A 57,671-nucleotide genomic window follows, 5' to 3' on the forward strand; every position below is an offset into this window, starting at 1 on the left:
TGCCGGAAACCGGGCTTGTAAATTCGATGTCGTAGTAATACAGCTCACTCACGGCATCCCGGCCTGTGAACTTGAGAACCGAGAACGGCGCCGGATGTGGCGCCAGCTTCAACTCGTAGGCCTGTACAGGCAGGATCAACGACATGCGAAAACTCCGGTGCGCGGACGGTGGATATAAACGGTACCGCCGGAACCACTATGGCTCCGGCGGTGAACACAAGGAATGCGCGGATCGGCGCGGAAGAGTGCGCGATGCGAGAGAACAGGAAGGCGTACGGCAAACGCACGTCGATGCGGAGGCTGGCTATCCGGATTAATCTATCGACACCCCGGATTAAATGGTGCCGACATCTCAAATAGGATGGGCAATGTCACGAAAAATAAATATTAAAACATTCGTGTAATTACCATTGCTTTTCCGATGCGAAATCATTCACGCAACAGCAAACAACATTATTTAATTATCACCGGCCAACCATAATCAAGCCCCGCGATACAGGGGTCCGGCAGAAATTTGACAATTTTTTATGTTTATTCCGTCATTAAAAGCGTTGAAAGCGTTGGCTGCGTCCGATGCCGCCTCGTGCTACGCCGGCGCAAGCACCGCTGCCACCTTCGCGCCCACCGGCGTGCCGAGCCCCGAGCAGGCGTCCCAGCCGGGCGCCGCCGCATAGTCGCCGTTGTTGCCGCTCGTGATGTCGTTGAACGCGCCGTGCTGCGCGTAGAGCAGCGCATTCACGAAACCCACGGGCTTGCCGCGCGCGGCATTGATGCGCGCGATCAGCGCCGCCCACAGCGGCGCGACCGCACTGGTGCCGCCCACCACGGTGTCCGTGCCGTCGATGTGCACGACATAGCCCGTGGCCGGATCGGCATCGGCGGCCACATCGGGCACACCGCGCCGCGCGAGCGCGCTCACGCTGCCGTTGCTGCTCACGACCGAAAGCCCCTTCTGCCACGCAGGCAGCGCGAACGTCGCGCTCACGCCGCCGCCCGACGCGCCCTCGGGGCCGCTGTCCCACACCGTTTCGCGTACGATCTGCCCATTCGACGCCGTCATGCTCGTGCCGCCGCAGCCGAGTGCGTACGGGCTCGACGCAGGGAAATCCACGTGATCGGCGCCGTCGCCCACGCCGTCCGACGAGCCGCTGTCGCCCGACGCCGCGCACACGGTCACGCCGAGCGCCACGGCCGATTGCAACGCGTCGTCGAGCGCGGCGAGCGTCTGCTGCGACCACGCCGATTCGGGCGCGCCCCAACTGATCGAAACGACCGAGGGCTTGCGCACGCTGTCGTGCAGCGCGGCGCTCACGGCGTCGACGAAACCTGCCTCGCTGTTCGGCGCGAAGTACACGGCGATCCGCGCGCCGGGCGCGAGCGCGCCCGCGATCTCGACGTCGAGCTCGACTTCGCCGTCGGCGCCATTCGGGTCACCCGTCGGCGCGTTCTCGGCCTGATCGACGGAGACGGATTCCACCTTCGGCGAAGCCACGCCCAGCCCGCTGAAATACGCTTGCAGATCCGCATCGCGATAGCCGCCGCCCATTTCGATCAACGCGATGCATTGGCCGCTGCCGTCGCCGGGCGGGAAGCCGTAGAGCTGCGCGAGCTGCGGCGGCGTGAAAGATGCGCTCACGGCGCGCGCGGCGCGAATCGGCGGGCTGAATGTTGGAACAGGCGTCGGGTTCAGACGAAAGTGCGGCCGCGCTTTCGCGCGATTGTCGAAGCCGAGCACGGCGGTGACGACTTCGTGAACGTCCTCGGGCAGATGCACCGGGCCGTCCGGCCGATGGAAGTGATGTGTGGACTGGCCCACCTGGTGCTCGAAGCGCTGCAGATCGATGCCGAAGGCGGCGTTGTACTGCTGCACCGTGCCGGACATCACGACGCGGCGCGCTGCCGGATCGGTGCGCACGATCGTTAGCCCATTGGATGCCGCAAAACGTTCGACGCGCCGCATGTCGTCGGCCGAGGCGCCGAAGCGCTGTTCGTACGCCTCGCGCGAGACCGGCTCGGCCGTCGCATCGCCCGCCTCGATCCGCTCGACCAGATCGCGAAAAGCGGCGCCGTCCTGGCGCCGCAGGATCACGACGATTTCGAAACGTTCCGTGGGGTCGCAGGCCCCCACGCACTTGATGCCGGCCGGTGCCGGATGGTTGCTGCCTGCCAGAGGACGCCTCATCATGGCCTTTCTCCTCGCTCCAGCGCGCGCCTTTTGGGCGTTGGATACGCAACAGTTTGCCGGATTTCCGGATTGCACACTCGCTGGCAGTCACGCACCGTGCAAGCGCCCAGGCCGAAACGGCGGGCATCAGCGGAAATCGTCGGGAAGCGGCAGCGAGCAAGCCGTATTCCCAGAGTCGGCGCGCAGTTGAATACCGATGCGACGCCCCGGTGTGCGCAAACGCGATGCAACGCGCTCTAAAGCAACGACCTCGTATCGATAGCCGGTCGCCCGGCCAACGCATCCTCGACCAGCGCGAGGACGTTCGCTCGCTCCCGCTCAGGCGCAAACAACGGCGCACGTTGCGCGCACTGCCGCTGCAACGTCGCCAGAAAATCGCCATCGCTGCTCACCCGTTCGAGCAGCCGGGCCAGCGTGCGGTCGTCGCCCGCCGGGAAATAGCCTTCGTAGTCGCGGCCCAGCATGCCGATGTTGCCGGGTATGTGGCTCGCCAGCACCGGCACGCCCGCATTCACCGCTTCGATAATCACGTTGGCCCCGCCTTCCATGACGCTCGAAATGATCATCGCCTGCGCGCCGGCAATGTGCCGCAGCGTGGCCGCATGCGGCAGTCCCGCGTACCAGACGTAGCGCGCCACCGTGGGCCATGCGCGTGCTTGCAAGGCCTGCGCCGCGAGCCGATACTCGTCCGCGAGCGCCTTGCCGATATGGATCAGCCGGACCGGCGAATCGTCGTGCAGCCAGTCGAGCGCGCGCATGGGCGTTTGCGGGTCCTTCTCCTCGCGCAAATGGCCGACCAGCACGACGTCGAACGTGCGCCTTTTTCGCGTGGCGGCAACATCGTGCCGGTGCGCGGGAGCAGACTGGTAAATCACACGGCATTTCGCGCGATGCGCAGCCGTCATTTCCACGAGCCCTTCCTCCTGCAGTACGACCAGATGCGTGGCAAGATCGAGCGAGCGCCGCGCGGATGCATCGACATGTATATCGCGATAGAGATCGGTGCCCGTCAGCACGACCACGAGCGGTCGGTCCTGACAGGCGTCGCCGAACCGCGCGATAGACGGCGCCGAGCGCCGGGCGTGCAGTGCAATCAGACAGTCGGGCGGCGCGTGCCGATGATCTTCCGGGGGCCATTCGGCGCCGAGCGTCACGTCGCAGGCTGTTTGCAGGAATTGGAACCAGCGGTGGGCAGTCTGCCAGTTGCCGTTGTTGGCGCTGCGCAGTGCCGGGCTGGCGATATGAATTCTGGCCATAGGAGGTCGCATGGTGTTACGGATTGACGGAGCGGCAACGCGCAGACTCGACAAATTACAGCTCGATGCGGCGTTTGCCGAGGCGCATCGGCAAACCTGGTCGATTCTCGAAAACCTGACACCCGTGCAATGGCAGGTCCCGTGCGATCCCGGCATCAATCCGCCACTGTGGGAGTACGGGCATATTGCCTGGTTTACCGAGCACTGGATACTGCGCGATCCACAACCAGGTCCGCAGGGCCGCTTCGTCGCGACGCGCCCGTCGCTCCTGGCGAGTGCGGACCGCTGGTTCGACTCGGCGCGCGTGGCCCACGACGACCGCTGGCATCTGGACCTGCCGCCGCTCGCGCAGATTATGGCCTACGTGGAGACCGTGCTGGCGCAGGTGCGCGCGAAGCTCGCCACGGTTTCGGACTCGGACGATGACCTCTATTACTTCCGCCTCGCCTTGTATCACGAGGACATGCACGCCGAAGCGCTGACCTATATGCGGCAGACGCTCGACTATGCGCTGCACGCGCCGCTCGCGATGTCTCCGCACGAACGCGCCGCTGGTGCGCGCGAGGTCGCACTGGGCCGCGAAACGTTCATGATGGGCGGCGCGCGCGACGCAGGATTCGTCTTCGACAACGAAAAATGGCAGCACGCGGTAACGGTCGGCCCGGCCCAGATCGACCGCCAATGCGTGAGCAACGGCGACTATGCCGAATTCGTCGCGGCAGACGGCTACCGGGACGAGCGCTGGTGGTCGGGTGACGGGATTGCGTGGCTGAAGCGCAGCGGGCTTGCGGCGCCGCGAAGGTGGCGCAAGGCGGAGCGCACATCGGAACGCGAACCCGCACGTGGCGGCGCGGAAAATTGGGAACAGCGCTGGGAGCAGCGCTGGTTCGGACGCTGGGAGCCGCTCGCGCTGGCGCTGCCCGTTTGCCACGTCAATGCGTACGAAGCGGAAGCTTTTTGCCGCTGGAAGGGCCGGCGTCTGCCGACCGAAGCCGAGTGGGAATACGCCGCGTGCCACGATCTGATCGACTGGGGCGGATCGGTCTGGGAATGGACCGCCGATCCGTTGGTGCCTTACGCAGGCTTTTCAGCGGACCCTTACGCGGATTATTCTGCGCCCTGGTTTGATACGCATCGAAGCGTACGTGGTGCATCATTCGCCACACGCGTTCGGATGTGCAATCCTCGCTATCGAAACTTTTATCTGCCGCACCGCAACGACGTCTTTGTGGGTTTTCGCACCTGCCGTTGAGAACGCACCGAGGTTCCCGGCGGCGCTCGAGCGAGATCGCACAACGACTGGCATCTGCTGTGTCGCAGGCATTTTGAGGAGATGCACTTGAGCGTTCTTGAGTCGAATCATTCCCGGGGAACCACCATGAAACCGCGCATTCCACCCCCTATCGTGACGTTGATCGCAGCGGCCCTCATGTGGGCGCTGCATCGCTGGGTACCGATGTCGATCTGTTTCGCCGCGCCCTGGAACCTGTTGGGCGTCCTTCCAGCGCTGGCCGGGATCGCCACCGCCGCAGCGGCCGTGAGGCGTTTTCGCCGTGCGCAAACCACCACCAACCCGCTGAACCCGGGCAAGGCTTCGCATCTCGTGACGGACGGGGTTTTCCGGTTCAGCCGCAACCCGATGTATCTCGGGCTCACGTTATTCCTGACCGGCTGGGCGATCTGGCTCGGCACCGCCAGCCCGTGGTTCATCGTGCCGCTGTTCGTGATCTTCATCACCGTCGCGCAGATTCGTCCCGAGGAACAGGCGCTGGGCCAGATCTTCGGCGAGGAGTACGCCGATTACCGGCGGCACGTCTCGCGCTGGATCGGCCGCGCCTCGTAACGCCAGCGTCGCTTGAGGCAGCTTGAAACCGCTTGGGGCCGCTGGCGGCCGCTGCGTCGAGCCTGGACGGCCTTTCCCGTTCAGGCTTTTTTCGTTCAGCTTTTCCCGGTGATGTCCCGGGCAGCGGCCTTCGCAGTCATCACGCAGCCCGGCAGGAACGTCCCTTCGAGCGAGCGCTTGCCGCAAGCGCCGCCGCCGCCGAAACCCGCCGCCTCGCCCACACAGTAGAGACCGGAAATGACGTCGCCCGCGCTGTCGAGCACGCGGCTTCGCAGGTCGGTCGCGAGCCCGCCCAGGCTCTTGCGCGTAATGAGCTGCGTGTGGATGGCAATGTAGGGACCGGCGCCGGGCTGCTGCAGCGGCGCGGGCTTGCAGGTGCGCAGCCGGTCCGGGCCCCACTGGCGCGCATGGAGGATGCGGCGGATCTGCGCATCGTTATGCAACTTGCTGCCGTTGGCGAAATTCGCATCGAAGGCATCGGCGGTCGCTTGCAAGACCTCGGGCCGCACATGCTCGTCTCCGGTCAGCGCATTCATCCGGGCGGCCAGTCCGGCGAGCGTGTCGTCCACGAGGACGTGCCGGCTTTCGCGCGCAAGCTGCTGCACCAGACGATGGTTGCCGAGCAGCGTCTCCTTCATGAACCGGAAGAACTGGCGCTCCCGCAGGCGCAGGTTGTGCTCCGCGCCGGAAATCGCGAACTCCCTGGCCGCGATGCGCCAGTTCAGCAGATGCCAGGTCCAGGGCTTTGCCTCGCCCGCCACGCGCTGACAAAGATCATGCGTATCGAACCCCGTCACGAGCGGATCGGGGCCGATGCGCCGCCCCTCGTAGTCGAGCCACAGCGCCGACTTGCACGGAATCAACGACAAGCCGTGGCCCTCGAAATGCGGCTGCGGATGCGGAATACCCGCCGCGTAATTCCACATCTCGCCAGCGGCGGCGATGCGCCCGCCGAAACCCTCTACCAGCCGATGCAGCTTGCCGTCCGACGACGGATGCGCGCCGTTGAGCATCGTTGCGGGCAACGGGCGGCCGGCCGGCCAGTTGGCCCGGGTTTCGTCATGGCCGCCGTTGATGCCGCCCATGGCCAGCACGACGACCGGCGCGGCGAAGCGCAATGTTTCGCCCGTGTCCTCATTCACGCCGCTCGCGCCGGACACCGCGCCGCCTGAGCGGTCGAGGCCGGTGATACGCGTGCGGCTCAACAGCGTGAGCCGCCCCGCGCCGCCCGCGCCACCCGCACGTTCGGCCGCCTCGATCATGCGCAGCGTCAGCAGGCGCGACGTGCCCCACAGCACGTGGTAGCGGGGCACGCTATTGCCATCGCCGAAGCGGCCGCGCTCGACCCAGTTCACGGCGGGCAAGAACTTCATGCCCTGACCGACGAGCCAGTCGTAGACCTCGGGGCGGGAACGCTCCACGTAATGGCGCGCCCACGCGAGGCGCAGCGTGTCCTCATCGTACGTATCGCACGTGTCGCGCAGTTCGCCAAAGCGCTTCCAGTCGGCCAGCGCGCGTTCCGGCGTGTCCGGAATCTTCATGCGCGCCTGCAACGGCGTGCCCACGAGCGCCATGCCGCCGAAGGCCCACAGGGCGAGGCCGCCGAGGCGCTCGCGGCTGCCGCGATCCACGAGGGTCACGGACTTGCCCGCCCGGAGGCATTCGAGCGCGGTCACAAGACCGGCGAGACCGCCGCCCACCACCAGCACGTCCGATTGCAGTGTCGCGGTCATGGCGCGAGCTTGCGCTTCAGCGCCCGCGCCACGGGCTCGGGCAGGGTTCCCAGCGAACGCAGCAGATACGGCAGCACCCGCAGCTTGAGGCCGGAGAAAACGCTGGGCACCACGGCTTCGATGAGATGCGGGCCGGGCGTGGCAAGCGCGCGTTCGAGGGCCGCTGTGAATTCCTCGGCTGTCGTGGCGCGCACGGCTGGCACGCCCATGCCCTCGGCAAGCCGCACGAAATCCAGTCCGGGGCTGTTCAGATCGAGCTGGGATTTGGCTCTCGGGCCCGCTTTCTGCGCGCCGACCCGTTCCAGTTCGACATTCAGAATTCCATACGATTTGTTGTTGAAGATGATCGAGACGACGTTCAGCCGCTCACGCGCCATCGTCCACAGCGCCTGGAAGGTGTACATGGCGGAACCGTCGCCGACAAGGGCCAGCACCTGGCGATCCGGGCAGGCAATCGCGGCGCCCACCGCTGCGGGCAAGGCCTGGCCAATCGCGCCGCCGGTAAGCGCCAGCACGTCGTGCCGAGGCGCACCGGCGGTGAACATGGGCAGCATGGTGCCGGACGTCTGGGCTTCGTCGACGATGATGGCGTTCGGCGGCAGCAGATGGCCCACGGCCTTGCAGACTTTCTCGGCGGTCAGCTTGCCGCGCGGACGGCCTGGACGCTGAGCCTCCTGAAGTGCAGGCGCGACCTGATCGGCACCGAGACGCACGCACAGTTTTTCGAGGCTGCCGACAACATCCTGCCTGGGCGACGCGAGTTCATGCACGGTGCAGCCTTCGGGCACCAGGTAGCTCTTCTTGCCGGGATAGGCGAAGAAGGAAACGGGTGCGCGCGCATCGATGAGGATCAGGTTATCGAGGCCCGCCAGCTGCACCGAAGCCATTTCCGCCAGATAGGCCAGGCGTTCGACGTGAGGCAAACCGGCGCCGCGTTCGAGCCGCGCCGGGAACACTTCGGCGTAGAGCCGCGCGCCGGAACGCGCGGCAATGCGTGCGGCGGCCAGCAGCGCCGGTTCGCGCAGGGCGCGTCCGCCCAGAAGCAACGCGTTCTTGCCGCCCGCCTGGAGCACGCGCGCGATCTTGTCGATGACATCGTCGGCGGCGCGCGGCGGTTGCGCGGGCAACGACGTAGGCAACGACGTGGGCAACGGCGCGCCGCCTTCTCCCCAGGAGACATCGGCAGGCAGGATCAGCGTCGCCACCTGCCCGGGCGGTCCCTTGGCCGCCGCGACCGCGTCCACCACGTCCTGGCACAGCGCCGCCGTGCTGCGTGACGTACGCACCCAGCGCGATACGTTGCGCGCTGCCGTTTCGATGTCCGACTGCAGCGGCGCGTCGTACTGCGCGTGGTAAGTCGCATGATCGCCGACGATGTTGACCACCGGCACATTGCCCTTGCGCGCGTTATGCAGGTTCGCGAGGCCGTTGCCGAGGCCGCAGCCGAGGTGCAGCAGCGTCGACGCCGGTTTATCGGCCATCCGCGCATAACCATCGGCGGCCCCGGTCGCCACGCCCTCGAACAGCGTCAGGATCGCGCGCATCTCCGGCGCCGTGTCGAGCGCGGCGACGAAATGCATTTCCGAGGTTCCGGGATTGGTAAAACAGACGTTCACGCCTGCATCGAGCAGCGTGCGTAGCATTGCTTGAGCGCCATTGGCCATCGGGTCGATCTCTGGGTTGTTTTTTCTCGATGCCGCAGTCTCCATGCGGCATGGCCGTGCGCGTTTCCATCGGCAAGGGAATCGCACACGGCCCCATCATGATCGACTTGCCGCGATGCGTATTGACACTTCACGACAAAAAATTCACATTTGGCGACACCTCCTGCGACAGGCCCAGCCGAATGACCATCCTCGTCCGCTCCGCGACGCTCTCGACTTTCGAAACCCTCGCAAGCGGTCTCGGGCTGGACGTGCCCGCCCTCCTCGCGCGCTTCGGCATTCCGCTTCAGGCCCTGCGCGATCCGGATCTGCTGATCTCGTACCAGGCCTTCATCAACCTGCTCGAATACTCCGCTTCCGCTGGCCGCTGCCCCGATCTCGGCTTGCGGCTCGCGCAGGCGCGCGGCATCGGCATTCTCGGCCCCATCGCCGTGCTCGTGCGTCACGCCGATACGTTAGGCAACGCGCTTGCGCTCGCGTCGCGCTATCTCTTCGTCCACAGCCCCGCCTTGCGGCTTGGAACGCTCACGGTTCCCGGCCGTCCCGACCTGATCGACGTGGTCTGCGACATCAGCCACGCCAACCTGATTGCGCGGCCACAGGTCACGAGCCTGTCCATCGGCATCATCTGCCATGGTCTGAAAGTGCTGACCGGCGCGCGCGTGCAACCGCGGCTCGTCACCCTGCCCCATGCACCCGTGGCGTCCGTTGCGGCCTATCGGCAGGCGTATGGCTGCCCCGTGCAGTTCATGGCGCCGGCGGCCACCGTGCGCATTGCCGCCGACGATCTTGCGGTTGCGCTTTCAGAAAACGATCCGCAAGTGAAAGCGCTTGCGTTGAGTTATCTGGAGCAACTTGGCAGCAGACCGCAGACACTCTTTTCCGATCGCGTGCGCTCGCTGGCGCGCAATTTTCTCGGCGCTGGCGGCGCGAGGCATACCGATATCGCGCGAGCGCTATCGGTGCATCCGCGCACGCTTCAGCGGCGGCTGGACGCGGAAGGCGTGACGTTCGAGCGCCTCGTGGACGACGTGCGCAAGGAGCAGTTCCTCGCGCTGATCGCACTGCGCATGGGACCGAGCCTCACGCAGATCGCTCACGTCCTCGGCTATGCGGAAGTGTCGGTGTTGACGCGCAGTTGCAGGCGATGGTTCGGCATTACGCCGGGCGCGATGCGCGAGCGCGCGAAGAAACAATGGAAGGAGGCGGAATTCGATGGAGCCGGGATGATCCCGAGCGAGGCTGGCTGAGGTTGGCCGACTTTGACTGATGGGAGACATCGATTTCGAACGCTGCGCTTGCACACGGTTTTCAGCAGCGTTTCCTCCGGAACAAAAAAAAAGCCGGTGTGACAGGGTGGAGGATTTGACACACCGGCCTCTTCAATTGAAGAGAAAAGTTGCGCGATTCTGGACTCACTACGACCCTACATTTACAACGATTTCGCAAGCAATTAGAACTGATGCATGATGCCCGCGAAGACGCCTTGCTGGCTGCGGCCATAGCCCGGATTGCCGTTCGACGCCGTGTTCGTCACCGGGTCGAAGTTGTTGTTGCCGTACCCGCTATCAGCCAGTGCGAGGTTCGACGTCGAGCTGTTGCGGACATAACCGGCTTCCGTGTACAGGAACGTGCGCTTCGACAGGTTGTACGTTGCGGCCAGCGTGAACAGGGTTGCATTGCCGTTGCCGCGGTTGGCGTTCGCGTGGTAGACCGCTGCCGTCAGCGCCGTCGCTGCATTGACCTGCCATGCCGCGCCGAGCCACTCGTGATTCACGACGGTCGGTGCGCTCACACCTGCCGGCTGCGTGCCCGGCGCCACGCCGACGCTCGCATCCGTTGCGTTCGGCGCAGTCATCCACTGATAACCCGCGTAGAGCTTCACCGGGCCGAACACCAGCGTGCCGCCTGCGAGCAGCGAGCGCGAGTGGGCATAGACGTCGTTGAAGGTGCCATCGGCGCCCCGCACTTCGTCGTAAATCACGCGGAAGTCGCCCATGCCATAGGTGTAGACGCCTTCAATGCCGTTGGTGCGGCCCTGGCCCGCGGGCGTGGCGGCCCGATTCCAGCTGGTGTTGTTGGTGACGGAATACTGGCCGCGGAACTGCAGACCGTTCCAGTTCGGCGTCTGGTATTCAACGGCGTTGGCAGCGCTTGCCCAGTTGCGCCCGCGCACCAGCGACGAAATCCCGTAACGCTGCATCAGCTGCGGATCGGTGCCCCAGCTGTCCTGGGAAATTTCGCCCGCGCCGATGTTGCCGATCTTGAACGTACCGTACTTCGGGTTCGTGAAACCGATCGTCGCGTGGCGGCTGAAGAGTGCGCCCTCCAGTTGACCGTTTTGCGTGTTCAACTGGCTTTCCAGCTGGAAGATCGCCTGGGTGCCGCCGCCAAGATCTTCAGCGCCCGTCAAACCCCACCAGGAGCAACCCCAGTCGCCGCTTTGCGCAGCCCACTGGTGGCCGCCGGGAATACCGCTTTCGAACTGAATGCCGTTATCGATGCGTCCGTACAACGTGACGCTACTCTGTGCGTGCGCTGCTGCTGCCATGGCAAGCAGGGAAAGCGCCAGTACTTTCTCCTTCATTAGTTCTCCTTTATTTATCAAATAGTCCCACACCGCTATCCCGAGTACCCGACTTTCCTGGTTCCAGATTGGCAGCTCTTCTACAGCGGTCTAACGAAATGTCCTCGTCACATTTCGAGGCAATTATAGAAATGCAATACGCGCGATAACGGCTAGGGAAAACGCTGTCAATCGAATCGCTTGCAAGCGCTTTCACGATAGAGTAGCGCGCTGTTTGTAGCCATATTGCCGTGGTCATATCGCCATCGATTTCCGGTAAGTCCGTCAGCTCTGAAGCACGCTTTTTCCAGCTGTGCCAGAATCAATTCCGTATCCCGCAGCAAGCGCCTTATCAAATATCTGCCAAAGCGTTGCCCAAACGCGACGACCCTTCACCGGCAAAGAAAAAACAGCTCGCTGCGCAGACCAGTTTGCCGCTGCAGACTCCGTTATTCCGCACCCGTTCTTGCGGTTACAAGGTGAGCCCGCGCGCATCGACTTCCGTGAAACCCGCTTGCGGGTGGCGCTGGAAGACCGGGCGCCGGAACGCTCCGGCGCCCGCCTTGTTTGCCGATAAGGAGGGAATATGAAATTTGTGATTGCGTCTACTCTCGCTTTAGCGATGACCTGTTCGATCATGCCGTCGGCACACGCACAAAGCGGCAATCTCAGCCGCCAGGTGTATGCAACCATGGCGCGCGACGGCGCCGAGCTTTCGCATGTATTCGTGCTGACCCAGGGGTCCGACGTCACGCTCGTCGGATGGGTATCGGATTTCGCGCAGGTTCCGCTGATCGGAAAATCAGCCCAGAGTGTGCAAGGTGTCACGTCGGTCAATAACTGGGTCACCCGCGGGCATTAAAGCGGGCGTGTCGCATCGAACGGCCGGACCGCCGCTATACGGCGTCCGGCTCTTTTATTTCTGGTTCTCAGGGGCGCCCTTCAGCGGCACGTGATCGCCGCATCGACGGCGATCCGGATCTACCAGACCGTCTCGACGTGCGCGAGCGAGCGTAATCGCGCGTCCGGCGTCACGAGCCGCGTGCCGAACGTGCGAGCCGTGGCGACGATCAGCCTCTGTTCGCACGACAGCTCCTCGGAAAGCGACGCAGCTCTGAAAGCGATCTCAATGTCGACCGGCACCATGCGCACGTAGTCCACCGAAACGATGATCGACAGCCAGCTTCGCGCATCCATGGAAAGCGCAAGCCGGCCGTCGTCGACGAACTGGAGGACCTCGAGAACGCTGATCATCGACACGAGCATCTCGCCACCGTCCGTCTCATGATCGATGGCGGCACGAGCGGCGGGCGTCAAAGACTTGTCGTCGCTCAACCAGTAGATGAGCGCCAGCGTGTCGAGCGCAATCATCGCAATTCCTGCGGGTCTGGAATTCGCTCGATGACACGCTTTGCGTTGAAGTGAAGGATCGAAGCACGCAAGACTTCGAGCGGATCCCGGCGCTTGCTGCGGTAAGGCCGGATTTCGACGGTAGGGTGTCCGCGATCGGTGACCACGACGCTTTCACCCAGCATTTCCACTTGTCTGAACAGTTCACATGCGCGCGCCTTGAACGCGGCTTTCGATACCCTCTTTTCCATTGCAGATCTCCACCCACAAGAATCGGTTTAATCGTTATATGAGCCGGACGGTATGGTTCACGCCGGTCTTTATGTCATGCGCACTGCCGGACAACATTTACAGCGTTGCAGCTACCGCTTGCGTTTCGTTTGCAATCGCGATGGCATAGCCATCCGAATCGAACAGGTTGACCGCGGACACCGTAAGCGCGAGGCCGATCGGCGAACCCACATCGAGATTGGAGGCCGTGCCGTCCACTCGCACCGAAACCGTCTGATTCGAACCGGTAAGGCACGCGTGCAGAATCGAGACGTCGCCCAGATGTTCGACGATTTCGACGTTCGCGCCGATGCCGAGCCCGGGCGTGACGGCTGCGAGTTGCTCGGGGCGCACGCCCACGGTCAATTCGGCGCCAACGTCGCACGCGGCGCGCGCTTTCAGCGTGATCCGCTCGTTGCATCCGGTCAGCTCGATGACGGACTGCGTGTCGCGATGCGCGACGAGCCGCCCCGGCAGAAAGTTCATCTTCGGCGAGCCCAGAAAGCCGCCGACGAAGAGGTTCGCGGGCCGTGCATAGAGATCGAGCGGCGCACCGACCTGCTCGATATAACCCTTGTTGAACACGACGATCTTTTGCCCGAGCGTCATCGCCTCAACCTGATCGTGCGTGACGTAGATCATCGTCGTGCCGAGTTCGCGATGCAGCTTCGCCAGCTCGATGCGCGTTTGCACGCGCAATGCGGCGTCCAGATTCGACAGCGGCTCGTCGAACAGGAAGATCCTCGGCTTGCGCACGATGGCCCGGCCAATTGCCACGCGCTGGCGCTGCCCGCCCGACAATGCCCTGGGTTTGCGATCGAGCAGATGGTTGATCTGCAGGATCTCGGCTGCGCGCCCGACTGCGTGCTTGATCTCCGCCTTGCTCGCGCCGGACAGCCGCAGCGAAAAACCCATGTTTTCCGCTACGCTCATGTGCGGATAGAGCGCGTAATTCTGGAACACCATGGAGATGCCGCGATCTCTCGGCTGCAGGTCGTTGACCCGCACGCCGTCGATGAGAATATCGCCCGCGCTCACCGATTCGAGTCCCGCGATCATCCGCAGCATGGTCGATTTGCCACAGCCGGACGGACCCACGAAGGCCGTGAACTGACCGTCCGGCACGTGCAGATCGATGCCGTGAATGACCTTCGGCCCGTCTCCATACGTCTTTTCGACATTGCGTAATACAAGCTCGCCCATTTTTTCTGTCTCCTGATGTTCACGTTTCGAAGCCCGCAAGACTTTTTCTTGCCGCCCCGGAATTTGCTGCGGCGACCGCCCTCATCGGCGTCGCCGCCGTAGCCGGGGTCGAGGGCCGGCGCATGAATCAGGCTTCCAGGGAATCGGCTTGCGCGGCATGGCGCGCAATCACGTCCCGGTACCACAAAGCGCTGTCCTTGAGCGTGCGCTTCTGGGTCGCGTAATCCACGTGCACCATGCCAAAGCGCTTCGCGTAGCCCGATGCCCACTCGAAATTGTCCATCAGGCTCCACGCGAAATAGCCCGCGACATCGACACCGAGGCTGGCCGCATCGGCCAGCGCCGCGAGATGGAGATCGTAGAAATCGATCCGCTCGCGATCGTGCACCCGGCCATTCACCACGGAATCGTTGACCGCGCAGCCGTTTTCGGTGATGTACACCGGCGGCAGCGTGTATTCCGCATTCAGACGCGCCAGCAGCTCGGTCAGGCCTTGCGGATAAACTTCCCAATCCATATCCGTAAAACCCAGCTCGCCCGGCGGACGCTTCGGACCCGACGCGCTCGCGAAAATGCGGGTGTAGTAGTTGATCCCGAGGAAATCCATCGGCGTACCGATGATGCCGAAGTCGCCTTCTCGGATCACGCCTTGAGGGCCATTGTCGCCATACCACTGCAAGGCTTCAGCCGGATACTTGCCCTTGAAGATCGGATCCATGTACCAGCTCACGAACTTGGCGTATTCGAGCGACGCGGCCGCCAGGTCTTCAGGCGAATTCGTTGCGCCATGTGCCGGTGATTGATTCAACACGATGCCGAGCGGCGCCTTCACGCCGTCCGCACGCAATGCCTGTAATGCGAGGCCGTGCGAAAGCAGCAGGTGGTGCGAAACATTCGCCGCCTTCTTCAGATCTTCGTTGCCCGGCGCGAAATAGCCGGTGGCGTTGCCGAGCCACGCGGTGCACCACGGTTCGTTATGCGTTGCGATGGAAGCGACGCGATCGCCCAGTACGCTGCCGATCTTGCGTGCGTAGTCGGCAAAGCGGTAGGCCGTATCGCGGCTTTCCCAGCCTTGCTGCGCCGCCTGCAACGCTTGCGGCAAGTCCCAGTGATAGAGCGTCGCGAACGGCTGCATGCCGCGCTTGAGCAAGCCGTCGACGAGCCGGTCATAGAATGCGAGGCCCTTCTCGTTGAACGCGCCCTTGCCTTCCGGTTGAACGCGCGGCCACGCAATCGAAAAACGATAAGCCTTGATACCCAGATCAGCCATCATGTCGAGGTCCTGATCGAGCCGGTGATAATGGTCGCAGGCGACATCGCCGTTTTCGCCATTCACGACCTTGCCGGGAATCTTGCAGAACTCGTCCCAGATCGAAGCGCCGCGGCCGTCGTCGCCGGCGGCGCCTTCGATCTGGTAGGAGCTGGTGGCCACGCCCCAGACAAAATTCTCATCGAAGTTGTAGTTCTTCATTAAATTCGTTGCCTAAAGTTGTTTTGCCTTATCGGCGAGTTGAATGAATCGCGACACGCGGCGTCAAGCCTTCACGGCGCCCGCCGTCATGCCGTCGATCAAACGGCGCGAGGTAAAAGCAAACAGCACCAGCAGCGGCAACACTGCCACCGCAGAACCGGCCATGACAGCCCCCCAGTCCGAATTGGTCGGACTCTGAAGAATCCGAAGCGCAAGCGGCAAGGTGTACATCGACGGCGAGCGCAGCACCACGAGTGCCGAGAGGAAGTTATTCCATGCCTGAATAAAGCTGATGAGCCCCAGTGTTCCCAATGCCGGCCCGAGCAGCGGCAGCACGACAGTCCAGTAGATGCGCAGTTCGCTGCAGCCGTCGATGCGCGCAGCCTCGATCAACTCGTGCGGCACCGCACTGGAAATGTACTGGCGCATCAGGAACACGCCGAGCGCGGCTGCGGCGCCGGGCACATAGAGCGCACGCGGCTGATTGATCCAGCCCAGCAGATTCATCGTCATGAAAGTCGGAATCATGCTGAGGAACGGCGGCACCAGCATCCCGGTCAGCGCCACGGCGAACAGCGTCTTCTTGAAGCGGAACTCGTACATGGCAAACGCGTAGCCCGCCATCGACGTCACCAGCAATGTCAGGAGCGTCTGCATCACCGACGTATAGAAGCTCCAGCCGAGATTGCGCCAGAACGGAATATGGCGCATGAGCGACGCCATGTTGTCGAGGAACGCACTGCCGAACCACAGCGGCGGCGGCATCGAGAAAATCTCGGAGCTGCTGTGCGTCGCGAAGACGAACATGAAATAGAACGGCGAGAACATCAGCACGGCGCCCGTAAGGACGATTGCGTAACCGATGTAGCGCGCCCGGTTGCGCGAATTGATCTTCATTACGAGCCCTCCTTCATGCCGCTGCGATGGAAGATGCGTGTGTTGAGCCACATGAGGCCGGAGATCGCCACGAACAGCAGCCACGCGATCGAACTCGCCGTGCCGAAATCGCCGTCGTGGAACGCCGTGCGATACATGTAGACCGCAGTGGTCAGACCCGACTGGCCGGTTCCCATGCCGTCGTTCGGCAGCAGGATGAACGGCTCTTCGAACAGTTGCAGCCCGCCGATGATCGACAGCGTCACGGCAAGGAAAATCATCGGCTTGAGCAGCGGAAGGACGACCAGCCGGAACTGCTGCCAGCCGTTCGCGCCGTCGATCTTCGCGGCTTCGTAAAGCTCGCCCGGAATCGTCTGCAGCGCGGACAGATACAGCACCGTGTTCCAGCCGACATAGCGCCAGAAAATCACGATCGAAACCGCGGGCTTGACGTTCGCCGCGCTATAAAGCCATTCGATGTTATGGGCCGGCAAGATCCAGTGCAGCCCGGGAATCTTCGCGACCTGAGAGATGGCGAGATTGATCATGCCGAAGTCGGTCGAGTACAGCGACGAGAAAATCAGCGCGATGGCCACGCTCGACGTGATGAACGGCAGGAAATACAGGCCGACGACAAAGTTGCGCCAGCGACGAAAACAGGTTTGCAGAAAGAACGCCAGCGGCAGCGCGATCAAATGCTGCGGCAAGCCCGACGCGAGCGCCATATACGCCGTGTTGTACAGCGACTTCCAGAACCACGGGTCGGTCAGCGTAAAAGTAAAATTCGACAGGCCCACCCACTTCATGCCTGCGAGCCCCGAGGTCGCATCCCAGTCCTGGAACGAAAGAAACAGGGAGAACAGCAGCGGGAACGCAATAAACGTCGCAAACAGCACAAAGAACGGTGCGAGAAACAGATACGGGGCGACCTTCACCGGATCCGCAATCAACCGGCGGCGGCCGGCCGCGGGCAAGGGAGGAACCTCGCGGGGCTCCAGAACGCTCGCATCGGGTGGGGGCATCAAGCGACTCATCAACGGCTCCAACCTTTCGGGCGCGGCCGGCCTTTCACGCCGGCCGCGCGGTTTTTTTACATCGGATAGTGCACGTGGTAATTCGCGATCCTCAACGACGGACGCGGTGCGCGATTTCGGCCTGCGCTTCCTGCAACGCCGTGTGGATGTCCTCGCCGTTGTCGACCACCTTGTCGAGCGCGGAGTGGACGGCCTCTTCGGCCACCTGGTCATACTTGTTGCGTTCGATCGACGGGATGTGCGATGCGGCGTCGCGCCAGATCAGACGCGCCTTTTCGCCGCCGAGGAACGCCACGGGCTGGGCGAAGAAGTCGGACGACTGCGCGGACAGAAGCGCCGGGAACGCGTCGATCGACTGGAACGAATCGAGCTGGACATCCTGGCGGGTCGTCAGGAACTTGATGAATTCCCACGACAGTTCCTTCTGCGTGGCCTTCACGGGAATCGCCCAGAAGGTGCCGCCAAACGATGCGTACGCACCGTTCGGCAGGTTCGTGGCGCGCCACAGGCCCTTCGTGTCCGGTGCGAGCCAGCTCGACAGGTGGCCGCCGAGCCACGCGCCCATCATCTGCGTCGAGATCGTGCCGCGCTTGAAACCCTCGGCCCACTCGTTCGACCACGGCGTGATCTTCGCGTCGAGACCCAGATCGCGCGTCTTCTTCGCCAGTTCGAAAGCCTTCACGAAACGCGGCGAGGTGACGACCGGATTGCCCTTCTTGTCGAAATACACGCCCTCGCCTTCCTTCAGGTCGGCGCGGATATAGATGTCTTCGATGTCGCGCGCCGAGGCGAGCAGATAGGCGCCCGTGGCCTTCTTGATCTTCTGGCCGGCAGCCAGATAGGAGTCCCAGGAACGCGTCAGATCCGCTTCGGTCACACCGGCCTTGTCGAGAATGTCCTTGCGAAAGAACAGCGTGCCGGGGCCGATATCCGCGGGCATGCCGACAATCGCGCCATCTTCCGTGGTGGCCTGCGCAAACGTGTAATGGATGAAGTTGTTCTTGAACTGGCCTGCGTTAAAGGGAGGCTTCGCCAGATTCTCGAGACCGCCGCCCGCTGCAAAGCGGCCGATGTAGCCGACTTCGACAGCCATGACATCCGGCAAGTCCGAACCCGTTGCGAGCGCAGTCGTCATGGCGTTGTGGTGATCGCTGATCGCGAGCGCCGACACCTTGACGTCGACATCCGGGTGGAGCTTCTTCCACTCCGGCAGCACGTCCTTGATTTCCTGATCGAGCTTCGGAAAGACCGCAACATGCAACGTGGTGTTGGCGAAGGCGCTTGTCGCCGCCAACCCGAGCACGGCGGAAGTGGCAAGCACCGAAAGGCGATATTTCATTGACTGTCTCCTGTTCCTGTCTCGTTGACGATTACTTCTTTTCGAATACATCTTTTATGAAAGCGCTTTCATAAAATGGCGGCTTTCGGCCATGGCGGGCTTGCCGCCGCAAACAACCAGAATCAGCTGGTGAAATCTACGATGGGTTCGACACGGCCTGGTGCACACGTGGTTTCCCGCACGATCAGGCTCAGCGGGAAGGCACTCAGGGTCACGGGTTCTTTGCGAATCAGCCGCACGATTGCCCCGGCGGCTTGCCGGCCGATGTCGTAAATCGGCTGGCGCACGGTGGTGAGCGGCGGCGTAGCGTACTGCGAGGTCGGCACATCGTCGAATCCGACGATCGATATGTCTTCAGGCACACGCAGGCCGCGCCGATGAAGAACGAGGCGCGCTCCGTAAGCGGTCTGGTCGTTCGCGCAGAACACCGCGGTGAAACCGACGCCACGTTCGAACAGGCGCTCCATGGCGGCGACGCCGCCCGCTTCGAGAAAATCGCCCTGCTCGACGCGAATGGCGTCGAAACCGATGCCGGCTTCCTCGAGCGCCATGCGGTAGCCGACCAGTCGTTCGAGCGCGTCGGTATGGCTCGTCGGTCCCGCGATGAAAGCGATCTTGCGATGCCCCTCGGCAATCAGATGCCGCGTTGCATCAAACGCGCCCTGCACGTTGTCGATCGGAAAACCCGCCAGCGTCGGGCCGTCCTCGAGCGAGCGCCCGAGCACGACAATCGGCGTTTGTCGGGAGAATTCCTCGAGGCGGCTTTCGTCGAGCTGCCCGTGCAGGATGATGATGCCGTCGACGCGCCGGGCGATGAACTGCTCGATGCGCGAGCACTCTTCCGTCACGTTCCAGCGGCTGCTGACGAAGACCGGCGTGAACCCCGGCTCGTACAGCGCATCTTCGATACCGCGAAGCCACTCGGCGTAGAACGGGCTCGCGATCGTTTGCGTGAGCACGCCGATGGTGTTGGTCTTGCCGCTCGCGAGACTGCGCGCGAGCACGTTCGGCCGGTAATTGAACTGTGCGATCGCCTGCTCGACAGCCTCCCGCTTCGCGGGCGACACGCGCACCGTGCCGTTCAGGATGCGTGACACGGTGCTGGGCGAAACGCCCGCCACACGCGCGATTTCTTCGAGCGTGACGCTGGGCGAGGTGGGTTCGGTAGTAGCCATGGTCGAAAGATTACTCATCGTGAAAGCGCTTTCAAACCGGGGGAAACCCGTAGAGCAGGCGTAAAGTTTGACGCCATCACGTAGAGGGGGAAGCCGCACGGGTTTTGCGCCGTGAAGCGCGCAGAAAGGCACGATCGTGCGCGACGGCTTGCGGCGCGCACGATTTATTGCCTGCTGCCTTGAGTTAGCAGCAGGCGATTTCAAGCGGTTTTAGACGGACTCGGGTGGCCTCACCGTGGCTTCAAGCAGCGGCCAATGTCACAGGCAGGTGATTCTGCAAATACGCTTCGAATTCGTCCCGCACCTCCGGGTGGCGCAACGCAAACTCCACCGTGGCCTTTAGATAACCGAGTTTGCTGCCGCAGTCGAAACGCGTGCCGGTATAGCGATACGCAAGCACCTGCTCATCGGTGAGCAGCGACTGCAGCGCGTCGGTCAGTTGCAATTCGCCGCCCGCGCCGGGCTTGAGCGCACGCAGATGATCGAAGATCGTGGGCATCAGCACGTAGCGCCCCACCACGCCGAGATTCGACGGCGCAACTTCGGGCACGGGCTTTTCGACGATGCCTGAAAGCTTGAACACGTCTTCCTCCCACTCGCGTCCGTCGACAACGCCATAAGAGGCACTGTTCTCGCGCGCAATCGTTTCGACGCCCACAACCGAGCTGTGATAGTGGTTGAACACGTTCACGAGCTGCTTCATGACCGGCGTGGGACTGTAGAGCAGATCGTCGGCGAGAATCACGGCGAACGGGCCGTCACCCACGAGTTTTTCGGCGCACAGCACCGCGTGACCAAGCCCGAGCGCCTCGGCCTGGCGAACGTAGAAGCAGTCCACATTGCCCGGCTTGATGCTGCGAACGAGATCGAGCAGCTTGTCCTTGCGGCGCGCTTCGAGTTCGGCCTCGATCTCGTACGACTTGTCGAAGTGATCCTCGATCGCCCGCTTGCTGCGGCCGGTCACGAAGATCATCTCCGTGATACCCGCGGCGATCGCCTCCTCCACTGCGTACTGGATCAGTGGCTTGTCGACGATCGGCAGCATTTCCTTGGGGCTGGCCTTGGTCGCGGGCAGAAAGCGCGTACCGAGACCCGCAACAGGAAATACCGCTTTGGTAACTTTGAGCATGGTGTTCATTCCCAGATCGATCGTTTGAATAACGGCCTCGCAGCAAGGCAAGCCCGGCGTCCCCGGTGATTGTGTTGGCGCAGCAATTTTTATATTGAAGGGTTCGGCTCCGTGCCGTTATCGGTCATAACGGGCGCACACGGAATTCGAGAAAGTGAGTTCAACTGGTTCAGCGGAAATTATTTCCATGATTGCCGGATAATCGGCACCAATTTCCCGCTCCAATCAGACGCGGATTGAAACGCATTCGGATAACCAGCCAGCGGACTGGCGCGCGTCAGGTCGAATGTTGAAGCAGCGAGTCTACTCGACATCGTCGATAGTGGGCAATTTGCCCGAGCGCGCGCGAACGCGGCGAATAGGCTCGTTTCTGAGGGCCTCGCGATAGGCAGATACCGCGACGAGTATCAACAGTACGGCAACGCCAGCCAGCAAATGCAGATTCAGATTCATCGAAATCTCCTGCGACCATAGACCAAAAAACAGATGCTTCTAAGCTAGCACCACAAATTCCACAAATAAACTCGTTTACCCCAATATCGATTTATTTATGAATTTCTCCCTTTCCGAGCGGCATTTCGAATCGTGGCGCCCGAATACATTTTGAAAATCTTTCGCATACTTTCGGTGCGCGGCGATCCCTATGATCGCGAGGTAACCTGACCGAAAACTGCACACTGATGAGCGATCCCGCACTCGATACTGTTCTGCCACGAGCATCTTCCGTACCCGCCGCGCCCGCGCGTTCCGCCGCCGGTGCGCTGGCGGGCGAGCACGCAATCGAAGCGCTGCGCGGTTTCGCCGCCCTGCTCGTCGCGTATTTCCACTGCCGCCAGGTCACGTGGATCGGCATGGGCGCGTTCCATGCGTCCCACGCGAGCCTCGCCAATCCCGGCACGATTGCCGCCTGGCTCACGCTGCCGGTCGCATGGGGATCGGCGGGCGTGCCGATTTTCTTCGTCATCAGCGGCTATTGCATCCATCGCAGCGGCGCCGCAAAGCTCGCCGCGAACCCGGATTTCCAGCTCGACGCGCGGCAGTTCTGGCTGCGTCGTTTCGTGCGCATCTATCCGGTGCTGCTCGCGGCGCTGTTGCTGACGTTCGCGGCCGATTCGATCAGCCTGACGCTCGCGCCGGTCAGCCACAAGATTCTCGACATCGGGCCGCGCGCATTTTTCGTCAATCTGTTTTCGCTGCAAGGCGTGGCGGGCAAGACGTACGGCTCCAACGGCGCGTTGTGGACGCTCTCGCTCGAAGTGCAGTTCTATCTGCTTTACCCGCTCGTTTTCGCGCTGCGCCGCCGCCTGGGTCTCGGCACCGTCGTCGCGGCCATTGCCGCCCTCAACGTCGTATCGGCGCTCACGCTCCAGCGGCACGACCTGATCTTTTTCACGTCGTACTGGTTTTCGTGGATTCTCGGCGTATGGGTGGCCGAAGCGCGTGTGCGTGGGTCAAGCGGGTTTGCGTTCGCCGGGTTTGCGTTCACCTACCCTGCCGCTGCGTTGTTCGCGGTGGCTGGCTGCGTCGCGTTTCACTTCGGGCAGTACGGCGCATTCCAGCTTTGGGCCATTGCCTTCGCGTGCTACCTCGTAAAGGCGCTGTCGCGACCCGCTGCGACGGGTGGTATGTTGACGTCGGTGTTCGCGAAGATCGGCGATTTCAGCTACTCGCTCTATTTGATCCACCTGCCGCTTTTCGTGCTGCTCGCCTCGCTGCTGTATCGCTCGGCATTGCAGCCGTCCATCTGGCCGTCGTTCGGCTTCACGCTGGCGGTGTTGCCGGTGGCCTGGCTCTTCTATCGTCTCTTCGAACGTCCCGCGCTGAACGTCACGAACCGGCTTCGGCGTCGTTAAAAGCGCGGTAAAACTGCGGTAAAGGCGGCCGGTAAAAGCGATCCGCTTTTACCGGCGACGCGTAGCAACTTCCTTCAGCACCCGTTCCACGGCCTCGACGTACTGCACCTTCCCGAAGCGCGCACGCGCACGCGCCAGTCCCTGTGCAACGAGACGTGCGCGCAATGCCGGGTCGTCGTGCAGCGAAGCAAGCGTGGCGGCCAGCTCACCGGCGTCGCCAGGCGTGCACAGCAGTCCGCTCTCGCCGTGCTCGACAATTTCGGTCACGCCGCCGTCGCGCGAAGCCACGACCGGGCGCTCCGCCAGCATGCCTTCCACGACGACGCGGCCGAACGGCTCGGGCGTGATCGACGTGTGCGCGATGACATCGACGGCACGCATGCAGGCTGCAATGTCGTGGCGAAAGCCGAGAAAGTGCACACGCCCGGACAGGTCATGCGCGTCGACAAACGCGCGCAGTTCCGCCGCATAAGCGTCTTCGCCGAACAGCGGCGCGCCCACCAGCACCGCGTGCATGCGCGCGTCGCGCCGCACCGCTTCGAGCAGGACGTGCTGCCCCTTCCAGTGCGCGAGACGGCTGAATGCACCGACGAGGAAAGCGTCGGCCGGCAGACCTGTTTGCTCGCGCAACTGTTTTTGCTCCACATCCTTCAGCGCGATAAACGGCGCTTCATCGACGCCGTTGTGCACGACTTCGATGCGGCGCGCGTCGAACCCGGTGAGCTGCTCGAACGCTTCTGCGGAGGCATGCGAATTGGCGATCACCTGCGCGAGGCCATACTTCGCGCACATCTTGATGATCGCGCGCTGCGCACGGCCGAAGTGCGCCTCGCTCACAATATCGCGCAAATGCCAGACTACGGGCTTGCGTGCGAGCCGCCCGGCCAGCACGCCGATCACCATCGCACGTTGCGTGTTGGCATAAAGCACGTCCGCGTTGCGCGCGCGGCGCCGCGTCTCACGCACGAGCGATGCGACACCGGCCAGCACGCCGAGCCGCGGCGCCGCGCCGCCGTCACGCCGCACGTTGTGCAGCGCGCCTGAATCGAGCACGTCGACGCGCGCGCCAGCGGCGGCTAGCGCTTCGCGAAACGGCCCGTCATTGAACAGCAGCACTTCGATACGCGCGCGCAGCCCCTTCACCACTTCGAGCAGCGACAGCTCCGCGCCGCCCAGCACGCCGCTCTGGTCGATGGCGAGCACGCGCGGCGCGCGAGCCGCGGCGGCGTCAGCCTGTTCGCCACGCGCGGGCACCGCACGCGTGACATCGCGCATCGCAATCTCCGGCACGGCTTGCGCCACGCGCGCGAACAATTGCTCGCGAAACTGCGCGGTCGAAAACCGCATGGCATTCGCCCGGCAATCCTCGGCGCGAAAACGCCCCGGGTCGCGCTCGAATGCATCGACGGCAGCGATGATCGCCTCGGCACGCTGTTCCGCGAAAAAGAGGCCCGTGGGCCGCACTCTATCGGACGCGATATCGCGCACCGTTTCCAGTGCGCCGCCCTTGCCGTAAGCGATGACGGGCGTACCGCACGCCTGAGCCTCGACAACCGAGATGCCGAAATCCTCCTCTGCTGCGAACACGAATGCCTTCGCGCGCTGCATGCGCTCGCGCAGCACGGCAAACGACTGATAGCCCATGATTTCCACGTTCGGCGCGGCCTTCGCGCGCACCTTGCTCATGTCCGGCCCATCGCCGATCACGACGAGCCTGCGTTCCGGCGTACGCGCAAACGCCTCGACAATCAGATCGATCTTCTTGTACGGCACGAGCCGCGACGCAGTCAGATAGAAATCTTCCTTCTGCGTTTCGAGTTCGAACGAATCGATATCGACGGGCGGATACACCACCTGCGCCTCGCGCTGATACACCTTGCGAATGCGCCGCGCAATGAACTGCGAATTGGCGACGAACTGATCGACGGAATTCGCCGTGCGCACGTCCCAGTTGCGGATGTAGTGAAGAATGAGCCGCGCCAACGCCGATTTCGGCCCGCGCGTCAGATTCGATTCGTTCAGGTATTGATGCTGAAGGTCCCACGCGTAGCGAATCGGCGAGTGGACATAGCTCAGGTGAAACTGGTCCGGGCCGGTCAGCACGCCCTTCGCCACCGCATGACTGCTCGAAATCACCACATCGTAGGCCGACACGTCGAGTTGTTCGATGGCGAGCGGCATCAGCGGCAGCCACGTGCGGTATTTCTCGCGTGCGAACGGCAGCTTCTGGATAAACGACGTCGTAACCGGCTTGCCATGCAGAAACGCACGATCCTTCTCGTCGACAAAATCGACCACGGCAAAGAGATCCGCCTCGGGAAAGCACGCGATGATCTGTTCCAGCACGCGTTCCGCGCCTGCGTAAGTGACGAGCCAGTCGTGCACGATCGCCACGCGCGGCGCACGCCTGAGCGGCGCTGGCCGCAGTGCGGTCACAGGCGCTGTCGCAGGCGCTGACACAAGCGCGGCCTCGCCGCGTTTCGTTGGGGGCACCTCGCGCCGGATAGCGGGCGCTGCGACGCTTTCGGACGGCGCCGCTTCGTCAATCAATTCGTGACTCATGCGCTTTTCCGTGAATTCAAACGAAACAGAAGAGAACGGGCGTAGCCGCGCAGCATCGGCGTGGTCGCCACCGACCACACGACATTCGCCGCCGCAAGCACCGCGCCCGCGCCAATCGCGTAAACCGCGCCCGGCAACCACCATGCGAGCGCGAGCGCGGCTGCGAGGAAACTCAAATGCGCGAACATGTCGACAAGAATCGTGCGGGCATGGATGCGCGAGAGATACAGCAGCACCAGGTAGTCGAACAGCGCGCGCGCCAGCACCGCCGTGGCGGCGCCAGGCAAACCGGCGCGATTGATGCCGAGCCACAACAAGCCCGCGAACAACGGCAATTCGATGAGCCCGACGCGCGCCGTCGCCGCCGGATTGTTTTGCGCCTGGATCAGCACGCGCGTGACGCTGGCCTGTCCGATCAACCACACGGCGACAATCAGCAAGCGGCCCACGGGCGCGCCATGCTCGGCGAGCACGGGCCCGACCCACGCATGCAAGAACGGGCCGAGCACGACAATCGCGCCAATGGCGACCGGGGTGAACACCGCGTTGAGAAACTGCAGCGACTGCGCGGCGATTTCGTCGGCATGTTCGCGATGCAGCGCGGAAAGACGCGGAAACAGCGTGCGCACGAGCGCGTTCGGCACGAGGTTCAGGCGCGTGACGAGGTTCTGCGGCACGGTGTAGTAGGTGACGAAGCGCGCGCCAAGGCCGCCGCCGAGCATCATGCGATCGAGCGAATCGGCCACCATGGTGGTGATGCTCGAAATCAGCATCCACCCGCCGAAGTTGAAGAGCGCCTTCGACGTATCGAAACGCGGTGCGCGCAGCGTGCGGATATTCAGCACGCGCAGTGCGGAGCGCCCGAGCATCGCGCCCGCAATGAGCCGCGCGAAGACGGCGGCGGCGAGCACGGTCTGCAGGTTCGGCGCGACGGCCCACGCCGCGCCAAGCGGCAGCAACTGAAACAGGAACGTGCCGATTGTCTGGTTCGTGTTGTAGATGCCGAAACGCTCGGCGCCGTTGATTGCGCCCGCAAACACCCACGTGACGTTCGCCAGCGGAATCGCCACGGCGAGCCAAGGCAGCGCGAGATACACCTCGTGGCGCAGCTCGGCTGAAACGTGCGTGAAATACGCGGTATAGAGCGCGCCGCCCGAATAGATCAGCAGGCCGCCGATCACACCGGTCGTGAAATTGAGCCAGAACGCGCTCCAGAACACGCGTTCGCAGGCTTCGGCGTCGCCGGACGCATGCGCCTTCGAAATCTGATTCTGTGCGGCCATGCTCATGCCGAGATCGAGCACGCTGAAATAGCCGATCAGCGTCCACACGAGTGCAATCACGCCGTAACGCTCGACGCCGAGCAGGCGGATATACGAAGGCACCGTGACCAGCGACACAAAGGTCGGCAGTATGAGACCGAGCAGATTAATCGCGACGTTACGCAGTATTCCTTTGTCCATGAAGATTCCAGTAGCGGCAGATTCGATGCGGCGTCAGGCCGGTTTCCAGCGGTACATGAGCACCTTGCCGCGCGCATCCTCTTCGACGAAAACCAGATATTCGCCATTGGGCTGCCGGTGCGCGCTGATGCCGAACGGCACGTCCACCCAACCCGATGCGCGCCCGACTTCCGGGCCCGGCCCGAAGGTGCCGATCTCCTTCGCGCTGGTTTTGTCGTACACGTGGACGTTGCCCGCGGGCTCGACCACAAACACGTATTGCCCTTCGACGGTCAATCCAGCCGGCGTGACAGGCGGCTTCGCTTTCGGGTCCCACGGCAGGCGCAGCACGTAGCGCTGTTCCGGGTGGCCGCTCGACCAGTGGTCGTAGCGCACGAGCACGCGGCCCGCTTCTTTCCAGAAACCGGGATCGTACGGCGCATCGGCGGTGTAGCCCGTCACGTAGAGCGAGTCGCTATCCGGCTCGTAGATCGCGCGATGCACTTCGGTAAACGGCGCGGGCACGTCGTACTTGTCGAGCTTGTCGTACGCGTAGATCGGGTTGCCCTTCGCGTCGAGGCCGCCGAAGCGAAAGCGCCAGATGCCCTTATCGTCGCGTGCGCGCCAGATATCGCCGCGCGTGTCGATCCACCAGCCCCAGCCGCCGCCCAGCTTCTCGCGGCCCGGATTGCGCGTGAATTCGCCCGCGTCGAACGCGCCATTACCGTTCGTGTCGCGCCAGATCCAGTCGCCGCCGGGCGGCGCATTCGGCACGTGCAGCACCGGCCGCTCGCGTCCCGCAATGAAGCCCGAGGGAATCGCCGTCTCGCCGTCGTGCTGCGCATCGAAGCGATAGATCTTCAGATGATCGGCGTACATGTCGGTCAAATAGAGGAACGTGTGTCCCTCCAGCGCGCGTGCAGTCGGCAAGCCCGGCCATTGATCGGTGTGAAAAACCGGGTCGTCGGGATAGCGGAATCGATCGGAGAGGAATCCAGCGTATTTCCATTCCTGCCCGGCCGGTTTCGAGAGATCGAGTTCGAAGCGCTTGTTGCCGGTATAAACGCTGTTCGGCCGCGACGGGTCCATCCAGGCGCCGTCGACGAAAAGCAGCCCTTCCACGATCCAGTTGCGCTTGCCCGCGGGCGTATAGCTCTCGAGCGTCGCGCCGAGCCCCGCGCCGATGCTTTCGTGGCGCGGCCCGATGCCGTTGGTCGAAACATAGATATTGCCGCGCGCATCGGCGGCGACACCGGTCAAGCCGTTGAAACGGCCTGGGCCGGGACGCCCTGCAACGCCGGAGAAAATACCGCCACGTTCGCCCAGCGTGCCGCTTTGCGTATAGCCGTTGCCGTTGCGCGCGTAGATGAGAACCTGCTGACGCGGCCCGTTATCCGCAATCAGAAGGCGCTGTGCGGGATCCACGGCGATATCGACGGGCACCGCATCGGTGGGCAGCACGAGCGCCTCTTCAGCGAGCAATTTGCCTTGCGCGGAGTAATGCGCGACGCGCGGCGCGTGGCCGCTGAGCGTGCCCGTGAGCACCCACAGCGATCCGTCGCTCGCGAGCGCAATGCGCCCGGGCTCGCGAACATCCCACTGCGACTGGCGCTGCATCGTGTTGGCGTCGTAAACCTCGATGCGATTCGTCGCCGTGTTGCTCACATAGAGCGTCGAGTCGGATGCAGCAAGGCCGCCGATATCCGCATGAGCGCCCGTCGTGACATCGTTGATCTTGAGAAACGCACCCGCGAGTTGCGCGTGCGGGTTGAGCGGATCGGGCGAAGACTGGAACGCCGCCGCATGCTTCGGGTCGTCGAGCGGCCGTCGCGTAATGCCGATCCACTGATGCCCCTTCGGCGGCCAGATGCCGATACCGACGAGGTGCCCCTTTTCATTGCCGACGCCCACAGCCGCATACAGATAGCGCTTATTGACGGCAATCGCATTGCCGCCGCTGCCGCCCCAACCGTGCGTGCCGCCCGCGAAGCCGAGCACCTTGCCGTCCTGATACGCGCTGATTTCCGCACCGCTCTCGTCCCACGGCGCATTCGTCAATACCTTGCCTTCAGGCGTAACGGCAATGGCGGTGATATTGATCTGCGTCCACGCGCCGTCGCCATAACCATACGTATTGCCGATCCACGACGAGGTCACATTCAATTGCGGCGCAGCTACGGTCTGAACCGACGACGTGCAGATACATGCGCACAGTACGGCTAGCGCCAGCGGCCTACGCATGCGGTGACCGGGACTCAATAACGGCAAGGCAATTCCTCCGTGGCTTCTCGGCAATCTGTCCGGATCATGCCGCACAACCAGCGAGAAAAATCGTCTGTCGAAAACCGAAAATAATTCAAAAAAATTCAATGCTTCAACGTTTTCGCCCTATTCCTGCCCAATCTCTCTTAATGGGGAGAATGCGGTCAAACATGCCGCATCGCCTGCAAATCAAGATGTTTTTTCCGATTCCGGCTCGCACCGGACGCACACCGAAAATCGTTCCACGCTGTTCCGTTCGATAAGGACCCGCTATTCAAGCTTCGGATCGCTGTTATTTCCCATTTACAAAGCGAATATCTTTCGCGGTTTTTGGCCAATTAATTCTTTCTAGAATGATCCGGACTATCTGCGTATGGACCCACCGGACACCTGATGACCGTCAAGAGCCTCGCCATTCAAAACCCGCCTTCACACCGCATCGTCCAGCTCGACGGACTGCGCGCACTCGCCGTGATGGCCGTGTTCGCCCAGCATGCGTTGCGTGCGCCGCTGTGGATGGGCGTCGATCTGTTTTTCGTGCTCAGCGGTTTTCTGATTACCGGCATCCTGCTCGAACGCAAGGCGCGCGGTCAGTCGTATTTCAGCTATTTCTACGCGCGCCGGATCCGCCGCATCCTGCCGCCTTATCTGTTGCTGATGGTGATCTCGTCGCTGCTGTTCGGCCTCGGGTGGCTACGTTTCTGGCCCTGGTATGCGTTCTTCGCAACGAATATCGGCGATGCGCTCGGGCAGAGCGGCCACGACAGCCTCAACATCCTCTGGTCGCTCGCCGTGGAGGAGCAGTTCTACATCTTCTGGCCCTTCGTGGTGCTGCTGTTGCCGCGAAGGCTGCTGGCTGTCGCGGCCATGGCGCTCATCGTGAGCGTGCCTGTGCTGCGCGCTATCGCCACGCCGTGGTTCGACTCGTTCTGGCCGATCTACTATCTCACGCCGTTCCGCATGGATCTGCTCGCCGCCGGTGCACTGCTTGCGATATTCGTGCAGCGCGATCGCAACGCACTCGAACGCTTCAAGGTGCTCGCCGCGATTTTCTTTTTCGCCGCACTCGCCGTGCTCGCGTGGCTGCATCTGCATTACCCGCGCTTTCGCGCCGCCAATACGCCGCTTTCGAACGCGATGCTCTATAGCGTCTCGCTTGTGCTCTGCACGTCGTTCGTCGTCGTTGCGCTGCAATCGAAAGGCATCGTGCGGCGCGCCCTGTCGAATCCCGTGCTCGTTTATCTCGGCACGATCAGCTACACGATCTACCTCATTCACCTCACGTTCCTGTACGCCGTGTGGCGTCTCGGACATGGACGCGTGGAGAGCGCCGTCATCGCACTTGCGCTGACGCTCGTCTATGCGAGCGCCAGCTGGTTCCTCTTCGAAAAACGCCTGACACGCGGTCCACGCGCCGCGCACACCACGCAGCCGCACGCCACCGCCATGGCGCGCGCTTCGGGCACACGGTCCTGATTCGCAGGCCATCGGACTCACCATCACCTCACGTAAGGGACATCCCATGAATGCACGACGCAAAGCCGTTATTACCGGCGTTTCCGGCCAGGACGGGGCGTACCTGGCCCGCCTGCTGCTCGACAAGGGCTATCACGTCACCGGCACGTATCGCCGCACCAGTTCCACCAATTTCTGGCGCATGGGCGAACTCGGTGTGCTCGAGCATCCCGCACTCGAACTCGTCGAGCACGATCTCACCGATTCGGGCTCCACGCTGCGGCTCATCGAGCATGCGTGCGCGGACGAGGTCTACAACCTCGCGGCGCAAAGCTTCGTTGGCGTGTCGTTCGACCAGCCGGTCACGACCGCCGAAGCCACCGGCATCGGCGCGCTGAATCTGCTGGAAGCGATCCGCATGGTCGATCCCGACATTCGCTTCTATCAGGCCTCCACGTCCGAGATGTTCGGCAAGGTGCGGACCGTGCCGCAGAACGAAGATACGCCGTTCTACCCGCGCAGCCCGTATGGCACCGCCAAGCTGTTCGCGCACTGGTCGACGGTCAACTATCGCGAGTCGTACGACATCTTTGCGACGAGCGGCATTCTCTTCAATCATGAATCGCCGCTGCGCGGCCACGAATTCGTAACGCGCAAGATCACGAACGCTGTCGCCAGAATCAAGCTCGGCAAGCAAACCACGCTCGAACTCGGCAATCTCAGCGCCAAACGCGACTGGGGCTTTGCGGCGGAGTATGTCGAGGGCATGTGGCGCATGCTTCAGGCCGAACGCCCCAGCACCTACGTGCTCGCCACGGGCCGCACGGAAACCGTCCGCGACTTCGTAACGATGGCGTTTGCCGCCGCCGGCATTCAACTCGAATGGTCGGGCCGCGACGAACGCGAAACGGCCGTCGACATCTCCACGGGACGCCAGCTCGTGCGCGTGAATCCGCGCTTCTACCGCCCCGCCGAGGTCGATCTGCTGATCGGCAATGCGAGCAAGGCGCGCGAGGAACTCGGCTGGGAAGCCCGCACCTCGCTCGAACAGTTGTGCCAGATGATGGTGACCGCCGATCTCGCGCGCAACGAGCGCCCCGACGCAATTTGATGCAGACGCACCGATCACCGGCATGGACGGTTTCAACGCCGCTCCATGGCGGTGCGGATGCAATTTCCGGCGTCGCCGGTTATGTGATCGGCGTGAAGTGCGTACCGCGTTGAAATACGCCGCATCACCCAGGCGATCAACCACGCGAATACGAAACGGCGCGCGATAGACACACGCGCGCCGATTGTTCAAACAACCATTTCGACCCGGCGCGGCAGCATCGTCGCGCCTGAACGGTCAAAGGGGCACAGCGTGCCCCGTTTCCCTTACTGCACGCCGCTATTCGCTGCGGCGATCGCCTCCGCATAGACCTCCGCCACCCGCTTCGCGACGACCGCGTTATCGAAATGATTGCGCGCGTAGTCGCGGCAAGCCTGCGCATCGGGCAGCTTCAGCCTGCCCGAAAGCGCTGCGTCGATGCCGTCCGCAATGGCGTCCGCACCCGTGGCGGGCAAGACGAGATCCTGCGAAAGACCCGCCACCGCCTCCGGAAGCCCACCCACCGGCGTCACGAGCACGGGTGTGCCCGCCGAGAGCGACTCGACGGTGATCAGGCCGAATCCTTCGAGCGCAACCGTCGGCACGACACTCAACGTCGCGGCGCGATAGAGCGAGGGCAGATGCGCGTCGGGCACGAAGCCGAGCAGCTTCACATTGTCGGCAAGGCCCGCATCGTCGATGCGCTGCTGCAGTTCCGCTTCGAGCCGTCCGCGTCCGGCGATCAGCAGCAGCACGTCGGGATGACGCGGCTTGAGCTGCCTGACCGCATCGATCAGGTCTTCAAGGCCCATCCGGCGCACGAGCCGGCGCACCGCGAGCACGATCGGCCGGCCCTGCGGCAGTTGCAGCCTGAGCCGTGCTTCGGCGGGCGTGCAAGGCGGATCGAACTGCGCGGTGTCCACACAGCCCGGCACCACGCGCACGCGCTCGGGCGAGATCGCATAGCGCTTCGTGAGGATATCGCCGAACGCGCGCGAGAGCACGATGAGCCGCGACGAGCGCTCGTACACGGACTGTTCCAGATGGTGCTTGATGCGCTGGCTCAAGGTCGCTGCGCCCTCAACGAAGCTCTCGTCGGCCCATGGACCCTGGAAGTGCGAGACCTGCGGAATGCCGCGCGTCACATCGAGGCCCGGGAACGTGTAGAGCGCGAAGTGCGACGAAATCACATCGGGCCGATGCCGCCGGATTTCACGCCGCAGCGCCTGGCGCGCGGACATGAGCCGCAGCGGCAGCGCACGCGAGGCAGAGCCGAAACCGTGAATCGCTCCGCCGCTATCCTGCTCGACTTTCGGCGAACCGGCCACGACGCCGCGCACGTGGACACCGGCTCCCGGCAGTGCGCCCACGAGCGAGTAATACATGCGGTCGAGTCCACCGGCACGCTCGGGAAACCAGTGCATGCCGATCTGCAGCGAATGGATGGATTGAGTCGTCATTACGTGTTTCCTTTCCTTGTTCTGCCCGATTGCTTGAATGCAGTATTCAGGGCGTTTCTTCGAGCTGCAGCGAATGCGCGCCCGGCATTGCGGCGTGGGCGAGATCGTGCGCGTCGCGGTGCGCGACATCGCTCGCGTCGCCCGCGATTTGCCGGTACAGCGCGATGTATTGCGCCGCCATGCGCGCCCAGCCGAACGACATCGCAAGCTGCGCCGCGGCTTCGCCCATCGCGTGCCGTCGCGGCGTGTCGGCGGCGAGTTGCCCGACCGCGCGCGCAAGCGCGGCGACATCGTCGGGATCGTCGAGCACGATGCCGCAGTCCGGCGTGATGATCTCCGCGCCGCCCGCGGTGCGCGCGGTCACGACAGGCAGACCGGCCGCCATCGCCTCCAGCAGCGAGAGGCTCATCGCTTCGTAGCGCGACGGAAAAACATAGGCATCGACGGAACGCATCAGCGTCGGCATCTCGCGCACGAGGCCGAGGAAATGCACGCGTGAAGCGATGCCCAGTTCACGCGCCATCGCCGGGTACGGGCTGCCCGGCAGATAACCGGCCACCGTGAGATGCACGTGCTCCGGCAAAGCCTTCAACGCGTGCAGCACGGTGCCGAGATTTTTGCGCGGCGTGCGCAGGTCGCCGACGAAGAGCAGCAAAAACGCGTCGGCGGGCAGATCGAACTTCAGCCGGTCGGCGCTGGCCGAGGCGAAGGTTTGCGTATCGACGCCGTTATAAATCACATCGAGCCGCTCGACCGGATTGCCGCCCGACACGCGAATCTCGTCGGCCACCTTGCGCGACACGGCCGCAATCACGCGCGAGCGGCGATACGCCCAGCGTTCGAGCACGGCGTTCGCACGCGTGTAGACGAACTGATAGGCGGACCACACGCCACGCGTGAGGCCGAACGGGTAGTACTGGCTGCGCGCCCAGCCGCCGTGCACGAAGTGAGCGGTGTTGACATCGGCGCGCGCCCAGGTAATGAAGCCGTTCACATGCAGGACATCGTATTCGGCGCGATGCTGGCGCAGCCACAGCGCGCTCTTCAGCGCGAACACCTGTTGACGCAACAGATTGGTCGGCCATGCGCGCGACGGTTGCACGCGCACCCACGTCACCTTCGGATGCGCGAGCAGTTCGGGCGCGACGTGCGACGCGATCAGCGTCACGTCGAATCCCTCTTCCAGCGCTGCGCGCGCGATCTCGTGATTGACGCGCCCCTGGCCGTCGTTATGGCGCACGACGTGCGTGACGATTGCGACTCTCAATCGATGACCTCCGTAAAGACGGTCTCGCGCCGGGTCAGCTTGTGCCAGTGCCCCGCGCTGAGTATGGAAAACACGCTGGAAAACAGCAGCAGGCCGCCCGTGCCGACCAGCGAATTGGTGAACACCAGCATCGCGAAGATCGATACCGCGAGACTCAGGCATGCGCACACATAGCGGTCTTCAGGCATGCGCAGCGCGATGCGCACCGCGCGCGCCAGCAGCCACAACACGCCCGACATGTAGAGCAGCGTGCCCGGCCAGCCGAGCACGAACGGAATGTTCATCACGCCGCTGTCGAAGCTGCCGTACTTGCCGAGTTGACCGTTGTTGCTCGAGAGCTTCGTCGAGGCGCCTGTCGCGCCGAGGCCTTCGCCGGTGACATCGGTAAACGCGGTCTTCGCGAAGTCCGCATAGAACTGGTTACGCGCTTCATAGCTCTGGTCGTTGCTGAGGTTCGCGAGCGTATTGAGGCGCTGCTGCATACGGTCCGCAACAGGACCCACGGTCAGCAGCGGCACGCACACCCCCGCGAGAACGAAGGCGCTGATGATGATGCGCACACGCACGCGGTTGCTCGATTTCATCAACTGGATCAGCATCGCAATCGCCCAGCCGCCCCAGGTCGAACGCACGAGCGAAAGCGCGAACGCAAAGAAACCCGCCGCCGCCGCGATCCAGCGCACGCGGTGCTTCGCCGCCATCACGAATACCATTGAGCCCATCATCGCGAACGCAAACGGCCCGGACGAATTCATCGTGCTGAACACGCGCACGCCGTAGGGAACCGGGTCGCCTTGCGAATTCATGTCCGAACCGATCATCCACATCGCGTCCCACGGCGGCATCACGAAGAACTGCACGAGACCATAAATGCCCATGACGAGCATGCCGTAGATGAACGTATTGATGATCGTGTCGCGCGACTCGGGATACTGGCGCGTGAGCACCATGATGTGAAAACCGATCAGGAGCGGATAAAGCCAGTTCGCAAGGTCGTAGACAGCGGCGGCCGGGCCGCTCGCCACCACGCCCACCACGAATGCATAGCCGATACCGGCCAGCGCGAGCAGGAGCGGCAGGCCGCGCCGCTGCGCGAGCAACGGGTAGTAGCGCAGCAGCGAAATGCCGCTGATCATCGTGACGGCGAGCGGCGCAACCTGGATCAGGCTTGTCGGCGTGAACGCGCCCTTGCCGTAGTCGGCGAGGCGCCGCACTTCGGGACTCAGAAACCACAGCCACCACATGAAGCCGATATAACGCACCGGATTCACGAAGTAGAGCCACAGGCCCGTCATCACCGCGAGCACCGGGAACGCTACCGTGAGCACCGAGCCCTGGTGCGCGACCACGAGCAACGCCGTCAAGAGCCACAGTGCAAGCGGCGCCAACGTATCGCGGCTCATCGCGCGACGCAGGCCGGACGGCTTGCGCGCCGGCGCGCGCGCCGGCATGGGCATCGCCATGACGGCGGGCGCAGGACCGGGGATGGGACCTGGAACGGGAACAGGACGAGGCATGGCGGGCGGCAGTCGCATCGTCACATCCCTCGCGGCAGCCCGCGCGCGGCGGACGACGTTCCCGCCGCCGTGCGCGCGTACTGCGCGTCGCGTGCAAGCAGCATTTCGCGCGTGAGTTGCACGTGCTGCCCGGCGAAGTGCTGGGTCGTCAGATCGCGCGTGCGCAACTGCTCGCAGGCGGTGCGAGCCTGATCGAGCGCGCGCGCCGGATTCGTTGCCAACGCATTCACCGCATCGCGCAATTGCTGCGGATTGGACGGCTCGATCCAGGAAACAGCCCGCTCGTCGAAGTAATCGTCGAGCGCGCCGACCTTCGTCGCGATCATCGGCTTGCCGAGCGCGGCGGCCTCCAGCATGACGGTGATGCCGGAGGCGTGCGTGTTCTGGCGCAACGGCACAACGATCAGGTCGGCCCACTCGTAAAGCGCATGCTGTTGCGTCAGGCCCGACACGCGCACGATTTCGACGTTCGATGCGCGCGCCGAGGACGGCATGCGGCGGCGCGTGGCAATACGCACTTCATAGCGCGGGTCGCCGCCGAGCGCGCCAACGAGCGTCGTCCAGTCGCGGTCGCGATCGTTGCCGATGGCGGCGATGCGCACCGGCTCATGCGGCTCCCAGCGCGTGGGCGGGCGCAGCGGAAAATCGTCGGTATTCAGGCCGTAAAGCACGCGGCGCGCTTCGCGTCCGAAATAGCGCCCGCAGAGCGCCGCGTTTTCGCTTGCCAGCGTGGTGAGCAGATCGGCGCGCGCGAGCAGCTTGCGATAAAACGCGCGGCGCAACGCACTGTAGCCCGTCCAGCGATCGAGCAGCCACACACTCTGTGCGAGCAATAGCGGGCGCTCCCCGCCCTTGCGCGCATGCATCAGCAAGAGCAGCGCCACGGCCAGATGCTCCTGCTCCGTGTGCGTCCAGATTACGTCCGATTGCAGAATCGCGCGGCGATTGCGCCACGTATGAATGAAATCGAAACCGCACACCGTCTTCAGTGCGCGGCGCAAAAAACGCACGGGCGCGCGTTCGTCGGTATCGCGCGAATAATCGAGCGCGAATTCAGGGGATTGGGCGTGATGGTAACCGTACAGGCTGCCGATGTTCTCGCCCTTGCGATAGCGGCGCGGATCGGCGCCGTAAAACAGATGAACGTGGACTTGCGTACTACTCATTCAGGGTCCTCCGTGTAATCGTGGGCCGCGCGCTATGCAAGCGCGCGGCGCGCCTCGCGTGCGCCGTTGCGCACCGCGCGCCAGCGCGCGAAGGCGTCGCCCGGCGATCCGGCGCGCAGCGCGCCGAGTCCGGCGTGCAGCAGCCCCGGATAAACACGCGTGCCGACGAGCGCATACCACCACCATGCGGTCTCGCGATGCAGCGGCGAAAGATGGCCGAGCAGGATCAGATGGAGATTGAACGCGGCGTTGCGCATGGACGCGAGCGTCTGCGCGTTGCGCGGGTCTTCGCCCGGGCGCGGCGCGGGATAGTGATCGACGGCGACGAGCGGGTCGTAGACGAGCTTCCAGCCCGCGCGCTTCACGCTCATGCTGAAGGCCATGTCGTTGTGCGTTTGCGCACCGCTGCCGCGCAAACGCGCGTCGAAACGCAGGCTGCCGATCGCCGCGCGCCGGTAGCTCATGTTTGCGCCCTTGAGCAGATCGACTTCGCGCGCCTTGCCCACGCCGAGATGATGATTGCCGACAATGCGGCCCGAAGGCCGCAGCTTGCCGACCAGTTCGCGCTCGCCGTCGAGCACGCGCCCCGCTTCGTGGACCCAGTCGCGCCCGCCGAGTGCGCCCAGTTTCGGGTCGATCTCGAATGCCTGGGCGATGCGCGCGACCCAGTCGCTGTGCGGCGCGGCGTCGTCGTCGGTGATCGCGATCACGTCGCCCGTCGCGGCTTCGAGCCCGCGATTGAGCGCGGCCACCTGCCCCGGCGCGTCGACAATCGCGACCTCCACGTTCAGCACGCGCGGCGTCACGTGTTCCGCGAGGCACGCGTGCGTCGCTTCATCGTCGGCACGCGCAACCACGACAATCTGCTCCGGCGAGCGCGCCTGGCACAGCAGTGCGGACAGGCAGCGCGCCAGATCCTCGGGACGGCGGTACGTCGGCACGAGCACGGTCACGCGAATCGCGCGCTCAAGGGTTGGGTGATGTCGATCCATGAATCAGGCGCTCAAATATTCCTGCGCGGCCGCGTAACCGTACGCATAGCTGCCGCGCGCACGCTGCGGCACCGCATTGAAAATGCCGCCCTGCACGCGCACGCCCGCATTGCGAAGACGCTTGAGCGTATCGGCAATCTCGCCTTCCGAATGCATGCCCGAGCGCAGCACGAGGAACGTCGAGCCCGCATGCCCGCCGATGATCGCGGCGTCGGTCACGGCCAGCACCGGCGGCGTGTCGATCAGCAGCACGTCATAGCGCTGCGACAGCCCTTCAAGATATTGGCCAAGGCGCGGCGACATCAGCAGCTCGGACGGATTGGGCGGACGTCGCCCGCATGAAATGAAATGCAGGTTGTCCACTTCGGTCGCGCGAATGGATTCATCGAGCGAGATCTGGCCCGAGAGCAGTTCGGAAAAACCGTTCTCCTGCGAGCCGCCGAGGTAGCGTTCCAGCGTGCCGCGCCGCATGTCGCCGTCGATCATCAGCACGCGCTTGCCCGAGTGCGCAAGCAGCACGGCCAGATTCGCCGTGATAAAGCTCTTGCCGACGCCGGGCACCGAACCCGTCAGCATCACCACGCGATTGCGCGCATCCATCACGCTGAATTGCAGCGAGGTGCGCAAGCTACGCAGGCTTTCGACCGTGAGGTCCTTCGGGTGCACGTTCGCGAGCACTTCGCGCATGCGCGTGCCGCCGCGCACGGGCGCGCGCTTTTCGAGCGCCGTCTGCTCCGTGGACATCGGCACGAGGCCAAAAACCGGCAACTGGAATGCGCGCTCGATCTGGTCCGCGTCGACGATGCCCTTGAACATATTGCGGCGCATCAGCACGAAGCCCGTGCCGACAATCAGGCCGAGCAGCGACGCGGCCGAAATGATCAGCAGTTTCTTTGGCTTCGCAGGCTTGCCCGGACGCATCGCCGCATCGACGATATGCACGTTGCCGCCCGTGCCCACGCGCTGAACCGCCAGCTCCTGAATACGGTTCAGCAGCAGCACGTAAATGTCTTCGGCCACCTTGGCGTCGCGTTGCAGCTGCACGGCTTTAACTTCCGTCGCGGGCAGATCGCGAAAACGCGTGTCGTATTTGGCGCGTTCGCCCTGGAGCTCGGCAAGCTGCTTGTGCGCGGCGATGAGCACCGGATGCGCGTCGCCAAAGCGCTGTTGCAGCGAAGCGATCTGCAACTGCAGCGCGGAAATCTGCTGCTCGTACTGCACGCTGCCTTCCAGATAGATCTTCGCCTCGTCGCTCGCGTTGATCGAACCGGATTTGCTCTGGTAGGCCGTAAGCGCGGCTTCGGCGTTTTCGAGGTCGGACTTCAGGCGCGGCTGCTCGCTGCGCAGGAAGTCGAGCATCTTGCTCGCATCGGCCTGCTTGCTCGCAACGTGCACGCGCAGATACGACTGCGCAAGCGCATTGGCGATTTCGGCGGCGCGCACGGCATCGGTATCTTCAAGCGAGATGTCGATCACGCCCGTTTGCTTGCCCTCTTCCTGCACCGTGATCGCGTTCTGGAATGCCGTGATCGCGTCGAGGTTGTTCATGCGGACCACGGTAAAACGCGTGCCGGGACGCGCAACCAGCTTGTTCACCATCAACGTCACACCGTTGCCCTGCGCGGTCTCGCCAGCCACACCTTCGAGCAGGCGCTCGCCGTCTGGACTGTGCAATACGAAGCGCCCGTTCGACAATGCCGTCAACGTGAGCTTCTTGCCTTCGAGCGCAGGCGTCACGTCGATCGAATCGATGTCGGCGACTTCGCCGCCCCACGCGTACTTGTCGAGGCCGAGCCATGGTTTTGCGGGCGTACCCGGCGTCGCGAGCCGGTTCGCCAGATTGCCGAGCACCGGAAGCGAGACCGGTGTGACGGAGAAGTTCAGCTTGAACTTGTCGACAACCGGCTCGACCACGCTGCGGCTCTTGATCATCGCGATTTCGGCGTCGGTCGGCAGCGAGGTCGACGATCCGCTGTTGATCGCCGCACCGGTCTGCGTTTGCGTCAGCGCCTGAGACGTGTAGTCGGCCGGCTCGACGCGGACCTGCGTATCGGCCGTATAGACCGGCTTCGCCACGTAGCAATAAAACACGGCGATGCCGATCACAGCCGCCGCGATGGCGATGAGCCAGCCGATGTCGTCGAGAATGACGCGCAATAGCTGGCCGAGGACCACGTCCTCTTCTTCTGTGCGAGCCGCCGGGGCCGCCTGCGGGATGATTTGCATGCTCACGTTTCGATCCCCATGAGTAAGTGTTGCTCCTGACTGTGTTCGTCTTCGTACTGAGGCAGCACACGCATTACTTCGCGATCTGCTTGAGATAGAAAACGGTCTGGATGGTCGGCAGCACCTGCTGCAACACGCGGTTGAAGGTAGCCGAGGCGGCCGTGCCGACGTACACGACATCCAGCGGTTTGAGCTGGAATTGCGACGAAAGCATGATCGCGTCCGGTTGCGTCATGTCGAGCCGGTAAATATCCGGCTGAGTGGGGTTGTCTTTCATCCCGCGCATCACGAAGACCTGGCGCGGGTTCGCATCGGTGTCGAGAATGCCGCCCGCCTGCGTGAGCGCGTCGGCAATCGTGAGTTTTCCGCGGATCAAGCTCGTCTGCGTCGGCGTTTTCACTTCGCCCATCACGAAGATCCGGCTATCCGTGCGATCCGGGATGTTGATGACGTCGCCGTCCTGAAGCATCACGTTCTGGCTCGTATCGCCGCCATCGAGCATGCGGTCCGCGTCGAGCACGTAGAGCTTGCCGCCGCGCGTGAGACGCACACGGTTGATGTCGGCGTTGTCGGTCGTGCCGCCCGAGCGCGTGATCGCATCGACAAGCGTCAGCGGCACGTCGCTCATGGCGAGCGGACCCGGCGTCTTCACGTCGCCCGTCACCTGCACTTTCTGGCTGCGGTAAGCGAGCACGCGCACGTCCACCTGCGGGTTCTTCACGTACGGTGCGAGTCCTGACGCGAGCTGGTCGCGCAACTGGCTCGGCGTCTTGCCCGCCGCGCGCACGCGCCCGACGAACGGGAAGTAGATCGTCCCGTCCGAGGCAACGGTCTGCCCGTATGGATCGGCCTGCCCCGGCAGCGCGCTCGTGTAGGGCTGCGAGAGCGCCTGACCCACGGTCTGCGTGGTGTTGCCGCCCGCCGAGAACGTCGAGCCCTGCGGCGTCGTGAGTTCCGGGTGATCGAAGACGGTCACGCCGAGGATGTCCTGCGGCGCGATGTGATAGATGTAATTCGCCGCGTCGTGATAGCGCGATGGCGGAATGACCTGCGGCGTCGCCGAAACCTGGGCCTGCTGCATCACGAGTTGCGAGTCGATCAGATGCACCGTCAACTGCTGTTTCGGCTGATTCGACGGTTCCTCGTGCAATCGCGACGTATCGAGGTAGTTGCCGGGCGCCGTGGAGCACGCCGAAACGAACGCGCTCAGCGCCAGCACTACAGTGAGTTTTTTCCTTAGCATATTCGGCTCATCCATCCCTTCACCAGACGATCCATCAGTTCGAGACTGTCGCAATACACGCCCTCATCGAGGCCGTGCGGATCTGCGACATCCGAGTTTTCCCACTTGCCGAGCGCGAACACTTTGCCGCGCGCGGTGGGTTCGATGCGCTCGATCACGGACACCTGCTTGCGCTCCGTGACGAGCACGAGATCCGCGGCGCGCACGAGACGCCGCGTGAGGCGGCGCGCGCGATGCTCGCCCACCGCGACACCGCGTTCTTCGAGCAGGCGCTGCATTACCGGATCCATGTCCGCGCCTTCCTTCGCGTGAATGCCCGCCGAATGGAACGCGTGCTTGCGTTCGCCCGCGCGTTCGCGCGAGACCGCACGAAACAGCTGCTCCGCCGCGGGCGAGCGGCAGACGTTCGCGCGACAGACAATCAACACGTCCTGAAACATGGCGGCCCCTTTGTTGCCCGTTGTTGCCCGTTGTTGCCAGTGTTTGCCCGTTGTTACCGTACGCGCTGCGCTTACGCGACCTGGGTCCGCACAGCGGACTCGGCACGTGCGCGCGCCGATTGCGTCGCGCTCGCACGGCCCACGGCGTGATATTCGATGCCGAGTTCCTGAAGCGCGGGCGGATCGTAAAGATTGCGGCCGTCGAATACGATCGGCGACTTCAGCCGCATTTTCAGCACGTCGAAATCGGGCGCCTTGAATGCCTTCCATTCAGTTGCGATGACAACCGCATCGGCGCCGTCTACGGCATCCATCGCGTCGCTCGCGTAGGTGAGCCGCGCGGCCTGATCGGGCACGCTCGCCAGATCGAGTGCGAGCACGCGCCGTGCCTCGCCGCCCGCAACCGGGTCGTAGGCGCGCACGCTCGCGCCGCGCGCGAGCAGTTCGGCGATCAGCGTGCGGCTCGGCGCTTCGCGCATGTCGTCGGTATTCGGCTTGAACGCGAGCCCCCAGACAGCGAATGTCCTTCCGCTCAGGTCCGAGCCGAAACGCGTGACGATCTTTTGCGCAAGGACGAGTTTTTGCGCGTTGTTGACCGATTCGACCGCACGGAGAATCTGCAGCGGGTCGCCAAAATCTTCCGCCGTGCGCATCAGCGCTTTCACATCCTTCGGAAAGCACGAGCCGCCGTAACCGCAACCGGCGTACAGAAAGTCGTAGCCGATGCGCGGATCGGAACCGACACCGCGACGCACCGATTCGATATCGGCTCCCACGCGGTCGGCCAGATTTGCAAGTTCGTTCATGAACGAGATGCGCGTGGCGAGCATCGCATTCGCCGCATATTTCGTGAATTCGGCCGATGCCACGTCCATATACAGCGTGCGTTCGTGATTGCGGTTGAACGGCGCATACAGGCGCTTCATCATTTCCTTCGCGCGCTCGCCCGGCATGTCGTCATTGCAGCCGAGCACGATGCGATCGGGCCGCGCGAAATCTTCCACCGCCGCACCCTCTTTCAGAAACTCGGGATTCGACATCACCGAGAACATGTGCGATTGCCCGCGCTTGCGCAATTCGCTCGCAATGGCGTCGTGCACGAGCGCGGCGGTGCCCACCGGCACGGTCGATTTGTCGACGACCACCTTGAATCCGTTCATGTGCCGCCCGATATTGCGCGCAGCGGCCAGCACGTATTGCAGATCGGCCGAACCGTCCTCGTCGGGCGGCGTGCCCACCGCGATGAACTGAACGTCGCCGTGCGCGACGGCGGCTGCGACATCGGTGGAGAACGTCAGGCGCCGCGCGCGGCGGTTGCGTTCGATGATCTCCTGCAGACCCGGCTCGTGAATCGGCACGATGCCCTGATTGAGCATTTCAATCTTGCGTGCATCGACATCGAGGCAGAACACATCGTTGCCGATGTCGGCCAGACACGCGCCCGTTACGAGACCCACATAACCGCTGCCAATGATCGTCAGATTCATGCCCACCTCTATAAAATGATTACCGATTGCCTTTCCGTGTGACCGGCGGCGGGACCGGCGGCTCTATCGCGCGCCGCGTGCCCGCCCGGCTCAATATGCGTTCTGTCCTGCGAAGCCTTTCCACATCGTCATCGCGACGATCTTCAGATCGAGCATGAAGCTCCAGTGCTGCATGTAATGCAGATCGAACCGGACGCGGTCGCGCATTTTTTCCACGCGATCCGTTTCGCCGCGAAAGCCGTTGACCTGAGCCCAGCCCGTGATGCCGGGCTTGATGCGATAGCGCTGCATGTAGCCGCGCACGAGATTCTTGTAGATGTCGTCGTGTTCGAGCGCGTGCGGGCGCGGCCCGACCACCGACATCTCGCCCTTGAGCACGTTGATGAACTGCGGCAGTTCGTCGAGGCTCGTGCGGCGCAGGAATGCACCGACACGCGTGATGCGCGGATCGTTGCGGCGCGCCTGCGTGACCTGCCCCCCGCTTTCCGCATGCATCTTCATCGAGCGGAACTTGTAGATTTCGAATTCGTTGCCGTCGAGCCCCTTGCGACGCTGGCGAAACAGCACCGGCCCCGGCGACGAGCACTTCACGGCCACGGCGATCACCGCAAGAAGCGGCGCGAGTGCCGCAAGCACGCACGCGGCGAAGAGCCAGTCGAACGCGCGCTTGGGCAGTACGCGCAGATCCGTGATCGGCGATGCGGCCAGATTGATTGCGGGCACACCCAGCAGATCCACGACGGGCTGGCTGAAAAGCGCCAGCGCGCGCACATCCGGAATGAAGCGGATATTCACGAAGTCATCGCGCAACTCCGTCACGATGCGATGAATCGTGCGCTCCTTCGAGATCGGCAGCGCGAGCCAAAGTTCGCGGATGCCGTGCTCGCGCACGCGATCGAGCATCGCCGAAAGATTGCGCTCCACCGGCACGCCATCCACCGTGGCTTCGACATCGGCATCGCAATCCTCATCGAACATCAGCACGGGGCGAAAACCCGCTTCCGGGTGCTGGCGCATTTGCTCGACGAGAAAGCGCCCATAGCGATCGCCGCCTGCGACTGCCACGTCACGCTGGTTGTAGCCTTCGCGGCGCAGTCCCTTGAGCACCATGTAGCCGAGCGCCTTCGACAGGATCAGGAGCACCACTGAAGCCACTGCCCACCATCCGAGCCACAGCCGCGACAGCGAATCCGCGCGGTGCACGCTGAAGCTGAGCAGGATGCCGGTTGCTTCGGCGGCGATCCAGGCAATGGACACGCGGGCAAAGAGGTCGTAGAGCGACTTGCCGCGCCACGACTGATAGATGCTGAACGCGGGGAACATCCAGATCGCCAGCACGCAGTTGAACGCCAGCACGATACTTTCGGCGTCGCTGAGCGGCACGATCCTTCCGTGATGCAGCGCGGCCGCGACCAGCGCGCCCGCGGCAATGGCGGCAACGTCGATGATTCTGGCTAGAACGCTAAACATATCCGGCACCTCGGATAAAAAAATAATCACAGCCACGGGCCTGTGTCGTGGCCATCGCGTTATCAAATTGGGGATTGCGGCGCTCACTGCGCGCCAGCACCGTTAAATCGCATCCGAATTAACCCTAATATGGCGCGATAAAAATTGATTCCGCAAGGCGCAAAAGTATCTCCAAATGTATCGTTATGCGGATGGCCTTTTTTAAATGAATATTTTCGGCAAGATTTGCGGATTTTCCCTGTCTGCAGGCCCGAAACACCGGTCGTTGCTGGTGCATTCTTACCGATTTCCGGCTACCGGCATCGCCGCCGCGCAGAATGCCTTTCTGCCCTCCCGGCATTTTTTCTTTTATTTTTTACTCGCGAATCCATTTTATTGAAAATCCGGGTCAGGCTGAAATCGTTATTTTTTCATTTTCTTAATTACCCTCTTTTAATTCATGAATTTAAGCATGCTACAAATGACCCGACCGAAACCCTCTTCAGGAGAGCGAGATGATAGAAACGGGTTCCGCAACAGCTACGGTGCGCGCGGCCGAACGCGGCGATTCGCGCAGCACGCTGCAGGTCTGCCCCGTGGTGCTGGCAGGCGGCGCGGGTTCGAGGCTGTGGCCCCTGTCACGGGAGCAGTACCCCAAGCAGATGATCAACCTCGTCGGCGAACGGTCGCTGCTCGCCGAAACGGCGGGACGCCTCGACGCGCTGGCCGAACAGGTCACGCTTGCGGATCAGTTGCTGATCGTGTGCAACGAAGAGCATCGCTTCACGACCGCCGAACAGGTGCGCCACGAAGGCAAGCGTGCGCGTCTCATTCTTGAGCCGGCGGGCCGCGACACCGCACCCGCGCTGACGATCGCGGCGCTTTCGGTCGTTGCCGAACAGCAGGACGGCATTCTCGTCGTGATGCCCGCCGATCACGCGCTCGCGGATCTCGGCGCATTCCAGGCCGCCGTGGCCGAAGGCGTACGTCATGCGGCGGCGGGACAGATCGTCACGATGGGCATCGTGCCGACCCGCCCCGAAGTGGGCTATGGCTACATTCACGTCGGCGAGCCGCTGGCCGCAGCCGCTCCCGATGGCGCGCGGCGCCTGAACGGTTTTGTCGAGAAGCCCTATTTCGAGCTGGCGAAGCAGTACGTCGCGTCGAAAAGCTACTGGTGGAACAGCGGCATCTTCATTGTGCGCGCAACCACGTGGCTGAAGGCAATCCGCCATTTCCAGCCCGCGATATACGAGGCCTGTGTCGCCGCGACCGAAAGCGGCAGCGCCGACGGCGACTTCTTTCGCGTCGGACGCGAAGCGTTCGAAAACGCGCCGTCGAATTCGATCGACTACGCGGTCATGGAGCCGCTCGCAACCGATCCGTCCGTGGCGACCGCCGTGGTCGTGCCGCTCACGGCAGGCTGGACCGATCTCGGTTCGTGGGACACGGTGTGGCAAGTGTCGCCGAAGGACGACGAGGGCAACGTGGCGCACGGGCGCGTGATGTTCGAAGGCGCCAGCGATACGTTCGCGCATTCGGATGGACGGCTGGTTGCGTGCCTCGGCACTCAGGATCTCATCGTCGTCGAGACGGCGGATGCCGTGCTGGTCGCCGACCGCTCGCGCTCGCAGGACGTGAAGAAGGTCGTGCAACGCATTCGTGCGCAGCACGGCAGCGAGGCCGTCACGCATCGGCTCGTGCAGCGCCCGTGGGGACATTACGACTGCGTCGACGGCGGCGAACGCTTTCAGGTCAAGCGCATCGTCGTCGATCCGGGCGCACGCCTGTCGCTACAGATGCATCATCATCGCGCCGAACACTGGGTTGTCGTGCGCGGCACGGCGCTCGTCACGCGCGGTGAAGAGCGCTTCATCGTGTCCGAGAACGAATCGGCCTACATTCCGCTCGGCGTCGCGCACCGGCTCGAAAACCCCGGCAAAATGCCGCTCGAAATCATTGAGGTGCAGTCGGGTTCGTACCTTGGCGAGGACGATATCGTGCGTCTTGACGATCAATATGGCCGGCAATAAGCGGCCAACCCTGAGCGAACGCGGCGCGGATGCGCCGCGAGCCGCGATGCACCGGGCCCGCGTATCAGCCTGCGTGGGCCCGCGTGCGCGGTCTGTATTGCGGATCGGCGGTGCGACGCTCGGAGGAACGGCTCGCCTCAGCGCCGCTATCGCGTCTGTCGTTGGCCGACACCAGCGCGCCGGACGCCGTAAAGCGTTGCAGCGGCACGAGACGTGCATTGGCGGGCGCACCCGCGGTTGCCATCGCGCTTGCGACTGCGTCCGCCACCGTGCTGGGTACGACGTTTGGTGCCGCGTTTTGAACTGCATTCACCACCGCGCTTGTAACCGCGCTTGTAACCGCATTTGTCACCGCGCTTGTCACCGCACTCGTCACCGCATTCGTCACCGCATTTGTGACAACAGGCACGGTGCGCGTAACGACCGCATTGCCGGGCGCGTGTGCGACCGCCGCACCGGCCTTATTCCGACCGGGCGCTGCGGCCTGCACAGCAGGTTCGCCGCCGCACTCGCGTTCGATCCAGTCACGCCCCCAGTCGAATGCGAAATGCTTCGCCGCATCGCGGTCCTGGAACGGCGGCCCGATTAGCCCGGAACGCTCGACGCGCTGGTTGTCCTTGAGGATCTCCACGGCCGCACGATACTTGCGGTTGCGCACCGGCTGCACCGTCAGTTTCATCACATAACCGCGCCATTCGGCAACCTGCGCCAGGTGCGGCGCACGGTTCGACCATGTCGGACTACGCGGCGCCACGGGACTTTCGTCGCGCGCTACGGGAACGGATGCGGGTGCAACGGATGCGTGCACGCGCTTGCGCGCGTGCACCGGCGCAGCGGGCGGCGCGTCGTTCGCGAGAACGGGCGGCTCCGCGGCCACGAGCTGGCGCGTCATGCTTTCGATCGGATCGGCGAGCGGCGCATCGGCCATGCTTGCGGGTGCCTGCCATGCTTCCGGACTCTTCCAGTAGACAGCAGGCAATCCATCGTCAGGATCCGTTTCATCGGCAATCGCGGCGACAGTCTCTGCCACAGGCTGAGGGGGTTCGGGCACGTAGACGAAACTGCGCCCGCTCTGTGTGAGCCGTTGAACGATTTCGACGAGCGTGCCGCTCGCGTGCCATTCGTCGAAACGGCGGCGGCAGGTGGGCCCGGAAGGATAGCGCGCGGGCAGGCGCGACCACGATTCACCCGTGGTCAAAATCCACAACACCGCATTGGCCACGACCCGCGGCTCCGCACGAGGTCGGCCGCGGCGATTGATTCGAATGGGCGGTTCATCGGATACGAGCGACGACACCATCATCCACTCGTCATCGCTCAGTTCTTCGAAATTCATGCTGATCTCCACGCAGCCGGACCAGGGCTGCAGTGACAAAGCATCCGCGCGCGAATCATGGTTGATTCGCGCGGGAATACTTGGTTGCACCATTTGCTTGTATGCCTGGCTCATTTGCGTCAGACGCTGCACTCAGGAAGTGCGCGTATTCACGGTAGTGACGCAAAGAACGTGGTCTCACTCGTGCACGGGAGAAATTGTGCAGGAAGCATACCACCTGAAACCGGCCACTGAGGAGGGCCGAAATAAGTGTTACGGTTAGAAACAAACTGAGGGCATAAACTGCGTGAATTTTGCCGAAATGCACCTGTAAGTACGGCATTTATTCCTGATTTGCGATTCGTTACGCTGCATGGGCGGTATGCGAGTGGCCTCCATCGCAGCCGGTAAAGCGTGCGTTTTCCCTCGGCCGATTATCCCGTGCTGTTGCTATCACAACCAACGACAGAATGATGACATTGAATGACAACATGGGGGACCGCACGGGTTGCACCTCGCCTGCCGCCACCGGCTCTTTCCGACGCTGCGGCAACCCAGGCGCGGCATAAAAACGAATCCGTTTATAGTGATAAATCATCGGCTCACCTCGGGGGTTCGTGTATGCAAACGTCTGTACCGCGCCTCGCCGCAGCGCTCGCCATCGGCCTTGTGTTGCCCTTGTCGGCCGCACATGCCCAGCTCGGCAACCTGCTGAACCAGGGCACAACGGGCGGCTCGGCCGGGAATGCACTCGGCAATCTCGGCAATCTTGGCAGTTCGCTTTCCGGCGCTTCCGTCACGTCGAACAGCGTCGGCAATGTGACCGGCCTGCTCCAGTACTGCATCAAGAACAATTATCTGAACGCCGATGCTGCGGGCAGCGTCAAGGACTCGCTGCTCAGCAAGCTGCCCGGCGGTGCGAACACGACGGACACCGGCTACCAGCAGGGCAGCAGCGGCATTCTGACCGCCGGCAACGGCTCGAAGCTCGATCTCTCGGGCAGCGGACTCAAGCAGGCCGCCACGCGCCAGGTCTGCGACAAGATTCTGACCCAGGCGAAATCGATGCTGTAGAGCCTGTTCGCTTTGATAACGTACTTGCGCTAGCACCCCCCTGTCGTGCCACAATCAGTGGCATGGCAGGGCACGTGCGCAAATTTTGTGCCGCGTGCCGTTGAACATGAATGCAGCCGGAATGTCGAAGGAATTTCCGGCGTGTTTCAGTCGTCACGGCTATGAGCAAGCACAGAACTCCCGTCGTCACACTCTTCGCGGGCCTTACTGCGATGCTGGTCCCGGCATTCGCGCACGCCGAGCATCGCGACGAGCACTTCGATTGCACGTCGAATCCGCATACGTTCATCTCATCGCTGATCCACGAGAAGTCGATCGATGCGAAGCCCAGCCGGGTCGAGGAGAATTCGGTCAACGCATTCCGGCCCGCTCATGGTCACCAGCTCCGCGCGTTCGGCTTTCCGATTTACATGGTGCTCGGCTACGCGCACGACGACGCACTCTTTCACCACGGCTCGGGTAAAGAAATCGATTCACCGCTTTATGGTGTGGTGGTGTCCGCACCGGAAGAGTCGGTGCGGTTACGGCTGAGCCAGGCCAACAGCGATGCGACGGTGCAGACCGTCGTGCCGATGCTGCTCACGGCCATAGTCTGCGGCGGCTGACGCGCGCCGCATAAACTCAGGACACGCCATGCGCGTCAGGCCGAAAAGAACGCCAGTGCGCCAAGCACCACGCCCCCCGCCGCCATCCCCATCGAGGTATAAAGCAGCCAGCGGCGGCGCGTGAGCAGCGTAATCGCCGTGAGTGCAATCGAGATCTGGATGGCCGTCGTGGCCTGCGCCCAGCGATGATGGCCGTGCATGAGCGTTTCGCTGCGCGCATCGTCGAGCGCCACTTCCCGCTCGATGGCTTCGGCCTTCGCGCGTATCGGCTCCTTCTGCTGGCGATAACGATCGACATCGGCGGCGAAGCGGCGCTGCGCATCGCTTGCATTGGGCGAAAGCGCCGCACCCAGCGCCGCAAGATTTTCTTTCTCGCCTTTCGCCTGGTAATACGCCCACTGGTTTGCGGCCTCGGTCTTGCGAATCGCCGCCTCGTTCTTGTAATAGAGCGCCAGATTTTCGCTCGTCCCGCTCTGGTACGCGAAGATCGCGCCGATCGACGCGAGAATCGCCGTCATCACCGCCATCCGGCCCGCGAACGAATCGGTTTCGCCATGTGCGCCGTGACCGCTGGCGGCATGTTCAACCGCGTGATCGTGCGGCCCGTGCACTTCATACTCTTCAGACATCCAGTGATTCTCCGGTAAACACGCGGTAAAACGCGCGCGCAGCCTCTTCGGCCACTCGATAAGTGGCGCGCACTCAGGGACGCTCAATTATGGTGAGCGCGGCCCGCCTGTCCAGTCATGAGCATGCATCTTTTCAAAGCGAAAATCCAACCGCATCCAATTGAAAGCAGAATGAAGGAATAACTACCCATTTATTGAATTCAGGCACGCGGATCTGTTGCGCCGCCCAACTAACGACAATGAGCACCAACGAGAACCAACGAAAACGCCCGCGCGTGTCGCCGTTCATGGAACGGCGGCACGCGCGGGCGTGGCGTACAGCTTGCAGAGACCGAAGGCTTACCGACCGGCCGCTGCCGTGGGCGAAACTAGCCGCCCAGATAGGCGCGCTTGATGTTGTCGTTCGCGAGCAGGTTGTCCGCGGCGTCGGCGAGCACGACGTGCCCGTTCTCCAGCACATAGCCGCGATCGGCCACGTGGAGCGCCTTGTTCGCGTTCTGTTCGACGAGGAACACCGTCACGCCTTCATCGCGGATCGTGCGGATGATGTCGAAGATCTGCGCGATCACGAGAGGCGCGAGGCCGAGCGTGGGTTCGTCGAGCAGCAAGAGACGCGGACGGCTCATGAGCGCGCGTCCGATCGCAAGCATCTGCTGTTCGCCGCCCGACATCGTACCGGCACGCTGCTTCGCGCGCTGGTTCAGCCGCGGAAACAGCGTGAAGACATGCTCGATACCGGCCTCGATTTCGTCGTGCGACGAGAAAAAGCCGCCCATCTGCAGATTTTCCAGCACCGTGAGGCTCGGGAACACGCGGCGGCCTTCCGGCGAAATCGCCATGCCGAGCCGCATGATCTCGTGCGTCGGCATGCGCGTGATGTCCTCGCCTTCGAACGACACGCGACCCGACGAGGCGCGCGGCGTGCCGCACACCGTCATCATGAGCGTGGTCTTGCCCGCGCCGTTGCTGCCAATCAGCGTGACGATCTCGCCCTTGTTCACTTCGATCGACACGCCCGCGAGCGCTTCCACCGCGCCGTAGTGCGTATGGACCTTTTCCAGCTTCAGCATCAGTCCTCTCCGAGATACGCCTTGATCACGCGCGGGTCGTTGCGCACTTCGTCGGGTTTGCCGATCATGATCGGTTTGCCGTGCTCCATCACGAGAATGCGGTCCGACACGCCCATCACGAGACTCATGTCGTGTTCGATCAGGAGCACCGAAATGCCGAATTCGTTGCGCAATCCATCGACCATCTCCTGCAGCTCGATCTTCTCCTGCGGGTTCAGGCCCGCGGCGGGTTCGTCGAGCATCAAGAGACGCGGCCGGGTAATCATGCAGCGCGCGATTTCGAGGCGGCGCTGGTGACCGTACGAGAGCGTGCCCGCCTCGCGGTTCGCCACGCTCGTCAGACCCACACGCTCGAGCCACTGTGCCGCGTGTTCGAGCGCCGCGCGCTCGGCGCGGCGATACGCGGGCGTCGTGAACAGACCGCTCAGGATGTTGCGGTTGACCTTGAGATGCTGGGCAACCATCAGGTTCTCCAGCACCGTGAGTTGCCGGAACAAACGAATATTCTGGAACGTGCGCACAAGACCGCGCCGCGCCACCTGATGGCTCGGCAGACCGGTGATCGCCTGGCCCTGCAGGCGAATGTCGCCCGCGGTGGGTTTGTAAAAACCGCCGACGCAGTTGAACACCGTCGTCTTGCCTGCGCCGTTCGGGCCGATGATCGCGAACACTTCGTTTGCGCGCACATCGAATTCAATCCCGTCGACAGCGAGCAGGCCGCCAAAGCGCATTTGCAGGCCCGATACTTTCAACAACTGTTCTGCGCTCATCGCGGCAACTCCACATGCGGACGGCTCGCTGGCAGAAGACCCTGCGGGCGCCACATCATCATCAGCACCATCACGAGGCCGAATATCAGCATCCGGTACTCGGCGAAGCCGCGCGCCACTTCCGGCAGCGCGGTCAGCAGGATCGCCGCGAGCACCACGCCCAGTTGCGAGCCCATGCCGCCGAGCACGACGACCGCGAGAATCAGCGCCGATTCGATGAACGTAAACGACTCGGGCGTGACGAGACCCTGGCGCGCTGCGAAGAACGCACCTGCGAGACCCGCGAAAGAGGCACCCAGCGTGAATGCGGAGAGCTTCACGCGCGTCGGGTTCAGCCCGAGCGAGCGGCATGCAATCTCGTCCTCGCGCAGCGCTTCCCATGCGCGGCCCATCGGCATGCGCAACAGGCGGCTCGTGACGAAGAGTGTGAACGCAACCAGTACGAGCGCGAGCAGATAAAGGAAGATCACCATGTGCTCGCCGTTGTATTCCCAGCCCATCAGCTCATGGAATGTCTTCGCGCCTTCCACGCTCGCATGGCGCGCCATTTCGATCCCGAACACGGTCGGCTTGGGAATGCCCGAAATGCCGTCGGGTCCGCCGGTGATGGTCGTGAGGTTGTTCAGCAAGAGGCGAATGATTTCGCCGAAGCCGAGCGTGACAATCGCGAGATAGTCGCCGCGCAAACGCAACACCGGAAAGCCGAGCAGGAAGCCGAACGTGGCCGATGCGAGGGCTGCGAGCGGCAGGCACTCCCAGAACGTGAGGCCGAAATACTGGTTGAGCAGCGCATACGTGTAGCCGCCGACCGCGTAAAAGCCGACGTAGCCGAGATCGAGCAGACCCGCGAAGCCCACCACGATATTCAGGCCGAGGCCGAGAATCACGTAGATCAGCGCGAGCGTTGCGACGTCGACCGCGCCCCGCGAGCCGATGAAGGCGAACACGAAGCCGAACGCGAGCAGCGCCCAGATCGCCACGCGCTGCTGTTTCGCGCCGGGCGCGGGCAGCGCGAGCAGGCGCACGCCGAGCGTCGCGCGCTTGAAAAGCGGCTTGACGAGCTGAAACACGAACACGATTGCAGCGGCAATCCAGACGGGCCGCCAATGCTGGTGCAGCGCGACCTGATAGCCGTCGAGCGTGAGTTGCAGGCCGAGAATCGGCGCGGTAAGGATGATCGTCGCCAGTGCGGCGGCGAACGCGCCCTTGACGGTCTGCGAAGACGAGGTGCCGTGCGTATGTTGTGCGCGCATGGAAACGGGAACGGTTTGACTCATGACGTCCTCACACCTTTTCGACGTCCGGCTTGCCGAGCAGGCCGGTGGGACGGAACAGCAGCACGAGCACGAGCAGGCCGAACGCGACCACGTCCTTGTACTCCGCCGGCATGTAGCCCGAGGCGAAGGTTTCGACGAGGCCGAGCAGAACGCCGCCGAGCATCGCGCCCGGAATGCTGCCGATGCCGCCGAGCACTGCCGCCGTAAAAGCCTTGATGCCCGCGATAAAGCCGATATACGGATTGAGCTTGCCGATCGTGAGGCCGATCAGCACGCCGCCCACGGCGGCCAGCATCGCACCGAGTACGAACGTGAGCGAGATCACGCGGTTCGTATCGATGCCGAGCAGATTGGCCATCTTCATGTCTTCGGCGCAGGCGCGGCAGGCGCGGCCCATGCGAGAACGGGTGATGAAGAGCGTCAGTGCGATCATCAGCACGAGCGTCACGCCGACGATCAACATGCGCGCATACGGAATCGTCACGTCGAAGTTGCCGCCCATGTTGAATTCGAGCGCGCCGGAGATCAGTTCCGGCACCGACACGTCGCGCGCGCCCTGCCCGATCTGCACGTAGTTCTGCAGGAAAATGGACATGCCGATCGCGGAGATGAGCGGCACGAGGCGCGGCCCGCCGCGCAACGGCCGATACGCCACGCGTTCGACCGCGAAACCGTAGAGCCCCGTGACGAGCACCGAGACGATGAGCGCCGCGCCCAGCACGAGCGGCAGCGGATAGCCCGCCGACGTGCCGATGGCCGTGAGCGTGACGAGGCCCACATAGGCGCCGATCATGTAGATCTCGCCGTGAGCGAAGTTGATCATGCCGATGATGCCGTAGACCATCGTGTAGCCGATGGCGATCAGCGCATAGATCGCACCCAGCGTAAGCCCGTTGACGAGCTGCTGGGTGAACTGCGGAAGAAAATCATTCATGCGAAAGCCTCGCGGCGACAAGACCGGTAAAACCGGTCAAGCCCGGATTCGAAAACGCCCCGCCCGTCGCAACGAGGAGCAGGGCGTCCCGGTGACACGCCGCGATTAGTTGGCGGCGGTCTTCGTGGCGTCCTTGTGCCACGTGTAGACGACGAAGCGGAATGCCTTCAGGTCGCCCTGTGCGTCGAATTCCACCTTGCCGATCGGCGTGTTGAACGCGTTCTTGTGCAGGTATGCCGCAACCTTGGTCGGGTCGGTGCTCTTCGCGCCCGCGATGCCGTTGGCGATCACCTGGACCGCGGCGTACGACGGCATCTGGAACGGACCGTTGGCGTCGCGCTTCGCGTCGGTGAATGCCTTCACGAGCTTCGCGTTGGCCGGATCGGCGGAGAAGTCGGCGGGCAGCGTGACGAGCATGCCTTCCGAAGCCGGGCCGGCGATCGCCGTCACGTCCTTGTTGCCCACGCCCTCAGGCCCCATGAACGTTGCCTTCACACCCTGTTCGCGCGACTGGCGCAGCAGCAGGCCCATTTCCGGGTGGTAACCGCCGAAGTAGACGAAGTCCACGCCCTGCGACTTGAGCTTCGTGACGATTGCGGAGTAATCCGAATCGCCGGCGTTGATGCCTTCGAACACGACGACGGGGATGTGCGCCTTGTCGAGCGCGCCCTTCACCGAAGTCGCGATGCCCTGGCCGTACGACTGCTTGTCGTGCAGGATTGCGACCTTCTTCGGCTTGACCTTGTTGATGATGTACGCGGCAGCAGCGGGACCTTGCTGGTCGTCGCGGCCGATGGTGCGGAAAATGAACTGGCGCTTCTTGCCCTGGGTGAGCTGCGGCGCGGTGGCCGACGGCGTGACCATGACGACGCCTTCGTTCTCGTAGATATCCGAAGCGGGGATCGTCGAGCCCGAGCACACATGACCGATGACGTACTGGATATGCTGCGAAACGATCTTGTTCGCGACGGCGACAGCCTGCTTCGGCTCGCATGCATCGTCCATCAGAACAGCTTCGAACTTGTTGCCGTTCGCGCCGCCTGCGGCGTTGATCTGCTCGATGGCGGTCAGCGCGCCCGCCTTGACCATATCGCCGTACTGGGCGACCGGGCCGCTGAACGGACCCGCAATGGCGATTTTCACGGTGTCGGCTTGCGCATACGCACCAAAAGCAAGCAGCGCGGCAGCCACGGAGAGGGAGGTAAGGTGGGACAACGTCATCAGGTGCTCCTCGATTGTTCTGGGTCATCCGGTCAAACGGATTGACCTGCGCAAACGAACAGCACCCCAATCCAACTGCATTGGGGAACGACCTTGACGAGCCTGAGAAAAAAAAGACGTGACGGGGCCCGGCAAGTATCGGCCGCGGTGTAGCGGCCGAGTTCGGCGAGACTGCAAGGGATGCAGCCTGTTTTGCGCAAGCGATCCGCCTGCCCCGTTCGCTGCATTTCGTACCGAAAAGGTGTTCCGGCCTGAATCAGCGATCGGCGGATACTACCAATAAACCCTTGCAAGCGCAACCGTGTATTTCTTCCATACTGCGGGCGTGTAATCAGGCGTATTTGCCGTGTATCAGAGCCCATTCTGGAACCAGTCGATTCGAGGCAGCGAAATGAGAGCCATCGAAAATGCGCGGAAAATCGTCGCATCAGGCGTGGAGATTGAAACGCCCGGCTCAAGACGACCGGCTGGTGCGGCACTTCAGGGGGGCGACCGAAAAACGCAGGCGGCAGGCCATCGCGCGGCGATTGAAAAAGAGCAAAGCCGACTTTCCGGACGGTTTATTTTTTTATTAGCCGATCATTTCGGGCAATCCGAAATATCAGCATTGCGCAATGAACTCGCCCTATGGAAAACCCTAAATAAGATCCACGCACACCGTTGATTTACAAGGAAAATCATCGCGCCCACCGCTTAAAACAGGATGCCTGAGAGATCGCTCCAGAACCGATAATCCACCCTTCCCTAACGCCCGTTATTCCGATCCGAAAACAAGAAAAATTCCGGCGATTGTTCCGTTTCTCCAGAAAACAGGGCGCACATCCATGCTTTAAAGGCACGGATAAAGGCGTGGCGCTGCCGCCGCAAAATGATTTCAACGCATCACAACGGCTCAATCGAAGTGGTATCCTCGCTGCCTCGCCGCCGGCCCCATGCGTGCACCATCCCCGCACGCGCCGCCGAACATCCGGGCTGCACACAGACCGCAGGCGAAGCCGCACCACGCGGACAAATTATCCAGAGACAAAAATCCCGGGGAATTCCCACACCATGAAGTCGCTCAAGCTGGCCGCCAAGACCGCCTCTCAAACTCTCATTGGCAGCGCAATCGCACTGTCACTGTTCTCCGGCGTCGCTCACGCCGCAACCGTCAGCGTGGAAGTGCTGTCGATCGTCGAACACCCGGCGCTCGATGCGATCCGTGACGGCGTGCGCGACGAACTGAAGGCCGCCGGCTACGACGCAGGCAAGAACCTGAAGTGGGAATACCAGAGCGCGCAGGGCAACACCGCCACCGCCGCGCAAATCGCCCGCAAGTTTGTCGGCGACAACCCGAGCGCAATCGTCGCAATCGCCACGCCTTCCGCACAAGCCGTTGTGGCTGCAACCAGGACCGTGCCGGTCGTGTACGCAGGCGTGACGGACCCGGTCGCCGCGCAACTCGTGAAGAACTGGTCGCCGAGCAACACCAACGTCACCGGCGTTTCCGACAAGCTCCCGCTCGACAAGGAAGTTGCGCTCATCAAGCGCGTCGTGCCCAACGCGAAGACCGTGGGCATGGTCTACAACCCGGGCGAGGCGAACTCGGTCGTGGTCGTGAAGGCCATGAAGGAACTGCTCGCCAGACAGGGCATGACGCTCAAGGAAGCCGCCGCACCGCGCACCGTCGACATCGGGCCCGCCTCGAAGAGCCTGATCGGCAAGGTCGACGTGATCTACACGAACACGGACAACAACG

The 57,671-nt window shown here is 63.2% G+C and carries 49 protein-coding genes (1 of these 49 running past the window's edge); 13 read left to right on the forward strand and 36 right to left on the reverse strand.

Translation table 11 applies throughout. The features are described from left to right. Positions 1-586: 586 nt before the first annotated feature. Together Q0L30_RS07675 and senB are read right to left on the reverse strand one after the other, a co-directional pair. Positions 587-2,185 (reverse strand): S53 family peptidase, encoded by a 1,599-nt coding sequence (locus Q0L30_RS07675; protein ID WP_296653396.1) that lies wholly within the window; start codon positions 2,183-2,185, stop codon positions 587-589. Positions 2,186-2,421: 236 nt separating this feature from the next. Further along, the gene (gene senB, locus Q0L30_RS07680; RefSeq protein ID WP_296653399.1) at positions 2,422-3,453 is read right to left on the reverse strand and encodes a selenoneine biosynthesis selenosugar synthase SenB; all 1,032 of its coding nucleotides are present in this window, start codon (positions 3,451-3,453) and stop codon (positions 2,422-2,424) included. Between senB and senA the strand changes: the two genes are divergently transcribed. Both senA and Q0L30_RS07690 read left to right on the forward strand, forming a co-directional pair. Next, a complete protein-coding gene (senA, locus tag Q0L30_RS07685; protein WP_296653402.1) occupies positions 3,452-4,693 on the forward strand; it encodes a selenoneine synthase SenA in 1,242 nt (413 codons plus the stop codon). The genes senB and senA overlap by 2 nt on opposite strands. Before the next feature lie 126 nt (positions 4,694-4,819). Then, positions 4,820-5,284 (forward strand): isoprenylcysteine carboxylmethyltransferase family protein, encoded by a 465-nt coding sequence (locus tag Q0L30_RS07690; protein WP_296653405.1) that lies wholly within the window; start codon positions 4,820-4,822, stop codon positions 5,282-5,284. Between the two features lie 95 nt (positions 5,285-5,379). On the opposite strand, the gene Q0L30_RS07695 is transcribed toward Q0L30_RS07690, so the two are convergent. Both Q0L30_RS07695 and Q0L30_RS07700 read right to left on the reverse strand, forming a co-directional pair. Then, positions 5,380-7,017: an FAD-dependent oxidoreductase gene (locus tag Q0L30_RS07695; protein WP_296653408.1), complete on the reverse strand. Its 1,638-nt coding sequence runs from the start codon at positions 7,015-7,017 to the stop codon at positions 5,380-5,382. After that, complete coding sequence (locus tag Q0L30_RS07700) at positions 7,014-8,681, reverse strand: acetolactate synthase large subunit (protein ID WP_296653409.1); 1,668 nt, start codon at positions 8,679-8,681, stop codon at positions 7,014-7,016. Before Q0L30_RS07700 ends, Q0L30_RS07695 begins: the two co-directional genes overlap by 4 nt. A gap of 182 nt (positions 8,682-8,863) precedes the next feature. On the opposite strand from Q0L30_RS07700, the gene Q0L30_RS07705 reads away from it, so the two are divergent. Continuing rightward, positions 8,864-9,931: an AraC family transcriptional regulator gene (locus Q0L30_RS07705; RefSeq protein WP_296653411.1), complete on the forward strand. Its 1,068-nt coding sequence runs from the start codon at positions 8,864-8,866 to the stop codon at positions 9,929-9,931. A gap of 203 nt (positions 9,932-10,134) precedes the next feature. On the opposite strand, the gene Q0L30_RS07710 is transcribed toward Q0L30_RS07705, so the two are convergent. After that, positions 10,135-11,268 carry a porin gene (locus Q0L30_RS07710; protein WP_296653413.1) on the reverse strand — a complete coding sequence of 378 codons (1,134 nt, stop codon included), beginning with the start codon at positions 11,266-11,268 and terminating at the stop codon, positions 10,135-10,137. A gap of 565 nt (positions 11,269-11,833) precedes the next feature. On the opposite strand from Q0L30_RS07710, the gene Q0L30_RS07715 reads away from it, so the two are divergent. Next, a complete protein-coding gene (locus tag Q0L30_RS07715; protein ID WP_296653416.1) occupies positions 11,834-12,109 on the forward strand; it encodes a BON domain-containing protein in 276 nt (91 codons plus the stop codon). A gap of 119 nt (positions 12,110-12,228) precedes the next feature. Here the strand turns inward: Q0L30_RS07715 and Q0L30_RS07720 are convergent, their stop codons facing one another. The 10 genes from Q0L30_RS07720 to Q0L30_RS07765 all read right to left on the reverse strand — a co-directional run bounded on the left by Q0L30_RS07720 (position 12,229) and on the right by Q0L30_RS07765 (position 21,547). Further along, positions 12,229-12,618, reverse strand: a complete 390-nt coding sequence (locus Q0L30_RS07720; protein ID WP_296653420.1) for a type II toxin-antitoxin system VapC family toxin — start codon at positions 12,616-12,618, stop codon at positions 12,229-12,231. Beyond that, complete coding sequence (locus Q0L30_RS07725; protein ID WP_296653423.1) at positions 12,615-12,848, reverse strand: type II toxin-antitoxin system Phd/YefM family antitoxin; 234 nt, start codon at positions 12,846-12,848, stop codon at positions 12,615-12,617. The genes Q0L30_RS07720 and Q0L30_RS07725 overlap by 4 nt, the downstream gene beginning before the upstream one ends. 97 nt (positions 12,849-12,945) lie before the next feature. Then, a complete protein-coding gene (locus Q0L30_RS07730) occupies positions 12,946-14,070 on the reverse strand; it encodes an ABC transporter ATP-binding protein (protein WP_296653425.1) in 1,125 nt (374 codons plus the stop codon). 127 nt (positions 14,071-14,197) lie between these two features. Next, entirely contained in the window at positions 14,198-15,541 is a 1,344-nt protein-coding gene (locus Q0L30_RS07735) for a GH1 family beta-glucosidase (protein WP_296653429.1), read from the reverse strand. Between the two features lie 63 nt (positions 15,542-15,604). Beyond that, positions 15,605-16,438 carry a carbohydrate ABC transporter permease gene (locus Q0L30_RS07740; protein WP_296653431.1) on the reverse strand — a complete coding sequence of 278 codons (834 nt, stop codon included), beginning with the start codon at positions 16,436-16,438 and terminating at the stop codon, positions 15,605-15,607. Continuing rightward, positions 16,438-17,439, reverse strand: coding sequence for a carbohydrate ABC transporter permease (locus tag Q0L30_RS07745; protein WP_296653433.1), 1,002 nt, complete (start codon positions 17,437-17,439; stop codon positions 16,438-16,440). The genes Q0L30_RS07740 and Q0L30_RS07745 overlap by 1 nt, the downstream gene beginning before the upstream one ends. 103 nt (positions 17,440-17,542) lie before the next feature. Then, complete coding sequence (locus Q0L30_RS07750) at positions 17,543-18,790, reverse strand: ABC transporter substrate-binding protein (RefSeq protein ID WP_296653436.1); 1,248 nt, start codon at positions 18,788-18,790, stop codon at positions 17,543-17,545. Positions 18,791-18,912: 122 nt separating this feature from the next. Continuing rightward, the gene (locus Q0L30_RS07755) at positions 18,913-19,965 is read right to left on the reverse strand and encodes a LacI family DNA-binding transcriptional regulator (RefSeq protein WP_296653439.1); all 1,053 of its coding nucleotides are present in this window, start codon (positions 19,963-19,965) and stop codon (positions 18,913-18,915) included. 241 nt (positions 19,966-20,206) lie between these two features. After that, a complete protein-coding gene (gene galU, locus Q0L30_RS07760; RefSeq protein WP_293034497.1) occupies positions 20,207-21,094 on the reverse strand; it encodes a UTP--glucose-1-phosphate uridylyltransferase GalU in 888 nt (295 codons plus the stop codon). A gap of 303 nt (positions 21,095-21,397) precedes the next feature. Then, entirely contained in the window at positions 21,398-21,547 is a 150-nt protein-coding gene (locus Q0L30_RS07765; RefSeq protein ID WP_296653854.1) for a hypothetical protein, read from the reverse strand. Between the two features lie 227 nt (positions 21,548-21,774). Here Q0L30_RS07765 and Q0L30_RS07770 point away from each other — a divergent pair, with 227 nt between their 5' ends. Beyond that, a complete protein-coding gene (locus Q0L30_RS07770; RefSeq protein WP_296653446.1) occupies positions 21,775-22,947 on the forward strand; it encodes an acyltransferase in 1,173 nt (390 codons plus the stop codon). 48 nt (positions 22,948-22,995) lie between these two features. On the opposite strand, the gene Q0L30_RS07775 is transcribed toward Q0L30_RS07770, so the two are convergent. The 3 genes from Q0L30_RS07775 to Q0L30_RS07785 are packed head-to-tail and all read right to left on the reverse strand — an operon-like array spanning position 22,996 to position 29,192. Continuing rightward, on the reverse strand, positions 22,996-25,509 hold the full coding sequence (locus Q0L30_RS07775; protein WP_296653449.1) for a glycosyltransferase family 4 protein: 2,514 nt from the start codon (positions 25,507-25,509) through the stop codon (positions 22,996-22,998). Then, positions 25,506-26,972 carry a flippase gene (locus Q0L30_RS07780; RefSeq protein ID WP_296653451.1) on the reverse strand — a complete coding sequence of 489 codons (1,467 nt, stop codon included), beginning with the start codon at positions 26,970-26,972 and terminating at the stop codon, positions 25,506-25,508. Before Q0L30_RS07780 ends, Q0L30_RS07775 begins: the two co-directional genes overlap by 4 nt. 33 nt (positions 26,973-27,005) lie before the next feature. Next, entirely contained in the window at positions 27,006-29,192 is a 2,187-nt protein-coding gene (locus Q0L30_RS07785) for a hypothetical protein (protein WP_296653454.1), read from the reverse strand. Positions 29,193-29,606: 414 nt separating this feature from the next. On the opposite strand from Q0L30_RS07785, the gene Q0L30_RS07790 reads away from it, so the two are divergent. Both Q0L30_RS07790 and gmd read left to right on the forward strand, forming a co-directional pair. Next, positions 29,607-30,689 carry an acyltransferase gene (locus Q0L30_RS07790; RefSeq protein WP_296653458.1) on the forward strand — a complete coding sequence of 361 codons (1,083 nt, stop codon included), beginning with the start codon at positions 29,607-29,609 and terminating at the stop codon, positions 30,687-30,689. A gap of 46 nt (positions 30,690-30,735) precedes the next feature. Next, a complete protein-coding gene (gene gmd / locus Q0L30_RS07795) occupies positions 30,736-31,779 on the forward strand; it encodes a GDP-mannose 4,6-dehydratase (RefSeq protein WP_296653461.1) in 1,044 nt (347 codons plus the stop codon). 266 nt (positions 31,780-32,045) lie between these two features. Here gmd and Q0L30_RS07800 read toward each other — a convergent pair whose 3' ends face one another. The 10 genes from Q0L30_RS07800 to Q0L30_RS07845 all read right to left on the reverse strand — a co-directional run bounded on the left by Q0L30_RS07800 (position 32,046) and on the right by Q0L30_RS07845 (position 45,026). Continuing rightward, positions 32,046-33,218: a glycosyltransferase family 4 protein gene (locus Q0L30_RS07800; RefSeq protein WP_296653466.1), complete on the reverse strand. Its 1,173-nt coding sequence runs from the start codon at positions 33,216-33,218 to the stop codon at positions 32,046-32,048. 46 nt (positions 33,219-33,264) lie between these two features. Next, positions 33,265-34,485, reverse strand: coding sequence for a glycosyltransferase family 4 protein (locus tag Q0L30_RS07805; protein WP_296653469.1), 1,221 nt, complete (start codon positions 34,483-34,485; stop codon positions 33,265-33,267). Beyond that, positions 34,482-35,888 (reverse strand): glucose-6-phosphate isomerase, encoded by a 1,407-nt coding sequence (locus Q0L30_RS07810; protein ID WP_296653833.1) that lies wholly within the window; start codon positions 35,886-35,888, stop codon positions 34,482-34,484. The genes Q0L30_RS07805 and Q0L30_RS07810 overlap by 4 nt, the downstream gene beginning before the upstream one ends. A gap of 134 nt (positions 35,889-36,022) precedes the next feature. Beyond that, entirely contained in the window at positions 36,023-37,168 is a 1,146-nt protein-coding gene (locus Q0L30_RS07815) for a glycosyltransferase (protein ID WP_296653472.1), read from the reverse strand. A gap of 32 nt (positions 37,169-37,200) precedes the next feature. Continuing rightward, positions 37,201-38,127: a glycosyltransferase family 2 protein gene (locus tag Q0L30_RS07820; protein ID WP_296653836.1), complete on the reverse strand. Its 927-nt coding sequence runs from the start codon at positions 38,125-38,127 to the stop codon at positions 37,201-37,203. Between the two features lie 36 nt (positions 38,128-38,163). Continuing rightward, positions 38,164-40,386 (reverse strand): polysaccharide biosynthesis tyrosine autokinase, encoded by a 2,223-nt coding sequence (locus Q0L30_RS07825; RefSeq protein WP_296653475.1) that lies wholly within the window; start codon positions 40,384-40,386, stop codon positions 38,164-38,166. Positions 40,387-40,459: 73 nt separating this feature from the next. Beyond that, on the reverse strand, positions 40,460-41,629 hold the full coding sequence (locus Q0L30_RS07830) for a polysaccharide biosynthesis/export family protein (protein WP_296653478.1): 1,170 nt from the start codon (positions 41,627-41,629) through the stop codon (positions 40,460-40,462). Continuing rightward, complete coding sequence (locus Q0L30_RS07835; protein ID WP_296653481.1) at positions 41,623-42,069, reverse strand: low molecular weight phosphotyrosine protein phosphatase; 447 nt, start codon at positions 42,067-42,069, stop codon at positions 41,623-41,625. The genes Q0L30_RS07830 and Q0L30_RS07835 overlap by 7 nt, the downstream gene beginning before the upstream one ends. Before the next feature lie 71 nt (positions 42,070-42,140). Then, a complete protein-coding gene (locus tag Q0L30_RS07840; protein WP_296653484.1) occupies positions 42,141-43,556 on the reverse strand; it encodes a UDP-glucose/GDP-mannose dehydrogenase family protein in 1,416 nt (471 codons plus the stop codon). Positions 43,557-43,646: 90 nt separating this feature from the next. After that, complete coding sequence (locus Q0L30_RS07845; RefSeq protein WP_296653485.1) at positions 43,647-45,026, reverse strand: undecaprenyl-phosphate glucose phosphotransferase; 1,380 nt, start codon at positions 45,024-45,026, stop codon at positions 43,647-43,649. A 205-nt stretch (positions 45,027-45,231) separates the two neighbouring features. Between Q0L30_RS07845 and Q0L30_RS07850 the strand changes: the two genes are divergently transcribed. After that, complete coding sequence (locus tag Q0L30_RS07850; protein WP_296653488.1) at positions 45,232-45,405, forward strand: hypothetical protein; 174 nt, start codon at positions 45,232-45,234, stop codon at positions 45,403-45,405. 115 nt (positions 45,406-45,520) lie between these two features. Continuing rightward, positions 45,521-47,038, forward strand: coding sequence for a mannose-1-phosphate guanylyltransferase/mannose-6-phosphate isomerase (locus tag Q0L30_RS07855; RefSeq protein WP_296653490.1), 1,518 nt, complete (start codon positions 45,521-45,523; stop codon positions 47,036-47,038). Positions 47,039-47,102: 64 nt separating this feature from the next. On the opposite strand, the gene Q0L30_RS07860 is transcribed toward Q0L30_RS07855, so the two are convergent. Further along, positions 47,103-48,374 carry a transposase gene (locus Q0L30_RS07860; protein ID WP_296653492.1) on the reverse strand — a complete coding sequence of 424 codons (1,272 nt, stop codon included), beginning with the start codon at positions 48,372-48,374 and terminating at the stop codon, positions 47,103-47,105. Between the two features lie 600 nt (positions 48,375-48,974). Here Q0L30_RS07860 and Q0L30_RS07865 point away from each other — a divergent pair. Together Q0L30_RS07865 and Q0L30_RS07870 are read left to right on the forward strand one after the other, a co-directional pair. Then, the gene (locus Q0L30_RS07865; protein ID WP_296653494.1) at positions 48,975-49,427 is read left to right on the forward strand and encodes a DUF2501 domain-containing protein; all 453 of its coding nucleotides are present in this window, start codon (positions 48,975-48,977) and stop codon (positions 49,425-49,427) included. Between the two features lie 161 nt (positions 49,428-49,588). Further along, entirely contained in the window at positions 49,589-50,032 is a 444-nt protein-coding gene (locus Q0L30_RS07870) for a hypothetical protein (protein ID WP_296653497.1), read from the forward strand. 35 nt (positions 50,033-50,067) lie between these two features. On the opposite strand, the gene Q0L30_RS07875 is transcribed toward Q0L30_RS07870, so the two are convergent. From Q0L30_RS07875 to Q0L30_RS07905, 7 genes are all read right to left on the reverse strand, one after another. Continuing rightward, on the reverse strand, positions 50,068-50,661 hold the full coding sequence (locus tag Q0L30_RS07875; RefSeq protein ID WP_296653498.1) for a DUF4337 domain-containing protein: 594 nt from the start codon (positions 50,659-50,661) through the stop codon (positions 50,068-50,070). Positions 50,662-50,794: 133 nt separating this feature from the next. Further along, a complete protein-coding gene (locus Q0L30_RS07880) occupies positions 50,795-50,950 on the reverse strand; it encodes a hypothetical protein (RefSeq protein WP_296653501.1) in 156 nt (51 codons plus the stop codon). 79 nt (positions 50,951-51,029) lie between these two features. Beyond that, positions 51,030-51,731, reverse strand: coding sequence for an ABC transporter ATP-binding protein (locus tag Q0L30_RS07885; RefSeq protein WP_296653503.1), 702 nt, complete (start codon positions 51,729-51,731; stop codon positions 51,030-51,032). Continuing rightward, positions 51,731-52,501: a high-affinity branched-chain amino acid ABC transporter ATP-binding protein LivG gene (gene livG, locus Q0L30_RS07890; protein ID WP_296653507.1), complete on the reverse strand. Its 771-nt coding sequence runs from the start codon at positions 52,499-52,501 to the stop codon at positions 51,731-51,733. Before livG ends, Q0L30_RS07885 begins: the two co-directional genes overlap by 1 nt. Next, on the reverse strand, positions 52,498-53,754 hold the full coding sequence (locus Q0L30_RS07895; RefSeq protein WP_296653838.1) for a high-affinity branched-chain amino acid ABC transporter permease LivM: 1,257 nt from the start codon (positions 53,752-53,754) through the stop codon (positions 52,498-52,500). The genes livG and Q0L30_RS07895 overlap by 4 nt, the downstream gene beginning before the upstream one ends. Positions 53,755-53,785: 31 nt before the next feature. Next, positions 53,786-54,712: a high-affinity branched-chain amino acid ABC transporter permease LivH gene (gene livH, locus Q0L30_RS07900; RefSeq protein ID WP_296653510.1), complete on the reverse strand. Its 927-nt coding sequence runs from the start codon at positions 54,710-54,712 to the stop codon at positions 53,786-53,788. Positions 54,713-54,817: 105 nt separating this feature from the next. Next, positions 54,818-55,933: a branched-chain amino acid ABC transporter substrate-binding protein gene (locus Q0L30_RS07905; RefSeq protein ID WP_296653512.1), complete on the reverse strand. Its 1,116-nt coding sequence runs from the start codon at positions 55,931-55,933 to the stop codon at positions 54,818-54,820. A 391-nt stretch (positions 55,934-56,324) separates the two neighbouring features. Between Q0L30_RS07905 and Q0L30_RS07910 the strand changes: the two genes are divergently transcribed. Beyond that, a complete protein-coding gene (locus tag Q0L30_RS07910) occupies positions 56,325-56,597 on the forward strand; it encodes a hypothetical protein (RefSeq protein ID WP_296653514.1) in 273 nt (90 codons plus the stop codon). A gap of 386 nt (positions 56,598-56,983) precedes the next feature. Further along, positions 56,984-57,671, forward strand: the 5' portion of a protein-coding gene (locus tag Q0L30_RS07915; RefSeq protein WP_296653516.1) for an ABC transporter substrate-binding protein. It continues 299 nt past the right edge of the window; 688 of the gene's 987 nt are visible here — the first part of the coding sequence; it begins with the start codon at positions 56,984-56,986; the stop codon falls past the right edge of the window.

Source organism: Paraburkholderia sp. (assembly GCF_024281035.1).
Taxonomy (GTDB): domain Bacteria; phylum Pseudomonadota; class Gammaproteobacteria; order Burkholderiales; family Burkholderiaceae; genus Paraburkholderia.

Excerpts from the sequence above, each read along its gene's own strand:
- Q0L30_RS07730 (WP_296653425.1), bottom strand. The coding sequence starts at position 14,070 with ATGGGCGAGCTTGTATTACGCAATGTCGAAAAGACGTATGGAGACGGG.
- Q0L30_RS07870 (WP_296653497.1), top strand. The coding sequence starts at position 49,589 with ATGAGCAAGCACAGAACTCCCGTCGTCACACTCTTCGCGGGCCTTACT.
- Q0L30_RS07690 (WP_296653405.1), top strand. The coding sequence starts at position 4,820 with ATGAAACCGCGCATTCCACCCCCTATCGTGACGTTGATCGCAGCGGCC.
- Q0L30_RS07825 (WP_296653475.1), bottom strand. The coding sequence starts at position 40,386 with ATGCAAATCATCCCGCAGGCGGCCCCGGCGGCTCGCACAGAAGAAGAG.
- Q0L30_RS07845 (WP_296653485.1), bottom strand. The coding sequence starts at position 45,026 with ATGTTTAGCGTTCTAGCCAGAATCATCGACGTTGCCGCCATTGCCGCG.
- livH (WP_296653510.1), bottom strand. The coding sequence starts at position 54,712 with ATGAATGATTTTCTTCCGCAGTTCACCCAGCAGCTCGTCAACGGGCTT.
- Q0L30_RS07675 (WP_296653396.1), bottom strand. The coding sequence starts at position 2,185 with ATGATGAGGCGTCCTCTGGCAGGCAGCAACCATCCGGCACCGGCCGGC.
- Q0L30_RS07755 (WP_296653439.1), bottom strand. The coding sequence starts at position 19,965 with ATGGCTACTACCGAACCCACCTCGCCCAGCGTCACGCTCGAAGAAATC.
- Q0L30_RS07880 (WP_296653501.1), bottom strand. The coding sequence starts at position 50,950 with ATGAACGGCGACACGCGCGGGCGTTTTCGTTGGTTCTCGTTGGTGCTC.
- Q0L30_RS07785 (WP_296653454.1), bottom strand. The coding sequence starts at position 29,192 with ATGCGTAGGCCGCTGGCGCTAGCCGTACTGTGCGCATGTATCTGCACG.
- Q0L30_RS07800 (WP_296653466.1), bottom strand. The coding sequence starts at position 33,218 with ATGACGACTCAATCCATCCATTCGCTGCAGATCGGCATGCACTGGTTT.
- Q0L30_RS07855 (WP_296653490.1), top strand. The coding sequence starts at position 45,521 with ATGATAGAAACGGGTTCCGCAACAGCTACGGTGCGCGCGGCCGAACGC.
- Q0L30_RS07710 (WP_296653413.1), bottom strand. The coding sequence starts at position 11,268 with ATGAAGGAGAAAGTACTGGCGCTTTCCCTGCTTGCCATGGCAGCAGCA.
- livG (WP_296653507.1), bottom strand. The coding sequence starts at position 52,501 with ATGAGCGCAGAACAGTTGTTGAAAGTATCGGGCCTGCAAATGCGCTTT.
- senB (WP_296653399.1), bottom strand. The coding sequence starts at position 3,453 with ATGCGACCTCCTATGGCCAGAATTCATATCGCCAGCCCGGCACTGCGC.
- Q0L30_RS07895 (WP_296653838.1), bottom strand. The coding sequence starts at position 53,754 with ATGCGCGCACAACATACGCACGGCACCTCGTCTTCGCAGACCGTCAAG.
- Q0L30_RS07850 (WP_296653488.1), top strand. The coding sequence starts at position 45,232 with ATGAATATTTTCGGCAAGATTTGCGGATTTTCCCTGTCTGCAGGCCCG.
- Q0L30_RS07885 (WP_296653503.1), bottom strand. The coding sequence starts at position 51,731 with ATGCTGAAGCTGGAAAAGGTCCATACGCACTACGGCGCGGTGGAAGCG.
- Q0L30_RS07720 (WP_296653420.1), bottom strand. The coding sequence starts at position 12,618 with ATGATTGCGCTCGACACGCTGGCGCTCATCTACTGGTTGAGCGACGAC.
- galU (WP_293034497.1), bottom strand. The coding sequence starts at position 21,094 with ATGCTCAAAGTTACCAAAGCGGTATTTCCTGTTGCGGGTCTCGGTACG.
- Q0L30_RS07700 (WP_296653409.1), bottom strand. The coding sequence starts at position 8,681 with ATGGCCAATGGCGCTCAAGCAATGCTACGCACGCTGCTCGATGCAGGC.
- Q0L30_RS07905 (WP_296653512.1), bottom strand. The coding sequence starts at position 55,933 with ATGACGTTGTCCCACCTTACCTCCCTCTCCGTGGCTGCCGCGCTGCTT.
- Q0L30_RS07790 (WP_296653458.1), top strand. The coding sequence starts at position 29,607 with ATGACCGTCAAGAGCCTCGCCATTCAAAACCCGCCTTCACACCGCATC.
- Q0L30_RS07840 (WP_296653484.1), bottom strand. The coding sequence starts at position 43,556 with ATGAATCTGACGATCATTGGCAGCGGTTATGTGGGTCTCGTAACGGGC.
- Q0L30_RS07810 (WP_296653833.1), bottom strand. The coding sequence starts at position 35,888 with ATGAGCCGCGATACGTTGGCGCCGCTTGCACTGTGGCTCTTGACGGCG.
- Q0L30_RS07815 (WP_296653472.1), bottom strand. The coding sequence starts at position 37,168 with ATGAGTAGTACGCAAGTCCACGTTCATCTGTTTTACGGCGCCGATCCG.
- Q0L30_RS07750 (WP_296653436.1), bottom strand. The coding sequence starts at position 18,790 with ATGAAATATCGCCTTTCGGTGCTTGCCACTTCCGCCGTGCTCGGGTTG.
- Q0L30_RS07715 (WP_296653416.1), top strand. The coding sequence starts at position 11,834 with ATGAAATTTGTGATTGCGTCTACTCTCGCTTTAGCGATGACCTGTTCG.
- Q0L30_RS07765 (WP_296653854.1), bottom strand. The coding sequence starts at position 21,547 with ATGAATCTGAATCTGCATTTGCTGGCTGGCGTTGCCGTACTGTTGATA.
- senA (WP_296653402.1), top strand. The coding sequence starts at position 3,452 with ATGGTGTTACGGATTGACGGAGCGGCAACGCGCAGACTCGACAAATTA.
- Q0L30_RS07865 (WP_296653494.1), top strand. The coding sequence starts at position 48,975 with ATGCAAACGTCTGTACCGCGCCTCGCCGCAGCGCTCGCCATCGGCCTT.
- Q0L30_RS07830 (WP_296653478.1), bottom strand. The coding sequence starts at position 41,629 with ATGCTAAGGAAAAAACTCACTGTAGTGCTGGCGCTGAGCGCGTTCGTT.
- Q0L30_RS07780 (WP_296653451.1), bottom strand. The coding sequence starts at position 26,972 with ATGGACAAAGGAATACTGCGTAACGTCGCGATTAATCTGCTCGGTCTC.
- Q0L30_RS07770 (WP_296653446.1), top strand. The coding sequence starts at position 21,775 with ATGAGCGATCCCGCACTCGATACTGTTCTGCCACGAGCATCTTCCGTA.
- Q0L30_RS07745 (WP_296653433.1), bottom strand. The coding sequence starts at position 17,439 with ATGCCCCCACCCGATGCGAGCGTTCTGGAGCCCCGCGAGGTTCCTCCC.
- Q0L30_RS07740 (WP_296653431.1), bottom strand. The coding sequence starts at position 16,438 with ATGAAGATCAATTCGCGCAACCGGGCGCGCTACATCGGTTACGCAATC.
- Q0L30_RS07860 (WP_296653492.1), bottom strand. The coding sequence starts at position 48,374 with ATGAATTTCGAAGAACTGAGCGATGACGAGTGGATGATGGTGTCGTCG.
- Q0L30_RS07705 (WP_296653411.1), top strand. The coding sequence starts at position 8,864 with ATGACCATCCTCGTCCGCTCCGCGACGCTCTCGACTTTCGAAACCCTC.
- Q0L30_RS07725 (WP_296653423.1), bottom strand. The coding sequence starts at position 12,848 with ATGGAAAAGAGGGTATCGAAAGCCGCGTTCAAGGCGCGCGCATGTGAA.
- Q0L30_RS07775 (WP_296653449.1), bottom strand. The coding sequence starts at position 25,509 with ATGAGTCACGAATTGATTGACGAAGCGGCGCCGTCCGAAAGCGTCGCA.
- Q0L30_RS07875 (WP_296653498.1), bottom strand. The coding sequence starts at position 50,661 with ATGTCTGAAGAGTATGAAGTGCACGGGCCGCACGATCACGCGGTTGAA.
- Q0L30_RS07735 (WP_296653429.1), bottom strand. The coding sequence starts at position 15,541 with ATGAAGAACTACAACTTCGATGAGAATTTTGTCTGGGGCGTGGCCACC.
- Q0L30_RS07910 (WP_296653514.1), top strand. The coding sequence starts at position 56,325 with ATGAGAGCCATCGAAAATGCGCGGAAAATCGTCGCATCAGGCGTGGAG.
- Q0L30_RS07835 (WP_296653481.1), bottom strand. The coding sequence starts at position 42,069 with ATGTTTCAGGACGTGTTGATTGTCTGTCGCGCGAACGTCTGCCGCTCG.
- gmd (WP_296653461.1), top strand. The coding sequence starts at position 30,736 with ATGAATGCACGACGCAAAGCCGTTATTACCGGCGTTTCCGGCCAGGAC.
- Q0L30_RS07695 (WP_296653408.1), bottom strand. The coding sequence starts at position 7,017 with ATGACCGCGACACTGCAATCGGACGTGCTGGTGGTGGGCGGCGGTCTC.